Source organism: Micromonospora sp. AP08 (genome assembly GCF_008085935.1).
Classification (GTDB): Bacteria; Actinomycetota; Actinomycetes; order Mycobacteriales; family Micromonosporaceae; genus Micromonospora; species Micromonospora chersina.
The window spans coordinates 108,920-164,336 of record NZ_VSEZ01000002.1 but is presented as its reverse complement, the minus strand read 5'-3'; the positions used below and the strand labels follow the sequence as shown (position 1 = coordinate 164,336).

Below are 55,417 nucleotides of genomic sequence, written 5' to 3'. Positions count from 1 at the left end.
AGCGCTACGCCTCCGAGAAGGAGATGACGGCCGGTGTCGGGGCGACCGAGATGGGCCTCATCTACGTCAACCCCGAGGGCCCGCGCGGCAACGCCGACCCGGCCGCCGCGGCGCACTTCATCCGCGAGACCTTCCGCCGGATGGCGATGAACGACGAGGAGACCGTCGCCCTCATCGCCGGTGGCCACACCTTCGGCAAGACCCACGGCGCCGGCGTCGCCGACGACCACGTGGGCCCCGAGCCCGAGGGCGCCCCGCTGGAGGCGCAGGGCCTCGGCTGGCTGAGCACCCACGGCAGCGGCAAGGGCGCCGACACGATCACCAGCGGTCTCGAGGTGACGTGGACCGACCGGCCGACGCAGTGGAGCAACCGCTTCTTCGAGATCCTCTTCGGCTACGAGTGGGAGCTCACCACGAGCCCCGGCGGCGCCAAGCAGTGGGTCGCCAAGGACGCCGAGGCGATCGTCCCGGACGCCCACGACCCGTCGAAGAAGCACAAGCCGACGATGCTCACGACCGACCTGTCGCTGCGCGTCGACCCGGCGTACGAGAAGATCTCCCGCCGGTTCCTGGAGAACCCCGACGAGTTCGCGCTGGCGTTCGCCAAGGCCTGGTACAAGCTGCTGCACCGTGACATGGGTCCGGTCAGCCGCTTCCTCGGGCCGTGGGTCCCGGAGCCCCAGCTGTGGCAGGACCCGGTGCCGGCCGTCGACCACCAGCTCGTGGGTGACGCCGACGTCGCCGCCCTCAAGGCGAAGGTCCTGGAGTCCGGCCTCACGACCGCCCAGCTGGTCTCCACCGCCTGGGCCTCCGCGGCCAGCTACCGGTCCACCGACAAGCGCGGCGGCGCCAACGGCGCCCGCATCCGCCTGGAGCCGCAGCGCAGCTGGGAGGTCAACCAGCCCGAGCAGCTCGCGACCGTCCTGGAGACCCTCGAGGGCATCCAGCGGGAGTTCAACGCGGCCGGCGGCGCGCAGATCTCCCTCGCGGACCTGATCGTGCTGGCCGGCTCGGCCGCCGTCGAGAAGGCCGCGCGCGACGCCGGCGTCGAGGTGACCGTGCCGTTCCACCCGGGCCGCACCGACGCCACGCAGGAGCAGACCGACGTCGAGTCCTTCGCGGTCCTCGAGCCGCGCGCCGACGGGTTCCGCAACTACCTGCGTGCCGGCGAGAAGACCCAGCCGGAGGTGCTGCTCGTCGACCGCGCCTACATGCTGAACCTGAGCGCACCGGAGATGACCGTCCTCGTCGGCGGCCTCCGCGCGCTCGGGAACAACGTCGGGGGTTCGTCGCACGGCGTCCTCACCGACCGGCCCGGCGTGCTCACCAACGACTTCTTCGCCAACCTGCTCTCCCCGGGCACGCGGTGGAAGGCGTCGGAGTCCGACGAGCACGTCTACGAGATCCGCGACCTGGCCACCGACGAGGTGAAGTGGACCGCCACCGCGGTCGACCTCATCTTCGGCTCCAACTCCCAGCTGCGCGCCCTCGCCGAGGTCTACGCCAGCGAGGACGCCCGCGAGAAGTTCGTGACCGACTTCGTCGCGGCCTGGACCAAGGTCATGGAGCTCGACCGGTTCGACCTCGCCTGACCGGCACCGACCGACGAGCCCGGCCGATCCACCAGCGATCGGCCGGGCTCGCCCGTCGTCGGGGCCGCGTCACCCGGCCGCGGCCAGCTCGCGGTCGGGCACGGGCGGGGAATCCGGGCGGCGGGGCAGCAGCAGCGGGCTGGCGAGGATCAGCAGGCCGGCGACCACGATGGCGGTGCGCGGGTTGGTGGCGCCGGCGAGCAGCCCACCGAGCGCGCTGAGGACGGCGATGGCGGCGCTGCTGCTGATCGACCAGGCCGACAGGGTGCGGGCGACGCGGTCGGAGGGGGTGTGCTCCAGCCGGTAGGTGGCGAGCACCGGGTTGTACAGGCTCATGCTGATGATGATCGCGAGCTCGACGGCGATCACCGTCGCGAGGCCGGCGACACCGGGCTGGACGAACGCGAGGCCGATCAGCCAGACCGCGCGCAGCGTGCCGACCGTACGGAGGATCCGGTGCTGGCCGTAGCGCGCCACGACGCGGCGGGCGAGGCGTGAGCCGATGAGGCCGCCGAGGCAGGGGGCGGCGAAGGCGAGGCCGTACTGCCAGGGTGGGAATCCGAGCTCGCGGAGCAGGAGCACGGCCAGCAGCGGCTCGGTGGCCATGATCAGTCCGCTGACGAGCAGTTGGTTGAGGTAGAGCGCCCGCAGGCCGGGATGGGCCAGGAGGTGCCGCCAGCCGTCGAGCAGCTCGCCGGCCCGTACCCGGCTCCGATCCGTCCGCCGCGGGTGCTCCTCCCGGTCGCGGATCGCCGTGACGCCCAGCGCCGACAGCAGGTAGCTGAGCGCGTCGGCCACGACGGTGGTGACAGGCCCGAACAGGCCGATGGCCGCCCCGCCCAGCGGCGGCCCCACGGCGATGGAACTCCAGGTCGTGGACTCGAACCGCGCGTTGGCCACGAGCAGGTCGTCCGGCCGGACGAGCGCCTTGAGGTAGGCGCCGCTGGCCGCGCCGAAGGCGATCTTGGCGGCGGCGACCACGGCCGACACGAGCAGCAACTGGACGAAGCTGAGCCGGCCGAGGGCGTAGGCGACCGGGATCGTCAGCATGGCCGCGAACCGGGCCAGATCCATGGCGATCATCACCGGCCGCTTGCGGCGGAACTCCACCCACGGCCCGAGCGGCACGGCGAGGAGCGCGCCCACCGCCGTCCCCACCGCCGACAGCGCGGACACCTGGGCGGGGCTGGCGTCCAACACCAGCACGGCGATCAGCGGCAACGCGCCGAACCCCAGCGCGGAGCCGTACGCGCTGACCGCGTAGGACGCCCACAGCCACCGGAACTGCCGGCCCAGGGACCGCCTGCCCACCAAGATCCGCGCCCCCGCTCCGCCCCACCGTTGCCGTTGCCCGCTGTGATCCAAGCAAGGCCGCGAGGCCGGATCAAACACCGGGCCCGCCGAGCGGACCGGGTCGGCGGGTGCGCGACCCGTCCGCCACCGGTCCCGTGACCGGGGCGCGCTTGAAAGAGCAGCGCCTGGGGTACGGGAACCGGATGCCAGATGTGGGGGACCTCATCGGCGACCGTTACCGCCTGGTCGCTCGGATCGCCGGCGGCGGCATGGGTGAGGTGTGGCGTGCCGTCGACGAGACGCTGAAGCGCACCGTGGCCGTCAAGGTGCTGCACAGCCGGGTCATGACCGACGCGAGCGCCGGTGAGCGTTTCCGGCGCGAGGCGCGGGCGATGGCGGCGCTGCGGCATCCCGGTGTCGCGGAGGTCTACGACTACGGCGAGACCACCCTGCCCGGCGCGTCCGGTCTCGCCTACATCGTGATGGCGTACGTGCAGGGCCAGCCGCTGTCGGAGCGGATCGCGGAGGCCGGTCGCCTCGGCGCCGCCGAGACACTGTCGATCGTCGCGCAGACCGCCCGCGCCCTCCAGGCCGCCCACGACGTCGACGTGGTGCACCGCGACGTCAAGCCGGGCAACCTCGTCATCGAGCCGGACGGGCACGTCGTCCTCGTCGACTTCGGCATCGCGCTGTCCCCGGACGCGACGGAGTTGACGGCGGCGAACCAGGTCGTGGGCACGGCCCTCTACATGGCCCCGGAGCAGCTGACCAGAAGCGGCGTCATCGGTCCCGCCGTGGACGTCTACGCGCTCGGGTGCGTGGCGTACCACTGCCTCGCCGGCCACCCTCCGGTCGCCGGTGACAACCCCGTGGCCGTGGCGCTGCGCCGCCTCGAGGAGGAGCCGCCACCACTGCCCGACGACGTCCCGGCAGCCGTCCGCGACCTGGTCGCCTTCGCCATGGCCCGCAACGCCGCTGACCGGATTCCGACCGCCGCGGCCATGGCCGCCACCGCCGAGGCGATCGCGGGACCAGCCGGTACGCGGACCGGTCCGGTGCTCGCGGCTCCGGCCGTGCCGCGAGCCGCCGGCCCCCCGACCCGCGCGCTACCGGTGGTCGCCGCGCCGCAGGGCCGAGCGGCCGGCCGTCGGCGAGCGGTCGCCGGAATCGTCCTGGTGCTTCTCGCCGCGACGGCCGCCGCCGTCGCGCTCGCTGATCCCGCCGGGTGGTCGCCCGGCCCGTCCGGCGTGCCGACGCCGTCCGTGGTCAGGTCGGATCCGAACTCCGGCGGCGGTCACTCCCCGGGTACGCCGACCCGGGCGCGGAACGCCCCCGCCGACCCGGACGTGACCACGCCGGCGTCTCGAGCGTCCGAGCCTGCGCCCGCCGGGTCCGCGCCCTCGCGCGACGACGGGCCCGCCACGACATCCGCCACGCCGTCACGGGCCCCGTCCAGCCCACCGTCGGCGGAGCCGACGGGAGAGTCGACCGGTGAGCCACGTTCCCCGTCCGCCTCGCCGTCGCCGCAGGCCACCACGTGATCGTGCCGCGGCGGGTCCGCGCTACCGGGGCGGCAGCACGCAGAACTCGTTGCCGTCGGGGTCGGCCAGGACCACCCAGCTGACGTCGCCCTGGCCGATGTCGATCCGCGTCGCGCCGAGAGTCAGCAGCCGGTCGACCTCCGCCTGCTGGTCACCGCCGGCAGGTGGGACGAGGTCGAAGTGGAGCCGCTGCTTGCCCGTCCTCGGCATCAGGGGCGGGCCGCCCCAGGTGATCTTCGGACCGCCGAGCGGTGACTGGATCGCGGTCTCCTGGTCCTGGTCCCACACCAGCGGCCACCCCAGCGCCTCGCTCCAGAAGTAGCCCACCTTCTGCGTGCCGTCGCAGGCCAGCGCTCCGATGAAGCCGCAGCCGGCGAGGAAGTTGTTGCCCGGCTCGATGACGCAGAACTCGTTGCCGTCGGGGTCGGCGAGCACCACGTGATCCGCGTCCGGGCCCTGGCCGACGTCGATGTGCCGCGCGCCCAGCTCCAGCGCCCTGGCCACGGTCTGCCGCTGGTCCTCAAGCAAGGTGCTGGTGAGGTCGAAGTGGGCCCGGTTCTGGCCGACCTTCGCAGTCCCGGCGGGAAGGAAGCGGATCCGGAACCCGGCGTCGTCGTCGGGCAGGAGCGCGACTCCGCCAAGCGGATCGTCGGCCACCTCCCGGCCCAGGACCCCGGACCAGAACTCCGCGAGACGCCGAGGTTGGGTCGCGTCGAAACTGATCGCGAACAGTTGACACGTCATCCCGTGCTCATCTCCGATCCCGCTGCTGTCGACAGGAACTCCCAGCCCGTCGAGCGGGAGCCTAGGGGCCGGCCGCCGTCACCCGCACCCGGGTTTCGGCGCCGCCGCCGGTCGTCGTTCCGGGCGCCGGCTCCAGCCGCTCGCGGCTCCGGTCGAGCACGAGACGCCGCGGCCCGCCGTCCCCGTGGGCCGGCCAACCCGCGGCGACCCCCGCCTGGATCAGAGCCGCCACCAGCCGCGGCGTGACCGGCTCCAGCGCGAAGACCGCGGCCACCCGGTCCGACGGCGCGGTGATGATCGGTCCGAAGTTGAGCCACGGGTCGTCGAAGGCCACGAGGACCTCCAGTCCGGCGCCCCGCGTCGCGGCGTGCCAGACCCGGACCATGACGTGACCGGGGTCGGCGTGACGGACCGTCCACCGGTAGTCGACACCGTCGACGCGAATCCTCCGCCTGCGGGTCCGGGCCATGGGGCGAGCGTAGGCGGTGCCGAAAGGGCGCGCCGGTGGTCCGGATCGTGCCAGCATGCTCGGCATGCCCGATCGCGCACTGAGCTTCGGAGCGATGGCGGAGGCGTACGAACGGTTCCGACCGGGGTATCCCGCGGCGCTGCTCGACATGGTGCTGACGTACGCGGGTCGGCCGGTCCGGACCGCCCTGGAGATCGGCGCCGGTACGGGCAAGGCGACCCGCCTCTTCGCTGGACGCGGGCTCACGGTCACCGCGACCGAGCCCGACGGGGCCATGCTCGCCGAGCTGCGCAGGCACGTGCCGGCCGGCGTCCGGACCGTGCGCGCCGCGTTCGAGGACCTGCGCCCGGGCGAGCGCTACGGGCTGGTCTACGCGGCCGCCGCGCTGCACTGGACGAAGCCGGAGGGCCGATGGTCGCGCGTGGCCGCGCTGCTGGAGCCCGGCGGGGTGTTCGCCTCGTTCGGCGGGCCGGTCGGGCTGGCCGACCCGGCGGTGGAGGAGGCGGTTCGCGCGGCCCGGGCGCCGTTCCTGGCCAGCGACGACGTTCCGTCGCCGGACGGGACGCCTCCGGAACAGGACATGCAGTGGCCGGGCACGGAGCTGCAACGGTCCGAGTGGTTCGCCGACGTCCGGCAGTCCGTCATCAAGCGGCGCGAGACGATGACCGCCCGCGATTACGTTGGCCTCCTCTCCACCGTCTCGGCCTATCTCGTCCTGCCGGCCGCGGACCGGGAGGAGGTGTACCGCCGGATCCTGCGGGTCCTGCCCGAGGCGGTCGAGGTCGCCGCCGACATCACCGTTCATCTCGCGCGCCGGCTTGCCGTCGGCAGGGTCAGCGGGGTCGGCGGCGATGATCGTCGTTCGGTCTAATGGGGACATGCGCGTCCTGATCGTCTCCGCGCCGCTGCAGGGGCACCTGCTGCCGCTGGTCCCGCTCGCCCTCGCCTGGCGGGACGCCGGCCACGAGGTGCTGGTCGCGAGCGGCGGCGACGCGCTCACCGTCGACCTCGGCGGCCTGGCGGCGCACGACGTCGCGCCGGGCTTCGCGTTCGGGCGGATCGCCGGCCGAGTGCTCCTGCGACATCCGCTGCTGGCCCGTCGGGAACTGGCCGGGCGCGCGGGCACCGCGGTCGTCGGTGAGCTGTTCGGTGCCGCGAACGCCACGTTCGTGGACGCGGTGGTCGCGCTGGCCCGGCGGGAACGGCCCGACCTGGTCGTCTACGAGTCGCTGGGCGTGGCGGGGGGAGTCGCCGCCGAGAGCGTCGGGGTCCCCGGCGTCGTGCAGGAGAACAACCTGTTCCCCGCCGCCGATCTCGTCGCCGCCGTTGCGGCGAGCGGACCGATGCGGCGGCACCGGATCGGTCCGCCGGCCGCCACCATCACCGTGTCGCCGCCCAGCCTGACCGGGCCGAGGCCGGGCCTGCCCATGCGGGCGGTGCCCTATTCGGGCGGGGGAGAGGTGCCGGACTGGCTGCTGAGCGCCGGGAAGCGACCGCGGATCGTCGTGAGCCGGAGCACCGTCGCGGGCCCGGGCGGCGGCGACCCGAAGGCGGCGATCATCGCGGCCGCGCCCGGCGTGGACGCCGACATCGTGCTCGTCCGGCCGCCCGGCAGGCTGCCGCGGCTGCCGGAGAACGTCCGGACGGTCGGGCGCGTGCCGCTCGACCGGGTGCTCCCGTACGCGACCGCCTGCCTGCACCACGGCGGGGCGGGCAGCGTGCTGGGCGGTCTGGCGGCGGGCGTGCCGCAACTCGTCGTGCCGGGACCGGGCGACCGGCGGCACAACGCCGAGGTGGTGGCACGACGCGGCGCCGGCCTCGCCGTGGCGGCCCGGGCCATCACACCGGACGTCCTGACCCGGCTCGTCACCGACGCGTCGCTCGCCGAGGCGGCGGCCGAGGTCCGCGACGAGATGGCCGCGATGCCCTCGCCCTCCGACGTGGTGCCCGAGCTGACCGCCCTCCACGGGTGACCGGCCGGGGTAGCGTCTGCCGTCGGGGGGTGCGGCCACGGGCGAGGAGCGTCAGGGATGGACGAGCCGGCCGTGCGGGCGGTGCTGCGGCACTACATCGACCACAGTGGCACCGACGAGGATGCCGCCCACGAGATCTACCACGACGACGCCGTCCTGGAGTTCCCGCAGTCCGGCGAGCGTTTCGAGGGCGTGGCGAACTTCCGGGAGTGGCGGCGCGCGTACCCGGCCGACGTCGAGCTGGAGGTGGTGCGGGTGCGTGGCGGCGGCGACGCCTGGGTCGCCGAACTGCGCATCCGGTACGACCAGGGGGAGTGGCGCCCCGCGGTCGACATCCTGGAGTTCCGTGGCGACAAGGTCGCCCACGAGACGATCTACGTCACCGAGGGTTTCGCGGCGCCCCAGTGGCGGTCCCGGTGGCGCAGCACCCCGCCCCGCGAGAAGTGAGTCGCGGAGCGGCCCGGCTATGGTCAGCGCGATGACCGACCGCCCGCTGCTCTTCCTCGACGTCGACGGACCGCTCATTCCGTTCGGCGGGCACCGGCCCACCCCGACCTCCGGGACGGGCAATCCACTGCTGGCCCGCCTGGATCCCCGGCACGGCACGCGGCTCTGGGCGTTGCCCTGCGACCTGGTCTGGGCGACGACCTGGCTGGCGGAGGCCAACGACGTCGTGGGCCGCCGCCTCGGCCTGCCCGAGCTGCCGGTGGTCGAGTGGCCGGAGGCCGACGGGGCGGGGGACGGCCTGCACTGGAAGACCCGGGCCCTGCACGAGTGGGCGGCGGGGCGACCGTTCGTCTGGGTGGACGACGAGATCCGCGCGACCGACGGCGCCTGGCTGGCGGCACACCATCCGGCACCGGTCCTGGCCTACCGGGTGGATCCCCGGCGGGGTCTCACCGACGCGGACTACGCCGTCATCCGGGAGTGGCTCACCGGGTGATGCGGGGCCCCGCGCGCCTGCGGGGCCCCGCGTGGCGTCAGCGGCCCTGGAGAGACCTGACGTTGTCGCCGAAGGTCCAGCCCTTCGAGCCGTCCCAGTTGACGGACCAGGTCATCAGCCCCTTGAGGCCGCCCCGGTAGGTGTTCCACGCCTGCGCCACCAGCGACGGGCTCAGGTACCCACCGCCGGCCCCGCTCTGCGCCGGCAGCCCGGGGACCTGCTTGTCGTACGGGACGCGGATGGTGGTGCCCTGCACGACCAGGCCGGTGTTGAGGCAGTCGGTCTGGACGACGAAGCCCTGCACGGTCCCGGCCGGGTACGAGTCGCCGGCGCAGCCGTACATCGAGCCGTTGTAGTACTGCATGTTCAGCCACCAGAGCCGGCCGTTGTCGGCGTACTTCTTGATGATCGGCAGGTACGCGCCCCAGATCGAGCCGTAGGTGACGCTGCCGCCGGTGACGTACGCGGTCTCGGGGGCCATGGTGAGCCCGAAGCCGGCGGGCATCTGGGCCAGCACGCCGTCGATGATCCGCACCAGGTTGGCCTGGGAGGTGGAGAGCTGGGTGATGTTCCCGCTGCCGGTGAGCCCGGTCTCGATGTCGATGTCGATGCCGTCGAAGTTGTAGCGCTTGAGGATCGGTACGACGGTGGCGACGAACCGGTCGGCGACGGCGCTGGAGCCGAGGTCGATGCCGGCGGTCGCGCCGCCGATCGACAGCAGGACGGTCAGGCCGGCGGCCTTGGCCTGGCACACCTCGGCCGGGGTGGGCACCTTGACGCCGGCGTCCATGCCGTCCTCCCAGAGCACGGTGCCGTCGGAGCGGATCACCGGGAACGCGGCGGTGACCACGTTGTAGCCGTGGGCGGTGATCCGGGAGTCGGTGATCGGGATCCAGCCCATGCCGGGGTGGACGCCGTTGGCCGCGCCGTCCCAGTTCTCCCAGTAGCCCTGGAGCACCTTGCCGGCGGGCCGCGACTTCAGCGCGCAGGTGGTCCCGCCGGGCGGCGGCGTGGTCGGGGTGGGGGTGGGCGTCGGGGTGGGGGTGGGCGACGCCGTGGGGGAGGTGGTGGGCGTGGGGGTGGGCGAGGGCGGCTTCGTGGTGGGGGTCGGTGACGGGGTGCCGGCGCCGCAGGCGCCGAGGTCGCTCCAGAGCGCCGGTGTGGCCGGTGGGGTCCAGCCCGCGCCGGCGGGCGGCGTGTGGGTGACCAGCGCCTGGTAGAGCCGGTTGGCGTAGGTGGCCCGGCTGCCCGCGGTCCAGGTCACTCCCTCGGCCCAGGCCGGCACGCCCGCGCAGGAGACCAGCGCGGTCTCCGCGGCGGAGGCGGCCAGACCGGTGGCGGCCGGCAGGGCGGTGGGTACGGCAAGCAGCAGGGCGCCGCCGAGCACGGCGGTCAGCCGTCGTCGAAGTCGCATGACATACCTCCTCATCGATGCGCCGGAGGCTAGCAGTTAACTTTGTTAAATGTAAATGCGCAGTAGTCTGTCAGCACTTGGTTCACGGCGTGAAGCAGGCCGCCGGGTGCGGCCGGGAGAGGACGGCGGCGGACGTGGACGCCAGACGCACCACCGTGCGCGACATGCGTCGTGCCAACCGGTCGGTCCTGCTCACCCGGATCTGGCTGGACGGCCCGCTGAGCCGGCACGAACTGGGGCAGTCCACCGCGCTCAGCCTGGCCAGCGTGAGCAACCTGGTCGGCGAGATGATCGCCGAGGGCCTGGTCGAGGAGGCCGGCTCGGTCGAGTCCGACGGCGGCCGCCCCCGGGTGCTGCTCCGGGTCGCCCCCGGCTACGGCTACCTGGTCGGCGCCGACGTCGGCGAGACCCGGGTGCAGGTCGAACTCTTCGACCTCGCCATGACCGCCCTGGCCAAGGCGGAGTACCCGATCGCGGCCGCCGAGCCCGACCCCGGACAGGTCACCGATCACCTGCTGCACGGTCTCGCCGCGGTGGTCGAGCAGGCCGGCGTCGACCCGGGCGCGGTGCTCGGCTTCGGCGTCGCCGTCTCCGGCACCGTCGAGCGCACCGCCGACGCCGTGGTGCACGCGCAGACCCTCGGCTGGGACGGCGTGCCGCTCGGCGCCATGCTGCGCGCCGGCACCGACATCCCCGTGCACATCGACAACGGCGCCAAGACGCTCGGCCAGGCCGAGATGTGGTTCGGCGCCGGGCGCGGCGTCCGGCACGCGGTCGTCGCCCTGGTCGGCTCCGGCGTCGGGGCCTGCGTGGTGGCCGACGGCGTGGGCTACCGCGGCGCGCACAGCAGCGCCGGCGAGTGGGGCCACACCACCATCGTGTACGGGGGCCGACGCTGCCGCTGCGGCAACCTCGGTTGCCTGGAGGCGTACGTCGGGGCGGAGGGGGTGCTGGACCGGTTCCGGCAGGCCAACCGGGGCCGGCCGGCGGCCGGCGGCGACGAGGAGAGCGCCTTCGGCGAGCTGCTCCGCGCCAGCAGCCGCACCGCGGCCAAGGTGCTCGACGAGACGGTCGGCTACCTCGGCGCCGGGGTGGCGAACCTGGTGAACCTCTTCAACCCGGAGCGGGTGGTGCTCGGCGGCTGGGCCGGCCTGGCCCTGGGCGAGCGCTACCTGCCGCAGATCCGCGAGGTCACGGCGCGGCACGCGCTGCGCCAGCCGTACGCCCAGACCTCGATCGAGCTGTGCCGGCTCGGACCGGACGCGGTCGCGATGGGCGCCGCCACCCTGCCGATGGCCCGGCTGCTGCGCGACGGCGGTGTGCCGCGCGAGCCGGCCGCCCGGGTGGTCCCGGCGCCGGCGCGGCCGGCGCGGCGGCCCCGGACGCGGACCCGCTGAGCCACCGGACCCGCTGAGCCACCGGACCCGCTGAGCCACCGGGCCGGCGGTGGGAGCGCCGCCGGCCCGGCCCCGGCTCAGGACGGGAGGCTCCACTTCTGGTTGGCGCCGTTGGTGCAGCTCCAGATCTGCGTCCTGGTGCCGTCGGCGGAGGTGTTGCCGATGACGTCCAGGCACTTGTTCGCCTGCGGGTTCACCAGGTCCCGTGCGGCCGTCCACACCCACTGCTGTGCGCCGGTGCCGTTGCACGTCCACAGCTGCACCCGCGTGCCGTTGGCGGTCCCACCGCCGGAGACGTCGAGGCACTTGCCCAGCGACCGGAGAGTTCCGTCGGCCCCCCGCGTCCACTGCTGGTTCGGGGTGCCCGCGCAGCTCCAGATCTGGATCGGCGTGCCGTTGGCGGTGTTGCTGTTGGTGACGTCGAGGCACTTGCCACCGATGCCGGTGATCTGCCCGGTCGGCGGACCGGACTGGGTGCCGGACCAGGTGAAGGTGGCGGTGGTCCGGGCCGGCAGGGTGTAGGTGAAGGACTGCCCGCCCCAGACCACCTTCACCGAGCGGGACGAGGTGCTGCCGTTGTGCGCGATGAGCGCCTTGGACCCGTCCGCGTTGCGGTACGCGACGTTCGGCACGCTGCTGTTCGCGGTGGAGTCGATCCGGTACGCCCCGGGCTTGACGAACTTCGTCAGGTGCCCGGTGGTGTAGTACTCGATGGTGTAGTCGACCTGTCCGGCCCGCGCGTCTCCTTCGTGCACGGTGATCAGCCCGGTGCAGGTGCCGCAGCCGCCGTTGTGCGGGCCCATGTTCTGGTTGACCGCGAGGCTCCACTTGACCAGGCTGCCGCTCCAGTTCCGGGCGTAGTTCACGATGTCGGCCAGGTCCTCGTTGTGCTGGTTGGTGATCCAGGTGCCGCCGGAGTGCTCGGTGCTGAACTGCGGCACGGTCGGGTACTGGTTGTGGACCTGCGTGCCCACGGTGGGGCTGCCGAAGTAGCCGTGCCACGCGATGCCGCCGAAGAGCGGATCGGTGCGGACGCCGCTGTCGGCGAGCAGCACGGCGCCGAAGTTGCCGTAGTCGCCGTAGTTGAAGTCGTGCACCAGCACCTTGCTGGAGATGCCGGCGGTGCGGAACTCCGGGTAGACGAAGTTCTTGGTCAGGTTCACCAGGTTGGCGGAGGTCCAGGCCATGCCCGGGTAGTTCATCGCGGTGGGGTTGCTCGCCTGGCAGCAGTTCGGTTCGTTCTGCACCGAGACGTAGTCGACCGGCACGCCGCGGGCCGCGTACGCCTGAATGGTCTTGACGAGGTACTGGGCGTAGGTGGCGTAGTACTGCGACCTGAGCGAGCCCATCTGGTCCATCCGGCCGTTGGTCTTCATCCAGCCGGGCGCGCTCCACGGCACGACCTTCACTCGCAGCGCCGGGTTGAGCTGCTTGGCCTGCGCAGTGAGCAGCTCCACGTCCGTGTTGTAGCCGTTGACGCCGAAGTCGCTCAGATCGCAGCAGGTGTCGTCGAGGGAGATCATGCCGGGGCGGGACAGGTCGGAGGCGCCGACCGGGTTGCGCACGAACGACAGGCCGATGCCGTCGGTGGGGCTGAACAGCTTGCGCATCACGTCGTCCCGGGTGGCGGCGGTGACCGGCCCGCCGCGCAGCAGGTACGCGGTGGTGTCGGTGATCGACGCGCCGCCACCCTCGAATGGCTGGTAGCTGGTGTTCTCGTTGACGGTGATGGTGTACGTGGCGGCGGGACTGCTGGCGGCGAAGCTGAGCGGGTTCTGCGGTTGCAGACCGCGGGTGACCGTCCGCCCGCCGCTGTCGGAGGTGGTGGTGAGCCAGACGTTGACGGTCTCGCCGGCGGCGTGCGCGGCCGACGGTGGGGACAGGGCGAGGGCGCCGGCCGACAGGCAGAGCGCCAGCGCCGCGCGGCTGGCGCGGCTGGCGGTGGTGGGGGATCGGGTGGAGGACACGGATGCCTCCCTTCGGAGCTTTCTCGACATCCGCGAAGGAGAGAACGCCTCACACCCGTTTTCGTCAAGGCATAGAAGTATGCTTGTGTCAAGTGGTGAAAAACCCTCGCCACCTGCGTATATGGACAGGTCGGGGCAACCGCCCGGAAGGTTCCGGCGCGGTTGCCCCGAGCGGTCCGCTCAGCGCTCCCCGCGCACCCGGCGGACGGTGTCGCGGTACCAGTGCGCGCTGCGCTTCGGCGTGCGCCGCTGGGTGTCGTAGTCCACCCGGACGATGCCGAAGCGCTTGTCGTAGCCGTACGCCCACTCGAAGTTGTCCAGCAGCGACCAGGCGAAGTAGCCGCGCACGTCCGCGCCGGCCTGCCGGGCCCGGGCCACCGCCCGCAGGTGCTCGGCCAGGTACGCCACCCGGTCGTCGTCGGCCACGAACCCGTCGGCGTCCGGCTCGTCGTCGAAGGCCGCACCGTTCTCGGTGATCACCATGGGCACGCCCGGGTAGTCCCGGTGCAGCCGGACCAGCAGCTCGGTGAAGGAGTCCGGCACGATCTCCCAGTCCATGGCGGTACGAGGCAGGTCCCGGCGGACCACCCGGCGCACCGGCCGCCCGTCGTCGTCCCGCTCCCGGCCCTGCTCGTCCACCCCGGAGTGCACCTGCCCGAAGTAGTAGTTCACCCCGAGCACGTCGATCGGCGCCGAGATGATCTCCAGGTCACCCTCCTCGACGGGGATGCGCACCCCCTCGGCGGCCAGGTCGGCCACCACGTCCTCCGGGTACGCGCCGCGGAACACCGGGTCCAGGTAGAGCCGGTTGCCCAGCCCGTCGGCGGCCCGGGCCGCGTCGCGGTCGGCCGCGCTGTCGGTGGCCGGGTCGGCGGTGGACAGGTTGACCGTGAGACCCAGCTCGATCGGGGTGGCCGCCGCGGCGCGCAGCCGCTGCACCGCCAGCCCGTGACCGAGCAGCAGGTGGTGCGCGGCGGCGATCCCGTCACCCAGGTCGCGCCGCCCCGGGGCGTGGAGGCCGTACGCGTACCCGAGCATCGCCGAGCACCACGGCTCGTTCAGCGTGGTCCAGGTCTTCACCCGGTCACCGAGGGCGGCGAAGACCAGCTCCGCGTAGTCGGCGAAGCGGTAGGCGGTGTCCCGGTTCGGCCAGCCGCCCGCGTCCTCCAGCTCCTGCGGCAGGTCCCAGTGGTAGAGCGTCACCCACGGGTCGAGCCCGCGGCCGAGCAGCTCGTCCACCAGCCGGTCGTAGAAGGCCAGCCCGGCCGGGTTCGCCGGCCCGCGCCCGCCCGGCTGCACCCGCGGCCACGCCACCGAGAACCGGTAGGTGTCCAGCCCCAGGTCGGCGATGAGCGCGACGTCCTCCGGCATCCGGTGGTAGTGGTCGCAGGCCACGTCGCCGTGGTCGCCGTTGGCCACCGCGCCCGGGACGCGGCAGAAGGTGTCCCAGATCGACGGCGTCCGGCCGTCCTCGGCCACCGCGCCCTCGATCTGGTACGACGAGGTCGCCACCCCCCACCGGAAGGTCGGCGGGAGGGTGTCGATCGGGTCGGCCTGCCCGGCGCTGATCGGGCGGGTGAGGTCGGTGTCCATGGTTCTCCTCGCGGTAGCGGGTCGTTCGGTCGGACGGAGGGTGGGGGTCAGCGGGGGGCGGCGACCGGGTGCAGCCAGCAGGCGACATCCCGGCCCGGCTCGGCGGCGCCCAGGGCCGGCACCTTCTTGTCGCACGGGTCGAACGCTTTCGGACAGCGCGGGTGGAACGCGCAGCCCTCCGGCATGGCCCGCAGGTCCGGCGGGGAGCCGGGGATGCCGGTCAGCTCGCGGCGGGGGCCGCGCAGCGCCGGGAAGGAGTGCAGCAACCCCTCGGTGTACGGGTGCAGGGCCCGCCGGTACAGCTGCGCGGCGGGCGCCTCCTCGACGATCCGGCCGCCGTACATGATGGCGATCCGATCGGAGAACTCGACCAGCAGCGACAGGTCGTGGGTGATGAACAGGACCGCGAAGCCCAGCCGCTCCCGCAGCTCGGCGAGCTGGCCGAGGATCTGCCGTTGCATCACCACGTCCAGGGCCGTGGTCGGCTCGTCCATGATGACCAGCTGCGGCTCCAGTGCCAGCGCCATGGCGATCATCACGCGCTGCCGCATGCCGCCGGAGAGCTGGTGCGGGTAGCTGTCCAGCCGGTCGGCGGCGATGCCGACCAGGCGCAGCAGGTCCCGGGCCCGGGCCAACCGGCCCGCCGGCGTGCTCTTCGGCTCGTGCGCCTTGATCACGTCGAGCAGCTGGGTGGAGACCTTGTGCACCGGGTTGAGCGAGTTCATGGCGCCCTGGAAGACGATCGACGTCTCCGCCCAGCGGAACTGGCGCAGCTGCGCCGGGCTCAGCGTCAGCACGTCCACGGGCGGGCCGTCGACCGGGTGGTAGACCACCTGGCCGCCGCTGACCACGCCGGGCGGCGGCAGCAGCCGGGTCAGCCCGTACGCCAGCGTGGACTTGCCGCTGCCGCTCTCCCCGGCCAGCCCCAGCACCTCGCCGCGGTGCAGGGTCAGGTCGACGTCGCGGACGGCGTGCACGGCCGCGTCGCCGAGCCCGTAGTCGACCCGCAGCCCACGGATCTCCAGCACCGGATCGGTCACTTGAGCCCTCCTTCGTTCGCGACTGCGGGGCTCCGCTCCGCTGCACTCCTCGCGCTCACGGTGCGACCTCCTCTCGGGGGGCCGGCGCCGCACGGGACGTCGGGGCCAGCACGGGGGTGAAGCCGACCCGCATGCGTACGGTGCGGCCGTCGGCGGTGCGGATCCGGGTCCTGCCGGCGCTGCGCAGCCGGGGGCTGACGAACTCGTCGATGCCGAAGTTGATCAGGGCGAGGGCGGTGCCGAGCACCGCGATGGCCAGCCCGGCCGGCACGAACCACCACCAGGCGCCCTGCGCGAGGGCCTGCTGGCCCTGCGCCCAGAACAGGATGGTGCCCCAGTTCCAGGACGAGATCGACGAGATGCCGATGAACGCCAGGGTGATCTCCGACATGACCGCGAAGATGACCGTGCCGACGAAGCCGGACGCGATGATCGCGGTGAGGTTCGGCAGGATCTCGAACAGGATGATGCGCCAGGTCCGCTCGCCGGTGGCCCGGGCCGCCTCGACGTAGTCGCGCCGCCGCAGCGACAGCGTCTGGGCGCGCAGCACCCGAGCGCCCCACGCCCACGAGGTGAACCCGATGATGAGCGCGACCAACGTGTCGCTGGCCTGCTCGACGATCGACGTGACGATGATGATCAGCGGCAGCGCCGGGATGACGAGGAACACGTTGGACAGCGCCGACAGGCCCTCGTCGGCCACCCCGCCGATGTAGCCGGCGGTCACGCCGATGAGGATGGACAGGATCGTCGCCAGCACGCCGGCGACCAGGCCCACCACCATGACGCTGCGCGCGCCGACCAGGATCTGGCTGAAGATGTCCTGACCGAGGTGGGTGGTGCCGAACCAGTGCCGCAGCGACGGCGCCTGGAGCACGTCGGCGCTGCGCGCGTCCGGGTCGTACGGCGCCACCCACGGCCCGATCACCGCGAAGAGGCAGTAGACGGCCAGGATGACCAGGCCGGTGGCGGCCTTGGCGTTGGCGACGAACCGGAACCGGCGCCGCTTCGCCCGGCCCGGCGCGGCCGACGGCTGGGCCATCGCCCCCTGGCCGGGGATGACCTGCTCGATGCTCGACGGTGAGATGGTCATCGCTCAGCTCTTTCGGGTCCGCGGGTCGAGAAGCAGGTACGCGACGTCGGCGAGCAGGTTCGCCACCAGCACGGAGATCGTGATGATCAGGAAGATCCCCTGCATGAGCGGGTAGTCCTTGTAGCCGACCGCCTGGAAGAGCTGGAAACCGAGACCCGGGTAGGAGAACACGATCTCCACGAGCAGCGTGCCGCCCACGATGAACCCGAGCGACAGGGCGAAGCCCGACACGTTGGGCAGCAGCGCGTTGCGGGCCGCGTAGCTGAGCGCCACCCGGCGCTCCGACAGCCCCTTCGCGTGGGCGACGGTGATGTAGTCCTCCGACGAGACCGTGACCATCATGTTGCGCATGCTGAGGATCCAGCCGCTCATCGAGGAGACCAGGATGGTCGCCGCGGGCAGGACGCTGTGCTTGATCGCGCTGGGGATGAAGTACGCGTCGAACGCCGGCACGAGGCCCGCCTCGTAGCCGCCGGAGGACGGGAAGAAGCTCCCCGGCCCGGTGAACACGGCGATGGCGACGAGGCCCAGCCAGAAGTACGGGATCGAGGACAGGAACGTCGTGGCCGGCAGCAGCCCGTCGACCCAGGAGCCGCGCCGCCAGCCGGCGCCGACGCCCAGCGCCGTGCCCAGGAGGAAGCTGATGATCGTGGTGATGCCGACCAGGCCCACCGTCCACGGCAGGCTGTCGCCGATCACCGTCGACACCGGCGTGGGGAAGAAGGTGAACGACAGCCCGAGGTCGCCGTGGAGCAGCTGCCCCCAGTAGTCGAGGTACTGCTGCCAGATGTTCTCGTGCGCGTCCAGCCCGAACAGCACGCGCAGCGACTGGATGGCGTCGGCGCTGATCCGGCCCTGGTTGCGGGAGATGAGCGACTGCACCGGGTCGCCCGGGACGAGCCGCGGGATGAAGAAGTTGAGCGTGATGGCCGCCCACGCCGTGAACAGGTAGAAGGCCGTGCGTTGCAGGAGGAATCTCATCGTGCCTCCCCGAGGGTGGCGGTGCCGTCCCGCTCGACCGCCGGCGGGGGCGGTGACACGGCCGGGTCGGCGTCGGGCGCGGCGGAGCCGGGGGCGTCGGCGGCGACGGTGTCCGGGTCGTAGAGCCAGCAGGCCGCCCAGTGGCCGGGCCGGTCGCCGATGTCCAGGCGCGGCGGCAGGTCGGTCGTGCAGCGCCGCATGGCGTGCGGGCACCGGGGATGGAACCGGCAGCCGGCGGGCGGGGCGATCAGGCTCGGCGGCTCGCCCTGGCCCCGGTCCTTCCCGGCGGCCGTGTCGACGCCGGCGCCGTCGCCGGTGATGCGCTCGGGATCGGGCGCCGAATCGGTGAGCAGCCGGGTGTACGGGTGGGCCGGGTGCTGGGTGACGGTCTCGCTGTCGCCACCCTCCACCATCCGGCCCGCGTACATCACGATCGTCTCGTCGGCGAAGTAGCGGGCCGAGGCGATGTCGTGGGTGATGTAGAGGATCGCGATGTTGAGCCGGTCCTTGAGGTCCTGCAGCAGGTTGAGCACGCCGAGGCGGATCGACACGTCGAGCATCGAGACCGGCTCGTCGGCGAGGAGCACCTCCGGGTCGGCGCCGAGCGCCCGGGCGATGGCGACGCGCTGCCGCTGGCCGCCGGACAACTCGTGCGGGAACGCGTCCAGGTAGCGCTCGGGCGGGGTGAGGCTCACCCGGGTGAGCAGCCTGCCGAGGGCCGCCTCCAGGTCCTCGGCGCCGTGCCCGGCGTTGCCGTGGATCCGCAGCGACCGGGTCAGGTGGTAGCGGACGGTGTGCACGGGGTTCAACGAGGCGAACGGGTCCTGCAGGATCAGCTGGACCCGCCGCACGTACGCCCGGAACGGCCGGCCGCCGCGCACCCGGGTCGAGGTGCCGTGCAGGCGGATGTCGCCGGCGGTGCGGGGGTAGATCTGGGCCAGCAGCCGCGCCACCGTGGACTTTCCGGAGCCGGACTCTCCGACCAGCGCGGTCACCCGGCCGCGGCGCAGCGCGAACGACACGTCGTCGACGGCGTGCACCACGGCCGGCGTCCGGGAGAAGAGGTCACGCAGCCGCCTGCGGACGGGGAAGTGCTTGGTCAGGCCGACGGCCTCCAGCACCACCTCGTCGACCGGCGCCGCCGCGCTCTCGCTCAACGTCATGCCGAGTTCCTGTCTGAGCGTGGGGTGCGCCTCCCCGGCCGGCCGGTGGCCGGCCGGGGAGGCGGTTGGCCAGGTCAGCCGTTGGCGGGCTTGAGGTGCAGGACCACGTCCAGCGCGTTGGGCTGGGTGGGCTGCATGGCGCCGTACGGGTTCGAGTCGTCCGGCCAGCCGGTCCAGTTCTTCGTGCTGTACGCGCCGCCGATGTTGTCCGCGCCGACCGGGATCATCGGCATCTGGTCGACGAAGATCTTCTGCAGCGTGTTCAACGCGGTGGTGCGCGCGGCGTCGTCGGTCGCGTTCGCGTAGGCGACCAGCGCGTCGGTCGCCGCCTTGTTGTTGAAGCGGCCGAAGTTGCCGGCGGGGGAGGCGGTGCCGATCGGCTTGAGCTGCCGACCGTCCATGATCGTCCGGTAGATGTCGTACGGCGTGGCGCCGCCCTCGGTCCACCGGAAGGTCGCCTCGAAGTTGCCCTGCTCGACGTTGCGGAACCAGGCGTCCTGGTTGGCCTTGTCGACCGTGGCCGCGATGCCGATCTTCGACAGGTTGTCCTTCACGATCTCCAGGCTGGTCTGGTAGTCGGACCACCCGGCCGGGTCGGTCAGCTTGACGGTGACGGGCTTGCCGGTCTTGTCCTTGAGGGTGTTGCCCTCCAGCTTGTAGCCGGCGCCGGTCAGCAGCGCCTTGGCGCCCTCGACGTCGACCTTGTGCTCCTGGCCCTTGAACTCCGGCGCGACGAACGAGTCACCGGCCGGGCTGGGCAGGCCGGTCACGCTCTTCACCTGCGGGTGGAAGTAGCCGGCCTCGGCCGTGGTGAAGATGTCGGCGCGGTCGATGACCATGTTCATGGCGCGGCGCAGCGCCGGGTCGTCGAAGGGCTTCTTCGTGGTGTTGAGGTAGAGGCCGTGGATGCCCAGGATCGCCGGCGCCCACACCTTGTGGTGCTCCTGGTCCTTGGCCACGAAGACGGCCTGGTAGTTGGGGATGAAGACGAAGCTCCACTCCGACTCGCCGTTGGCCAGGGCGGTGGTCTGCGCGCTGTTGTCCGTGTAGGAGGTGTAGCGCAGCTCCTTGACCTTCGGCGGGTCCTGCCAGTAGCCCTTGTCGCGCACCGACAGGGTCATGCTGGCCGGCGTGAAGGACTTCAGAGTGTACGGGCCGCTGCCGACCGGCTGCTTGACGGTGTCGGTCGTCGGGTCGCTGATCTTCTCCCAGATGTGCTTGGGCACGATCGGCACCCGCCACAGCACCTTCTGCTGGTTGACGAACTGCGGGCTCTCCATCTTGATGGTGACTTCGTTGCCGCTGGCCGTCGCGTCCGTGTAGGGCACGCCCTGGTCGTTCAGCGCCGGGTACTTCTTCACCAGGTTGTAGGTGAAGGCGACGTCCTCGGCGGTGACCTTCTGCCCGTCCGACCAGGTGGCGTTGTCCCGGATGGTGACCTTCACCGAGGTGTAGTCCGACGACCACTCGGCCTTGGTCGCCAGCCACGGCTTGAACGGGTCGGCCGGCTTCACCGGGTTCCACATCATCAGCGGCTCGAAGATCTGCCAGCGGTAGCCCAGCGAGGCCGCGGCGGACGTGGTGAGGAACGGGTTGTTGTTCTCGGCCTGCGGCCCGTTCGGCATGCCGATGTTCAGCACCGTCGCCGCCTGGCCGTTCTTCTTGTTGGCGTTCGGGCTGTCGCCGCACGCGGCGACGCCGGTGGCCATCGCGCCGGCCAGCGCGACGGCCAGGAGTTGCCTTCTTCTCATGGAGGTCTCCCTCGGTGCTCCCGCAATCCTGGAGCGGGATGTGGTGGATGGAGGGTGTGCGGTGTTACCACCGGTGGGCGGGCGCCCGCCGGTGCGGGTGGTGCTACAGCGGTGGCGAGGTCAGGTGGCGCCGGTCGACGCGCGGACGGTGAAGCTGGTGGGGATGACGGTCGGTGTGCCGGGCAGCGGCGTCCCGCCGAGGTGGGCGATGAGGGTCCGGGCGGCGACCGCCCCCATCTCCCGCAACGGCTGGCGCACAGAACTCAGCGGTGGATGGGTGTGCCCGGCCAGCGGCAGGTCGTCGAAGCCGACCACCGCCACGTCCTCCGGGACCCGCCGGCCGGCGTCCCGCAGTGCCTGGAGCGCCCCGGCGGCGGAGAGGTCGTTGTGGGCGAAGACGGCGTCGAACGGCACGCCCTCGGCGAGCAGGCGTTCCACCGCCGCCCGCCCGCACTCGAAGGTGAAGTCGCCCTCCACGACGAGGGCGGGGTCGATGGGCTGGCCGGCGTCGGCGTAGCCGTCCGCGAAGCCGGCGAGCCGTTCCCGGGTGCAGCCGAAGCGGCGCAGCCCGGTGACGACCAGCGGCCGTTTCCGACCGTGCGCCAGCAGGTGCGCCGCCGCGGCCCGGGCGCCGGACTCGTTGGTGGTGCGGACCGACGGGAAGCCCGGCTGGTGGCCGCGGTCGTCGATGAGGATGACCGGCAGGCCGCGCTCGTGCAGCTCGGTGATGTAGTCGAGGGTGCCCTCCGGCTCGACCACGAGCAGGCCGTCGAAGGACTTCGCGGAGACCTGGGAGGCGAACCGCCGCATCGACTCGTCGCCGTGGGTGCAGGTGAACAGCAGCATGCCGTACCCCTCGGCCTCGACCACGTCGGCCGCGCCCTGGAGCACCTCGCCCATCCAGGGCCAGGTCAGGGCGGGCACCAGCATGCCGACCACCCGGGTGCGTCCGCGGGCGAGCCCGACCGCGCGGGCGCTCGGCACGTAGCCGAGGGCGTTGATGACGGCGCGGACCCGGTCGGCGGTGCGGACGTGCACCTCGCCCTTGCCGTTGAGCACCCGGGAGACCGTCGTCTTGCTCACGCCGGCCCGGGTGGCGACGTCGGCGATGGTGATCGGCACGTGACGCTCCCGGGTCGAAGGGGTGAGGCGGGCGTTTCGGAACCGGTTGCGGAAGCGGTTCCGTCGCAGTCAACCGAAGTGGCGACGGTCACGTCAATAACAGGCAGGTAACGAAACATGGCTAAGTTCGAAACATGAAAAAAGTGCCTCTGGACAACGCGACCAATCGACGTTGTGAGCAGCGTCGATGCGAGGAAACCGGGTCGCCCCGGGGGCAGGCGGCACCTACCGTGGGCCGATGACCCAACCGCCGCCGGTGTGGCTGCTGGACGTGGACGGCGTGGTCAACGTGGCGCGCCCGGGGTGGGGCGGACCACCCCGCCGAAGCCTGGTGTGGGCCGACTCCGAGGCGGCCGGCTACCAGGTCCGCTGGGCGCCGCCGCTGACGGACCGGATCCGCGCCCTGCACCGCGCGGGCGTGGTGGAGGTGCGCTGGTGCACCACCTGGTGCCCGGACGCCGGAGAGTTGGAGCGGCTGTGGGGGCTCCCGCCGCTGGTGCGCTCGCTCGACGCCGACCCGATGCCGCGCGGGTCCGCGTGCTGGCCCCTGAAGCTGGCCGCCGCGCGGGCCGTGCTCGCCGCCGGACGGCGTCTGGTCTGGACCGACGACGAGGCGCTGCCCGCCGCCGGTCCGGATCGGGACGCGCTGACCGCCGAGGGGCGGGCCCTGCTGATCGCGCCCCGCCCTTCGCGCGGCCTCCAGCCGGCCGACCTGGACCGGATCGCCGCCTTCGCCGCCGGCTGACGTCCGCCCGGGGGATCGCGCCGGTGGGGTCAGGCCGGCCGGGTGCGGGCGTAGACGTCGCCCGAGTTGGCCTCGTGCGGCAGCCCCCGCAGGTACGCCGCCACCTCGCCCGCCGGCCGCCACCCGGGCAGGGCGAATGCCATCTCGTCGCCGAGCGCGACGGTGAAGTCGGTGAAGCCCAGCGCGGTGAGCCGGTCCAGGCAGCGCGCGGCCAGGTCCCGGGCGATGGTGGTGAACTCGAACGACAGTGCCGGCAGTGGCCGGCTCAGCCCGGCCAGCACGGCGTCCTCGAAGCCCTCCACGTCGATCTTCACGAAGGCCGGCACGCCGTGCGCCGCGATGAGGGTGTCGAGTGTCGTGCCGGCCACCTCGATCTCGGCGTCCCACACCTCGTGTGCCCAGCCGCCGGCTCCGTCCGCGGCGCGCAGGAAGCCGGTCGACGCCGTGGAGATCGTGGGGTTGGCCGAGTTCACGTGCAGGCGCACCGGCCCGGTGCGCGCCCCGCACGCCGCCTCCACCACGGTCACCCGGTCGTCGTCGGAGTAGAGGGCCCGCAGGGCCCGGGTGCAGAGCGGCTGGGGCTCGACGGCCACCACCCGGGCGCCCAGCCGCCGGAAGCTGCCGAGCCGGTCGCCCACGTGGGCGCCCAGGTCGAAGACCAGGTCGTCCGGGCGGACGAGGGGGGCGTAGAACGCGTCCATGGCCGCCTCGCGGGCCGGGTCGCCGTAGTACGCCTCCAGCGAGCGGAGCAGGCCCGACATGGTGGGATCCGCCTTGAGTGCCTCGATCACCCCGTTATGACCGCCCACCACTCCGACCGTAGCCGCGCCAACGCCTACGTGAGCCTCATTCGGATGACCCGCGGCCTCAACCCAGCCTCCTAGGACGCGCTAGCGGTTGTGCCTCAGGCCTCGGACGCGACCTCGCCGACAAGGTCTCCAGAAAATTTCGTGGTGGGATGTCGAGAACCCGGACCCGGCTCCGTCCCCGCAGTGAACACGGCCACGACGGGCCGTACCGCACCGAGGAGAACATCATGGCCAAGTACCTGCTGCTGAAGCACTACCGCGGCGCGCCGGCGGCGGTCAACGACGTGCCGATGGACCAGTGGACGCCGGAGGAGGTCACGGCGCACCTGCGGTACATGCAGGACTTCGCCGACCGGCTGGAGGGCACCGGCGAGTTCGTCGACGGCCAAGCGCTCTCCCCGGAGGGCACGTTCGTCCGCTACGACGGCGAGGGGCGGCCGCCGGTCACCGACGGCCCGTTCGCGGAGACCAAGGACCTGATCGCCGGCTGGATGGTGATCGACGTCGACACGTACGAGCGGGCGATCGAGCTGGCCGGCGAGTTGTCCGCGGCTCCGGGCGCGGGCGGGAAGCCGATCCACGAGTGGCTCGAGGTGCGCCCGTTCCTGACGGCGCACCCGACCGTCACGGAGTGACGCACGGTGGACGAGGCCCTGCTGCGGACCCTCACCCCCACTGTGATCGGTGTCCTCGTCCGCCGCGGAGCTGACTTCGCGGCGGCCGAGGACGCCGTGCAGGACGCCCTGGTCGAAGCCGTACGCGGGTGGCCGGGCGACCCGCCGCGGGATCCGAAGGGCTGGCTGGTCGCGGTGGCCTGGCGCAAGTTCCTCGACGCCGCCCGCGCGGACACCTCCCGGCGGCGGCGCGAGGTGCGCGCCGAGGTGGAGCCGACGCCCGGGCCGAGCGAGGAGGCGGACGACACGCTCCAGCTGTACTTCCTGTGCGCGCACCCGTCCCTCACACCGGCTTCGGCCGTCGCACTGACCCTGCGCGCGGTCGGCGGCCTGACCACACGCCAGATCGCGCAGGCCTACCTCGTGCCGGAGGCGACGATGGCCCAGCGGATCAGCAGGGCCAAGCGGACCGTCTCGGGCGTCCGGTTCACCGAGCCCGGTGACGTCACCACGGTGCTGCGCGTGCTCTACCTGGTGTTCAACGAGGGCTACTCCGGCGACGTGGACCTCGCCGCCGAGGCCATCCGGCTCACCCGCGAGCTGGCGGCCAGGACCGACCACGAGGAGGTCGTCGGCCTGCTCGCGCTCATGCTGCTCCACCACGCCCGGCGTGCGGCACGGACCGGCCCCGACGGCCGGCTCGTGCCGCTGGCCGAGCAGGACCGCGGCCGGTGGGACACCCGCCTGATCGCCGAGGGCGTCGACGTGCTCCAGAGGGCCCTGGCCCGCGACCGCCTGGGCGAGTTCCAGGCCCAGGCCGCCATCGCGGCGTTGCACGCCGACGCCCGGACGGTCGAGGAGACCGACTGGGTGCAGATCGTCGAGTGGTACGACGAGCTGGTGCGCCTCACCGACAGCCCGGTGGCCCGCCTCAACCGGGCCGTCGCGGTCGGCGAGGCCGACGGTCCGCGGGCGGGGCTGGCCGCCCTCGCGAGGCTCGACCCCGACCTGCCCCGGTACGCCGCCGTGGCGGCCTACCTGCGGGAGCGCGACGGTGACCTGGCGGCCGCGGCGCGCCTCTACGCGGACGCGGCCCGGTCGGCGCCCAGCCTCCCTGAACGCGACCACCTCACGCGGCAGGCCGCACGGCTCAACGCGCGGCTGCGCGGCTAGCGGCGAGGGGCGCTCACGGCGTCTCGACGACCTCCTGGCCGAGCGGCCAGAGCGCGGCGGGGACGAGCTTGAAGTTGGCCACCCCGAACGGGATGCCGATGATCGTCACGCAGAGCGCGGCGCCGGCGAGGATGTGGGACAGGGCGAGCCACCAGCCGGCCAGCAGCACCCACAGCACGTTGGCCAGGCCGGAGGCGACCCCGGCGCCGGGCTTCGGCACGACGGTGCGGCCGAACGGCCAGAGCGCGTACGAGGCGAGGCGGAGCGAGGCCACTCCGAACGGGATGGTGATCACCAGCGCGAAGCAGATCAGGGCGGCCACGCCGTAGCCCAGGGCCAGGACGAAGCCACCGCCGAAGACGAGCCACAACAGGTTCAGCAGAAAGCGAAGCACGCTCCCATGGTGGCCACCGCCCGCAAGGTCAGCCCGTCCAGCCGGCCCGGCTGCCGCCGAGCCGGTGGCGCAGGGCGAGGTGGAGCGCCAGCCGCCGGTCCGGATCGTCGAGGGCGGCGCCGAACAGCTCCCGCAGTTGGCGCATGCGGTAGCGGACGGTCTGCGGGTGGCTGTGCAGGTCCTCGGCCACGGCCACCACCTGCCCCTGCCGGCGCAGCCAGCCGTGCAGCGTCTCGGCGAGGGCCCGGCGGGCGGCCGGCCGCAGGCCGGCCAGCGGGGCGAGGGCGGCGTCGGTGAGGTGGTCGGCCAGTCCCGGTTCCCAGCGCAGCAGCAGGGTGAGGAGGTGGTCGTCCCCGGCCACCGGGTCGCCCGGCAGCACGCCCTCCCGGCGCAACGCCAGGGCGCGCCCGGAGATCCGGTACGACAGCCGGGCCCGGCCCAGCGCCACGCTCGGCCCGAGCGCCGCACGCCGCCCGGCGAGGGCCTGGCGGGCCCGGTCCAGCCGGCCCGGCGTGCCCGGGTCGGGCAGCACGATCCGTACCACGTCGTCGATGACCGTGGCGATCGCGCCGCCGCCGATGGTGCGGCCCAGGTGTTCGGCGTCGTCCCCGTCGACGCTGAGCACGGCGACCGTCCGGGGCAGCGGCCAGCGGGCCGCGTCGGCGGCGGCGCGCAGCGCGGCGTCGGCCGGCGGTTGTGGCTGGACGAGCAGCGTGATGAGCCGCCGCCGGGTGGTGGCCCAGTCCTGCGCGGCGTCGCGCTGCTCGTCCAGGTATCCCTCGGCGGCGGCGCCGGCGAGTGCGTCGACGTAGCCGAAGAGCGCGCCGGCGACCACGTACAGGTCGGTGGGGGCGGGGCCGGCGGCCGTGGTGTGCGCGACCAGGAACGCCCACATCTCCCGGCCGCCGAGGGTGAGCACGGCGCGCAGCGCGTCGACCCGGTGCCCCTCCCGGTACTCGGTGCGGCCCAGCTCGTGGAAGACCGCCCGGGTGGCGGTCAGGTCGCGGGCCGGCTCGGCGACCGCGTCGACGAAGGCGTCCACGGCGGTCCGGACGCCGAGGGCCAGCCCGCGTCCCTGCCCGCCGGTGAGTGAGCGGCCCTGCGCCCGCATGGCGGCGCGGACGGTCTCCAGGATCCGCTCGTGCAGCGGGGCGCGCAGGCCGCGCAACTGCTCGCCGACCGCCGGCGCGAGGTGGGCGAGGCCGGGCTCGATGTCGAACAGGGTGTCGGCCATCGTCGGCTCCTTTTGTCATCGCGGTGACAAACCCGGTGGCGGATCTCGCACGCCCCGACCAAGGATTTTGGCATCCGGCTACGTACGGTCGGTGCCGTGGATAGCGATGTGATCGTGGTCGGGGCGGGGCTGGCCGGGCTGGTGGCCGCCGCCGAGGCGGCCGACGCCGGCCGCCGGGTGCTGCTGCTGGACCAGGAGCCGGAGCAGAACCTCGGCGGGCAGGCGTGGTGGTCGTTCGGCGGCCTGTTCCTGGTCGACTCGCCGGAGCAGCGGCGGATGGGCATCCGGGACTCGGTGGACCTGGCCTGGCAGGACTGGGCCGGCAGCGCCGCCTTCGACCGTCCCGAGGACCACTGGCCGCGCCGGTGGGCGGAGGCGTACGTGCACTTCGCGGCCGGCGAGAAGCGGGCCTGGCTGCGCGGCATGGGCCACCGGGTCTTCCCGGTGGTGAGCTGGGCCGAGCGGGGTGGGGGAGCGGCGCACGGGCACGGCAACTCGGTGCCGCGCTTCCACGTCACCTGGGGCACCGGTCCCGGTGTGGTCGAGCCGTTCGCCCGGCGGGTCCGTGCCGCCGCCGAGCAGGGCCGGATCCGGCTGCTGTTCCGGCACCGGGTCGACGAGCTGGTCACCAGCGGTGGCGCCGTCACCGGAGTGCGGGGCGCGGTGCTGGCCCCCGACGACGCCCCGCGCGGCCGGCCCACCTCCCGGACCGTGGTCGGCGACTTCGCGTACGGGGCGCAGGCCGTGATCGTCACCTCGGGCGGGATCGGGGGCGACCACGACCTCGTCCGGCGCGCCTGGCCGGCGCGGCTCGGCGCCCCGCCGGCCCGGATGGTCACCGGGGTGCCCGCGTACGTCGACGGGCGCATGCTGGCCGTCACCGAGACGGCCGGTGGTCAGGTGATCAATCCGGACCGGATGTGGCACTACACCGAGGGGCTGCGCAACTGGGACCCGGTCTGGCCGGGTCATGGCATCCGGATCCTGCCCGGACCGTCGTCGCTCTGGCTCGACGCGACCGGCGAGCGGCTGCCCGCACCGCTCTTCCCCGGCTTCGACACCCTCGCCACGCTGCGCCACCTGCGGGCCACCGGCCACGACTACAGCTGGTTCGTGCTCACCCAGAAGATCCTGGAGAAGGAGTTCGCGCTGTCGGGCTCCGAGCAGAACCCGGACCTGACGAATCGCAGCGTGCGGCAGGTGCTCCAGCGGGTCCGCCCCGGCGCGCCGGGGCCGGTGGAGGCGTTCAAGCGGCACGGCGCGGACTTCGTCGTGGCGGACGGCCTGCCGGAGCTGGTCGACGGGATGAACAAGCTGGCCGCCGAGAGCGGCGGGCCGCAGCTCGACGCCCTGGCGGTGCGCCGGGTCGTCGAGGCGCGGGACCGGGAGATCGCCCACCCGTTCGGCAAGGACGCCCAGCTGCACGCCATCCGCGGGGCCCGCCGCTACCGGGGCGACCGGCTGATCCGGGTCGCCACCCCGCACCGGCTGCTGGACCCCGCCGCCGGCCCGCTGATCGCCGTGCAGCTGCACGTGCTGACCCGCAAGACCCTCGGCGGCCTGCACACCGACCTGTCCGGCCGGGTGCTGCGCGCCGACGGCGAGCCCCTCGCCGGGGTGTACGCCGCCGGCGAGGTCGCCGGCTTCGGCGGCGGCGGGATGCACGGCTACAACGCCCTGGAGGGCACCTTCCTGGGCGGCTGCCTCTTCTCCGGCCGCACTGCCGGCCGCGCCGCCGCGGCGGCCGTCGGGTAGCCCGCTGACCGGTCGGAACCCCTGAGTCGGTCGGTTCCCGCGGGGCGGCGGGCCCCGGCCGGCTCGGGTCAGCGCCGGCCGGGTTCCGGTCGCGTCGCGAGCAGCCGCCTGACCTCCGCGGCGGCCGGGTGCGCCGGTGCGACGGCCAGGAAACGCCGCAGCGTGTCGTCCGCCTCGACGGAGCGGCTGTTCCGCTGCGCCAGCCCCAGCACCAGCAGGCCGTCGGGGGAGTCCGGCTCGCGGGCGAGCACGTCCCGGGCGGTTCGTTGCGCGGCGGCGCCGTCGCCGGACCGGAGCAGCGCGAACGCGAGGCGCAGCCGGACGCCGTCGTCGGGCCGGTCCCGCAGCGCCTCCTGGTACATCTGCGCGGCGGCGTCGTACCGGTCCTGCGTCTCCAGGTCGTGAGCGAGCTGGAGGGCGACCGCGACCGGGTCGGCCGGTGCCGGCCGGGCGGCCGGGTCGAGCCGGTCGGCGACGATCGCGACGGACGCCACGAGCGCCACCACGCCCACGGAGGCCGCCCGCCACGCCCGCCGCGCGCCCCGGGCGTCCGGTGCGCCGGGTGCGGCGACACCGGTCCGAGCGGAACCGGTCCGAGCGGAACCGGTCCGAGCGGAACCGGTCCGAGCGGAACCGGTCCGAGCGACAACGGGCCGGAGCGTCCGCAGGGCCGCGTAACCGCCGGCCAGCAACGCCAGCACGGGTACGACCCAGAGCAGCAGCCGGACCCCGCGGGCCGGTGGATCGGTCAGCACGTCGGCGCCGTACCGCTGGACGAACCACCGCCGGATCTCGGCGCGGTCCCGCCCCTGGGCGAGCTGGTCCGCCACCACCTGCCGCATCGCCGCCGCGATCGGTGACCGGGAGTCCGCCACCGACTCGCCCTGACAGGCCGGGCAACGCAGCCCGGCGGACACCGCCCGCACCGGGTCCTGCCGGCCGGGGTCCCCCGCCGACCGTGCCAGCGCCGCGCCGGCCGACGCGGCGAGCGTGACGAGCACGAGCGCCACCAGGGCGCGGCGCCACCTCATCCGGCCAGCAACGGCGCGATCCGCTGCTCCAGCCACTGGCGGGTCACCACCCCCTGCCGCCGGTCGACGAGCCGGCCGTCCCGGTCGACCACGAAGGTCTCCGGCACGCCCCGCACGCCCCACTCGACCGCCCGCGTGCCGTCGGGATCCGGCACCACGGTCAACCCGGTCGCGCCGGTCTCGTCGAGCAGCGCCCGGACCGCGTCGGCGCCGTCACGGATGTTCAGCCCGACCAGCCGGACGCCGCGCGGGGACCAGCTTCGCTCGGCGTCCACCAGCACCGGCAGCTCGTCCCGGCACGGGCCGCACCAGGAGGCGAACACGTTGACCACCACCACCTGGCCCCGGGCGTCGGAGAGCGCGAAGCGGCCACCGTCCAGGGTGGCGCCGGCCAGGGGCGGGGCGGGTCGGCCGGCCACCGCCGTGGCCGCGCCGGGACCCGGCGTGGCGGGGGCGCGCAGGCCGACCGCGATCAGGGCGCCGACGGCGACGGTGAGCGTGAGGACCGTCGCCGGCCCGAGGCGCAGCCATCCGGGGCGCCACGGCGACCGCCTCACGGCGCGGCTCCCGGTCCGACGGCCACCGGGGCGGGCCGCGGCCGGCCGGTGCGAGCGGCCGTCCGGATACGCGGGCGGGCGGTGGCGGCGGCCGCCAGCAAGCCGCTGGCGGCGGTCAGGGCGCCGCCGGCCCAGATCAGGCCGACGAGCGGGTTCACCGCGAGGCGTACGGTGGCGGTGCCGCTGTCCTCGGCGACGGCGAGCAGCGTGACGTAGGTGTCGCGCAGCGGCCCGGTGCCGATCGCGGGCACGGTGACGGCGGTGTCCCGGGCGGCCTGGTAGCGCAGCGCCGGCGTGATCGTCCGCGCGGGGCGGCCCGACGCGGTGAGCGCCAGCCGGGCCCGCACCGCCATGCTCCCGCTGCCGCCGGTCCGGTCCACCCCGACCAGCCGGACCGCGACGTCGCTGACCCGCAGGGTCTCGCCGACCCGCAGCGTCCGTTCGGCGTCGCGGCCGTACGCCGACGAGCCGGCGACTCCCACCGCGATCAGGGCGAGACCGGCGTGCGCGACGAGCCCGGCGAGCCGGGCGGGCCGGCGGTGCGGGCCGGGCCGGCGCAGCCGGTGCGCCAGGTCGCCGGCCAGTCCGGTGAGGACGAACCCGGCCGCGCCGAACGCGGTGAGCGCGGCCGGGCCGGGCCGGCTCAGCAGACCGACGAGGGCCACGGTGCCCAGGCCGGCGGCGGCCGGGACGACGAGCCGCGACAGCGCCGCCGACCGGTCGCGGACCCGCAGGGCCGGCGTCACGCCCATCACCAGCAGCACCACGATCGCCAGGGGCACCGCGGTGCGCTGGTAGTAGGCGGGGCCGACCGAGGAGGCCGAACCGCTCAGCGCGGTGGTGAGCAGCGGCAGGATCGTGCCGATCAGCACCACGGCGGCGATGGTCACCAGGAGCACGCCGTGGACGAGCACCAGGGTGGCCCGGGACAGCGCCGGGGGGCCCCCGGCGCGGGCCGGCTCGGGGGCCCGGCGGCCGGTCAGGACCGCCGACACCACCACCGCCAGCAGCACGAAGCCGAGCAGTATCGGGCCCAGCGGCGAGTCGGTGAAGGCGTGCACGCTGGCCACCGCACCGGAGCGGGTGAGGAAGGTGCCGAGCAGCACCAGCAGGAAGCTCGCGCAGGCCAGCGCGCCGTGCCAGGCGACCCGCCCGCGGACCAGGGTGGTGTGCAGGAACGCGGTGGCGGTCAGCCAGGGCAGCAGGGAGGCGTTCTCCACCGGGTCCCACGCCCAGTAGCCGCCCCAGCCCAGCACCGCGTACGACCACCAGGCGCCCATCCCGATGCCGCCGGTCAGCGCCGCCCAGGCGACGAGCGCCCAGGGGCGCGCCAGCCGCACCCAGCGCGCTCCGTCACGGCCCGCCAGTGGCGCCGCCAGCGCGAACGCGAAGGGTACGACCAGACCGAGGTAGCCGGCGTAGAGCAGCGGCGGGTGCACGCCCATGGCCGGGTGCTGCTGGAGGAGGGGATTCGGTCCGGGGCCGTCGGCCGGCACCGGGCTCACCGCGCGGAACGGGTTCGCGGCGAAGGTGGACAGCGCGAAGAAGAACATCATGACCACGCTGACGACCACCATCGCGTACGCGTGCAGCCGCGGCGGGTACGCGCGCCGGGACAGCAGCGCGGCGTAGCCGCCGAGGACCAGCAACCACAGCAGCAGCGAACCGTCCAGGGCCGACCAGAGGCTGGTCAGGGTGTAGTAGAGCCCGACGTCCCGGCCGCCGTTCTCGGCCACGAACCGGACGCTGAAGTCGTGCCGCAGCAGCGCCGTCTCCAGCAGGGCGCAGGCCAGGACGGCGGCGGCCAGGGTGGCGGCGGTGCCGCGCCGGGCGGTGCGAACGGCCGCGCCGAACAGGGCCACCCGCAGCCAGAGCAGGGCGGTGAGGGTCGCGCAGGAGAGCCCCACGGCGAGGCCGGCGGTGCCGAGGTCACCCAGCATCGAACGGAACCGTGGGGGAGGGCGACGGGCCGTACTCGTTGCCGTGCCGGACCACCACGTGGTCCGAGCGGAACACGCCGTCGGACGACAGTGTGCCCTCGACGACCGCCCCGGTTCCCTCGCGGAAGGTCTCCGGGGGTGCGCCGCGCTGCTCGACGGTGATCTCGTGTCCCGCCTCGGCGAGGCGGAACACGACGAGCTCGCCGTCGTGGCGCAGCGAGCCGGGCACCACGTCGCCGCCGAGGCGGACCCGGTGGCCGGCGAGGCCCGGATCGCCGAGCAGCTCGCCGGGCGTCCGGTAGTAGGTGACGGTGTCGCGGAGCGCGCTGGTGACCAGCAGGGCGCCGGCGGCGAGCAGCACCGCGACGAGGGCAACCCGGCCCGCCCGGCGACGCATCATCAGACTCCGGCCGGCGTGCGCTCGGTGGCGGGGGAGGGCTCGGGGGCCAGGCCGCGCTCCAGGTGGACGACCCGGTGCACCAGGAGGCAGAACGCGGCGAGGGTCGCGGCGGCCACGGCGAGGAGCAACGCGGTGGCCATCCGGGGGTCGATGGGCGGCCGGTGCGGGGCCAGCACCGTCGCCTGCTGATGCAGCGAGCGCCACCAGACCACCGAGAAGTGCACCACGGGCACGAGGAGGAAGCCGGCGACGCCGGCGACCGCGGCGGGCCGGGCCACCCGGTGGTCGCCGCCGTCGCGCACTTCCCGACGCTCGGCCAGCGTCCGGCGCAGGGCGAGGTAGCCGGCGTAGGCGAGCAGCAGGAGGGCGGTGCTGACCAGCCGGGGATCCCAGGCCCACCAGGCGCCCCAGACCAGGTGCCCCCAGAGGGACCCGGTGCCGATGGCGGCGGCGGTGAGCACCACGCCGATCTCGGCCGCCGCCCGGGCGAACCGGTCCCAGCGCAGGTCACCGCCGATGAGGTACGCCCCGCTGGCCGCGAGCACGACCGCGAACGCGGCGTACGCCACCCAGGCGGCCGGGACGTGCAGGTACATCAGGCGTTGCGCGTCGCCCTGGAGGTCGTCGCGGGGCGCGAGCCAGCCGCCGGCCGCGGCGGCAGCGGTGGCGAGCCCGCCGGCGGCCCAGGCCGTCGTCCGGCGCGCCGCGGCCGCTCTGGCGGTGTCCGTGAGGAGGTCCACGGTGGAGGCTTGCATCATCTCCCTGTCCGCGTCCCTGAGGCGCTTGACCGAGAAGGTGGGGACTGGAGACCCACCATAAGGCGACCGTCTCACCCATACGCCGCTATTCGGGGTAAAAGGTATGAACGGCGGCAACCGGCATTAAGGTCCTAGCCGGTGGAGACGACAGGGCAGACCATCTCACGCCCGGCGCGGCGACAGCGCCGGCCGTGGTCGGTGCTGCCGCTGCTGTACGGCCCCCTGCTGCTCGCCGGCTGCTCCGGCGGCAGCCCGTCGGCCCTGAATCCCGCGGGGACCGGGGCGGCGCGGGTCAGTGGCCTCTGGTGGCTGTTGTTCTGGATCTCCGTGGCGGTGTTCGCCGAGGTCATGGCACTGCTCGCCTGGGCGCTCGTGTTCCGGCGGGGCACCGCCCGGGTGCGTCACGGCCAACCGTTGCGCTTCGTGACGATCGCCGGGGCCGGGCTGCCGTTCGTCATCCTCGTGGCGGTCTACGGCGTCGGCCTGCGGGACCTCGCCGCGCTCGGCGCCGGTCCCGGCCGGGACGCGCTCACCGTGGAGGTCACCGGCCACAAGTGGTGGTGGGAGGTGCGCTACGCGGGCGCCTCCGGCGCCACCGCCAACGAGATCCACATCCCGGTGGGGGAGCGGGTCCGGGTCCGCCTGCGGACCGACGACGTGCTGCACAGCTTCTGGGTGCCGCAGCTGATGCCGAAGACGGACCTGATCGCCGGCGAGACCCGCGAGACCTGGCTGCAGGCCCGGCGCGACGGCAGCTACCGCGGCCAGTGCGCCGAGTACTGCGGCACCCAGCACGCCCACATGGCGTTCCTCGTGGTGGCGCAACCCCGCGCCGACTTCGCCGCCTGGCTGGCCCGGCTGGACGCTCCCGCCCGGGCGCCGCGGACCGAGGCCGAACGGCGCGGTCAGCAGACCTTCGCGCAGGGGACCTGCACGGCCTGCCACACGGTCCGGGGCACCGCCGCCCAGGGGCGGGTGGGGCCCGACCTGTCGACCGTCGGCTCGCGGTGGAGCATCGGCGCCGGCGCGGTGCCCAACGACGCCGGACACCTCGGCGGCTGGATCGCCAACTCGCAGACGGTCAAGCCGGGCAACGCCATGCCCCCGCAGCCGGTCGACGCCGACCGGCTGCCCGACCTCATCACCTACCTGCGGTCGCTGGAGTAGGGGCCACCATGTCCACGACCACCAGCACACCGCCCGGCGTCGGCCGGGACGACCTGGCCCGCCTGGCCGAGCACTGGGCCGAGCCCCGCTCGCTGCGCGCCTGGTTCACCACCGTCGACCACAAGAAGATCGGCCGGCGCTACCTGGTCACCGCCGCGTTCTTCTTCGTCCTCGCCGGGCTCAGCGCCCTGGTGATGCGCACCCAGCTCGCCCGGCCCGAGTCCGGCGTGGTGCCGCCCGAGGAGTACAACCAGCTCTTCACCATGCACGGAACGGCGATGATCTTCCTCTTCGCCACCCCGATGCTCTTCGGCTTCGGCAACTTCCTCGTGCCGTTGATGATCGGTTCCCGGGACATGGCGTTCCCCCGGTTGAACGCCTTCGGCTACTGGGTGTTCCTCTTCGCCGGCCTGTTCATGTGGGCCAGCCTGCCGTTCGGGGCGGCCCCCAACAACGGCTGGTTCGCGTACGCGCCGCTGAACCAGGTGCAGCACAACCCGGGTCCGCACATGGACGTCTACGCCCTCGGGCTGCTGTTCCTCGGAATCTCCACCACCTCGGGCGCCATCAACTTCATCGTCACCGCGCTCAAGCTGCGGGCGCCGGGGATGTCGCTCAACCGGGTGCCGCTGTTCGTGTGGGCGATCGTGGCCACCGCGTTCATGGTGGTCTTCGCCCTGCCGGCGCTGAACGCGGACAACGCGATGCTCTTCTTCGACCGCCGGTTCGGCACCCACTTCTTCGACCCGTCCGGCGGCGGGAACGTGCTGCTCTGGCAGCACCTGTTCTGGATCTTCGGGCACCCCGACGTCTACATCATCGTGTTGCCCGCGCTGGGCATCGTCTCCGCGGTGCTGCCCGCGTTCACCCGCCGGGGCGTGGTCGCCTATTCGCTGATCGTGCTCTCCATCGTGGCGATCGCGATCATCTCCTTCGGGGTCTGGGTGCACCACATGTTCGCCACCGGGCTGCCGCAGCTGTCGTACAGCTTCTTCAGCGCGGCCAGCACCGTCATCACCATCCCGTCCGGGATCCAGATCTTCGCCTGGCTCGCCACCATGCTGCTCGGCCGGCTGGTGCCGCGGGTGCCGCTGCTCTTCGTGGTCGGGTTCGTCGTGACCTTCGTGCTCGGCGGCGTCACCGGCGCGATGTTCGCGGTGACCGCGTTCGACCAGCAGGTCACCGACTCCTACTTCGTGGTGGCGCACTTCCACTACGTGCTGATCGGCGGGGCGGTCTTCCCGATGCTCGCCGGCATCTACTACTGGCTACCCAAGATCACCGGCCGGATGTACCACGAGGGGCTCGGGCGGTGGGCGTTCGGGCTGGTCTTCACCGGCATGCACGTCACCTTCTTCCCCATGCATCTCACCGGCCTGTTCGGCATGCCCCGGCGCGTCTACACCTACCGCAGCGAGCCGGGTTGGGACGGGTGGAACCTGGTCAGCACCGTCGGGTCGTACCTGCTGGCGCTCGGGCTGCTGCTGGTGCTCGTCGGCGTCGTGCACGCGCTGCGGCGGGGCCGGCCGGCGCCGGCGGACCCGTGGGAGGGCGACAGCCTGGAATGGTCGGCGGCCTCACCGCCCGAGCCGTACAACTTCCCGGTCATTCCCCGCGTGCACAGCCTCCACCCCACCTGGGACGCGCGGACCACCGAGTCGACCACCACCGGCGCGACCGCCGACCGCGTCCTCAGCGACGGCCGGCGAACCCTGTTCACCAGCGAGCTGGACGCCCGCACCGAGCGCGCGGTGGCGATGCCCGAGCCGTCGTTCAAGCCACTCGTCCTCGCCGGCGCGCTGCTGGTCTTCTTCACCGCGATGCTGCTGGCCGCGTACCCGGTCGCGGCCGTCGCCGTCCTGGTGGTGGCGGCGACGATCGCGGCCTGGCTCTGGCCGCCGCGTCGTCCCGATGAGGAACTCGGGGTGGCGTCATGACCGACCGGGGTGGGGTCGTGGTCGCGGCCACCGGCGTCGCGGCGCTGACCACGGAGGAGCCGGTCGGCCGGCCGACCGGCTGGTGGGGCATGGTGCTGTTCGTCGCCACCGAGGCCACCCTCTTCGCCTGCCTGCTCGGCAGCTACTTCTACCTCCGCTTCCAGTTCGGTCCGCAGTGGCCGCCGGGCGGCGTCGACAAGCCGAAGCTGCTCCTCCCGCTGCTGATGACCGCGGTCCTGGTGCCCAGCAGCCTGCCGGTGGTCTGGGCCGAGCGCGGCATCCGGCGCGGCCGGCGCGGGCGGCTGCGGGCCGGGCTGGCCGCCACCCTGGTGCTCGGGCTGACCTTCCTGGCCCTGCTGGCCGTCGAGTACGCCGAGGACCTCAGGCACTTCACCATGACCACCGACGTCTACGGCTCGCTGTTCTACCTGATCACCGGCTTCCACGGGCTGCACGTGCTGGTCGGGCTGACGATGATCGGGTGGCTGCTCGCCGCCTCCCTGCGCGGCGGCAGCTTCGGGTCCCACCGCCACGAACGCGTCCGCAACGCCGCGATCTACTGGCACTTCGTCGACACGGTGTGGGTCGCCATCCTGTTCACCATCTACCTCTCCCCGCGGCTGTGATGACCACCGGACCCGGCCCGCACACCCGCCTGGCCGGCGGGCTGCTGCTCTGGTACGGCGTGCTCGGCGGGGCCGTCGCCTGGGCCGCGCACCTGCTCGTGGCCTGGCCGCTGGACGAGTTGACCTGCGCCGCGGGCCGCGAGCGCGTCTCCGCCGTGCCGCTCTGGCTGGCGGTGTGGCTCGCGGTGGTGATCCCGGGCCTGGTCACCGTGGGCTCGCTGCTGGTGGCCACGCTGGCGTGGCGGCGTACCGCCCGGGCGTCGTCGGCCGACGCTGAGGACCGGGCCGTCGACCGCTCCCGGATGCTCGCCGTGGTCGGCGTCTGGGCGAACCTGCTGTTCCTGACGATCATCGTGCTCGGCGGGGTCGCCGTGCTGGTGTTCCCGCCATGTCAGGGCTGACCGCCTACCGGGCCCACGGGTCCGGCGCGGGCGACGTGGCCGACGGGCTGCTGACGATGCTGGCCGTGGCCGTGGTCTGCCTGCTCGCGGCCGGCTACGGCCGGGGTGTGCAGGAACTGTGGGCGCGGCGCGGCCGCGGCCGCGTTCTAGAGGGCTGGCGGGTGACGGCGTTCGGCGCCGGGCTGGTGGTCGTGCTGGCGGCCGACCAGGGGCCCGTGCACCGGCTGGCGGAGTCCTCCTACGCCGGACACATGGCCCAGCACATGCTGCTCCTGCTGGTGGCGGGCCCGCTGCTCGCGGCAGGTGCGGCGGGACTGCCGCTCACCCTGGCCACGCCCCACCCGCTGCGCCGGCTGCTGGCCCGCGTCCGCGCCGCGGCGCCCGTGCGTCGGCTCCGCCGCCCCGCCCAGTACGCCCTGCTGGCCGCGGCGGCGCAGACCCTGGCCCTGTGGCTGTGGCACCTGCCAGGCCCGTACGTCGCCGCGGTGGACCGCCCGGTCCTGCACGCCGCCGAGCACCTGAGCCTGGTGGCGGCGGCCTGGCTGCTCTGGGCGCCGGTGCTCGGTCCGGCCCGCCACCGCACGCCCGCGCCGGTGTCGCTGCTGCTGCTGGTCGGCACCATGCTGCCCGCCTCCGCGCTCGGCGCGGTCCTCACCTTCGCCCCCGAGCCGGTCTACCCCGCGCGTGTCCTCGGCCCCGACCCGCTCGCCGACCAGCAGCTCGCCGGACTGCTGATGTGGGCGCCGATGGACCTGGTGGTCCTGGTGGCGGCGTTGGCGGTCTTCCTCGGCTGGCTGCTGCGCCTGGAGCGGGAGCGGCCCGGCCGCCTGGCCACGGCCCGGCCCGGCGTGCCGCCGACGAAGGGTCCCGCGACCGAAGGGATGGTGCGATGAGCCGTCGTCTCTGGCTGCCGGCAGCGGTGCTGGCGGCGCTGCCGGTCGTCGCCGTGACCGGCTGCGCGTCGACGTCGCCACCACCGCCGCCCGAGTCCCGCGCCGGGCGGCCGGACCGGGGGGCGAAGCTGATCGCCCAGTACGGCTGCGGCTCCTGCCACACCGTTCCCGGCGTCGACCGGGCCGGTGGGCTGGTCGGCCCGCCGTTGACCCGCTTCGGCGCCCGGTCGTACATCGCCGGTGAGCTGCCCAACAACGCGGACAACCTGCGACGGTGGATCACCGACCCGCAGGCCGTCGAGCCGGGCACCGCCATGCCGAACCTCGGCGTCAGCGCGATCGACGCGCAGGACATCGCCGCGTACCTCTACACGTTGGACTGACCGATGCGGCTGCCACGAGCGGTGACGCTGCCCGCCCTGTACCCGCGCCGGGCCCTCGTGGTCGGGTCCGTGCTGGCGCTCGCCGTGGGCCCGGTGGCCCTCGCGCCCGCGCCCGACCCCACGCCGGCCCCGGCCACCGCCACCCCGGCCGGAGACCGCGGCACCCAGGTCTACCTGGAACGGTGCGCGAGCTGCCACGGTGTGCGTGGGCAGGGGTCGCAGCAGGGCCCCTCCCTGGTCGGCGTCGGGCCCGCCTCGGTGGACTTCCAGCTCTCCACCGGCCGGATGCCGGTGTCGCGCGAGGTTTCCCAGGCGCGGCGCCGCGAGCCCGTCTTCTCCGCCGGCGACATCTCCGCGCTGGTCGACCACGTCGCCAGCTTCGGCGGCGGCGGCCCGCGCATTCCCCGGGTCGCCCTCGGCGACGTGGTCTCCGGCCGGGAGGTCTTCGCCGCCAACTGCGCTCCCTGCCACGGGGCTGCCGGTTCGGGGGCCGTGCTCACGAACGGCTGGAGCGCCCCACCGCTGTACGAGGCCTCGCCCACCCAGATCGCCGAGGCGGTCCGGGTCGGGCCCGGGCTGATGCCGGCCTTCCCCGGCCAGGTGCTCACCGATCGGCAGGTCGACGACCTGACCAGCTACGTGCGGCGGCTGCGCACCGAGCGGCTGGACCCGGGCGGCAACCCGCTCGGCCGGCTCGGCCCGCTGGCCGAGGGGCTGCTCGCCTGGCTGGCGGTGCTGGTTCTCCTGGTGGCCGGCGTGCGCTGGCTGGGCCGGAGGGCAGCGGAGTGAGGCGTCCGCCCCCGTCGCCGGTCGAGGAGTCCGCGAGTCGCCGGATCGTCGGCGCGTTCCTGGTGAGCGCCGCCGGGGCGGTCGGCTTCGCGGTGACGTACGGGCTGGGCGGCGACACCCGGTGGGAGGGGGTGTGCCTGGCGGTCGCCTTCGCCGGCCTGGCGGTGGGGCTCGCGGTCTGGGCCCGGCGGCTGGTCCCGGTCGGCGGGTACGTCGAGGAGCACGAGGGCTTCCCCTCGCCCCCGGCCGAGCAGGCCATGACCGCGGCGGAGTTCGCCGCGCCGGACAGCCCGACGCGCCGGTACGGCCTCCTCGCGGCGCTCGGGTTCGCGCTGACCGCCCTCGGCGTCGCCGCCCTGTTCCCGCTGCGCTCCCTGCTCCCCTGGGACCGGGGGCACCCGTCCCGGGCCCGCAAGGACACCCCGTGGGCGCCCGGCGTTCGGCTGGTCGACGACACGGGACGACCCCTGCGGCCGGACGACGTGCCCGCCGAGACGATGGTGGCGGTCTTCCCGGAGGGGGACCGCGACGCTGGCGACGCACCCGCCTTCGCGGTCCGCCTCGACCCGGGGCGCTTCTCCCGCCCGCCCGCCGGCGGCCACCTGGGCGGCCTGGTCGTCTGGTCGATGCTCTGCACCCACGCCGGCTGCCCGGTGCGGCTCTACCTCAAGGGCACGGGCCGGGTGCTCTGCCCCTGCCACCAGTCGTCGTTCGACCTGCTGGCCGGGGCCCGGGCGGTCGCCGGTCCCGCGGCGCGGCCGCTGCCGGGACTGCCGATCGAGGTCGGCCCGGACGGCTTCCTCCGGGCCACCGGCGACTTCACCGCACCGCCCGGCGCCGGCTTCTGGAGCCGGCCATGATCATGAACCGGCTGGCCCGCGCGCTGGACGACCGGCTCCGGCTCTCCCCGATCACCCGCCGGGCGCTGGCGAAGGTCTTCCCCGACCACTGGTCGTTCATGCTCGGTGAGCTGGCGCTCTACTCGTTCGTGGCGCTGATCCTCACCGGCGTCTACCTCACCTTCTTCTTCGACGCCAGCTCCGCCGACCGCGTCTACCAGGGGTCGTACGCCCCACTGGACGGCAGCACCACCTCTGCCGCGTACGCCTCTGTGGTGCGGCTGAGCTGGGACGTGCGGGCCGGTCTGCTGATCCGGCAGACCCACCACTGGGCCTCGCTGGTGTTCGTCGCCGCGATCGTTCTCCATCTGGCCCGGATCTTCTTCACCGGGGCGTTCCGGAAGCCACGCGAACTCAACTGGCTGATCGGCGTCACGATGCTGACCCTCGCCCTGGCCAACGGCTTCACCGGCTACTCCATGCCCGACGACCTCCTCTCCGGACTGGGCCTGCGGATCATCACCTCGGTGGTGGAGTCGATTCCCCTGGTCGGAACCTGGCTGGCCGCCCTGGCCCTGGGTGGCGAGTTCCCGTCCGACGAGATGATCCCGCGGATGTTCGTCACCCACGTGCTGCTCGTGCCGGCCGTTCTCGTCGCCCTCATCTCCCTGCACCTCGGCATCCTGGTGCGGCAGAAGCACACCCAGTTCCCGGGTCCGGGCCGGACGGAGCACAACGTGGTCGGGTCCCGGCTGTGGCCGAGCTACACCCTGCGCTCGCTGGCCCTCTTCGCCTGGGTCCTGGCGGTGCTGTTCGCCCTCGGCGGCCTGGCCCAGATCAACCCGGTGTGGCTCTACGGACCGTTCGAGCCGGCCCAGTCCACCTCGCCGGCGCAGCCGGACTGGTACGTCGCCTGGGGCGACGGCGCGCTGCGCCTGTTCCCGCCATGGGAGTTCCGCATCGGCGGCTACCTGGTGCCCGCGCCGTTCTTCCCCGGCGTCGTGCTGGGCGGGCTGGCCTTCCTGGCCCTCTACCTCTGGCCGTTCGCCGAGCGGCTGCGCACGCGCGACCACCGTCAGCACCACCTGCTCGACCGGCCCCGGGACCACCCCGTGCGGATCGGTGTCGGCGTGGCCGCCCTGACCTTCTTCGCGGTGCTCGTGGTGGCCGCCGGCGACGACGTCCTCGCCCGGCTGCTCGGGGTGCCGGTCTACGACCTGCTGTACCTCTTCCGGGTCCTGGTGCTCGCCCTGCCGATCCTGACCGGCGCGGTCGCGTTCCTGGCCGCGCGGGCGCTGCGCCGCGGCGACGCGTCCTCGCTCGGGGACCTCACCCGGGCCGACCTGCGACGTGCCGGACGTTCCTCCCGCCGGACCGCCGTGCGCGACGACGAACCCGAGACCCCCGCGCCGGACCGGCCGGGGGAGCGGATCGAGCTGTGGCCGGAGGGGGAGGTGTGGCGGTGGCGCTACCGCGACGAGGCCCGGCGGCTGGTGCTGACCGCCAACCGGGTCGCCGTGTCGGAGGAGGAGGCGGTCGAGGCCGCCCGGCTGGCGTACCCGGGCGTGGACCGGGTCGTGGTGCCGGGGCCGCCCCCACCGCCTCCCCCCGGGCCGGTCCGGGCCGCCCTGCGCCGGTGGGCACGGGCGGCGGCCGCCGGTTCGTTGCTCGTCGCGGCGCTGGTCGAACGCAGGCGCGACCGCCGCCGACAGCGGGAGGGCGACGAAGCGGAATCGCTGGAGAAGGCGGACGCGGCGCCGCGCGGTGGCGAGCCGACGTGAGGCTGGGCTGAAGCCCGCACCGTGCGGCGGGCCGGTCCGCACCGAACCGGCGGTCCACAGGGTCGAAACGCCGGCGCCCCGCCCGAGACGGGCGGGGCAGCGGGCGTTGGCTGGTCGGTCAGGTCTGGTTGCCGGGGACGTTCTTGTAGTCCTTCGGGCTCATCCCCTTCGGGCGGGGGTCCTTCTGCCGTTGGCCGCCGCCCTGGTGGGCGTTGGCCGACCCACCGAGTTTCTGGATCATCTCGCCCTTGTTCATCTGGTCGACGTTGCGCAATCTGGCGCGTTCCGCCTGCTTGCGCAGCTCACCGGTCTTCATCTGAGCGGGATCGCGGGCCATCGTTCCTCCTTCGGTCAGCGGACGAACTGGGAACCCGGTCGGCGTCCGCCGGGCCGCGGGCCGGTCGTGCCGGTGACGGCGTCGCCGCACCGTTTGGCCGCTGTCGTCCGTCTCGCCCCGTTGCGGTTCACGGTCCCGGCTCGCTTACCCGGCGACGGGCCGAACCAACGTTGGGGGCGCCGGTCCGTGCGGGTCCTCGATCAGCACCGGCCAGCGACGGTGGGGGCCGGCTCTCCGTCGGTACCGGATCGGCGGACCGCCGGGAGGACCAGCGGCGTGCCGGTCTCCGGGTCCTCGATGATTCGGCAGGGCAGGCCGAACACCTCCTCGACCAGCTCGGTGGTGACGATCCGGCGCGGGTCCCCGGCGGCGACCACCCGCCCGTCGCGCATGGCGACCAGGTGGGTGGCGTAGCGGGCGGCCTGGTGCAGGTCGTGCAGCACCGCGACCAGCGTGCGGCCCTGTTCCTCGTGCAGCCGGGCGCAGAGGTCCAGCACCTCGACCTGGTGCGCGATGTCCAGGTAGGTGGTCGGCTCGTCGAGCAGCAGCAGCGGCGTCTGCTGGGCCAGCGCCATGGCGATCCAGACGCGCTGCCGCTGCCCGCCGGAGAGTTCGTCGACCGGCCGGTCGGCCAGCTCGGCGACACCGGTGTCCGCCATGGCCCGGTCCACCACCCGCTCGTCCTCGCGGGACCACTGCCGCAGCAGGCCCTGATGCGGGTAGCGGCCCCGCGACACCAGCTCGGACACGGTGAGCCCGTCGGGGGCCACCGCCGACTGGGGCAGCAGCCCGAGGGTACGGGCGACCTGCCGTGCCGGCCGGCGGTGGATGTCGGCGCCGTCGAGCAGCACCGTGCCCCGGGCCGGGCGCAGCAGCCGGGCCAGGGCGCGCAGCAGCGTCGACTTGCCGCACGCGTTCGGCCCGATGATCACGGTGAAGGAGCCGTCGGGGACGGCCACCGTGAGGTCCTCGGCGACGGTGCGCCGGTCGTAGCCGAGGGTCAGCGCCTCGCCGACCAGGCGGGGGGTGTCGGGCCGCATCGGGGTTCCCTTCTCGTCGGGGCCGGTCATCGCCGGCCCCCGCGTTCGCCGGCGAGCAGCCAGGCCAGGTAGCCGCCGCCGAGCACGCCGGTGACCACGCCGACGGGCAGTTGCCGGCCGGCGACCGCGTGCTGGGCGAGCTGGTCGGCGGCGAGCAGCAGGGCCGCGCCCACGACCGCCGAGGGCAGCAGGTTCGGGCCGGGCGCACGGGTGAGCCGGCGGGCCAGGTGCGGGGCGGTCAGCGCCAGGAACGACACCGGCCCGGCGGCCGCCGCGGCGACGGAGACCAGCAGCACGGCCGCGCCGAGCGCGACCACCCGGACCCGGCGCACCGGTACGCCGAGCCCGGCCGCCGAGTCGTCGCCCATCTCCAGCAGCCGCAGCGCGGGGGCGCGGGCGAGCAGCACGGCGGGCAGCAGCACCGCCAGCGCGCCGAGCACCGGCAACGCGTTCGCCCAGCCCCGCCCGTCCAGGCTGCCGGTGAGCCAGAGCGCGGCGCGGGCGGCGTCCATGAGCGGGGCGCGGGTGAGCAGCCAGCCGTTGACGCCGGTGAGGATCGCGGTGACCCCGATGCCGACCAGCACCAGTCGGTGCCCGCCCACGCCGTGGCGGCCGGCCAGGGCGTACAGGAGCAGGCCGGTGGCCAGGCCGCCGGCGGCGGCCGCACCGGCCAGCGCCGCGCTGCCACCGCCGAGCACCACCACGACCAGCGCGCCGGTGGCCGCGCCGGAGGTGACCCCGAGGACGTCCGGGCTGCCCAGCGGATTGCGGGTGAGCGACTGGAACACCGCGCCGGCCAGGCCGAGGGCGGCGCCGACCGCCAGGGCCGTGACGAGGCGGGGCAGCCGCAGCTCGGTGACGATGAACCGCTCGGCGGGACTGCCGCCGCCCGCGAGAACACGCAGCACGTCGGCCGGGGCGATCGGGTAGTCGCCGGCGCCGACGGCCAGCACAGCCAGGGCGAAGGCCAGCAGCGCCCCGGCCAGGCCGACGGCGAGGGCGCGGGGCCGCAGGCGCAGCGACAGCCCGCCGGGAAGGCGCAGGACGATCACGGCCGACCCACCCGTCCGCGCCGGACCACGTGCAGGAACAGCGGCCCGCCGAGCACGGCGGTGACCAGTCCCACCTGGAGTTCGCCGGGGCGGCCCAGCACCCGGCCGGCCACGTCGGCGGTGAGCAGGAGCACCGGCGCGAACACCGCGCACCAGGGCAGCAGGCGGCGTGGGTCCGGCCCGGTGAGGGCGCGGACCAGGTGCGGGGCGAGCAGCCCCACGAAGACGATCGGCCCGCAGGCGGCGGTGGCCGCCCCGCACAGCAGCGTGACGGCGACGACCACCGCGCCCCGGACCAGGGCGGGCCGGGCGCCGAGCGCGCGGGCGGAGTCGTCGCCGAGGGCCAGGGCGGCCAGCGGACGGGTCACCAGCAGGGCGACCAGCAGTCCGGTGAGGACGAACGGCAGCAGGCGGGGCAGGGTGTCGGTGCGCGCGCCTGCGAGGGAGCCGACGGTCCAGAACCGCAGCCGTTCCAGCGAGGTGCTGTCGACCAGCATGACCGCGCTGACGTAGGAGAACAGGGCCGCGTTGAGCGCCGCCCCGGCCAGGGCGAGCCGGGCGGGGGTGGCCTGCCGGCCGCCGGCGATGGTGTGCACGGCGACGGTGACGGCGGCGGCGCCGAGCAGCGCGTACCACACCTGGTGGTCGAGGTCGGCGACGCCGAGCAGCACGGTGGCGGTGGCCACCGCGGCCGACGCGCCCGCGTTGATGCCGAGCAGGCCGGGGTCGGCGAGCGGGTTGCGGGTCAACGTCTGCATGGCCGCCCCGGCGACACCGAGCGCCGCGCCGGCGGCGAGGCCGAGCAGCGTGCGGGGCAGCCGCCCCTGGTGCACGACGGCGTACTCGGGGGAGTCCGGGTCGGTGAGGCCGTGCCACACCTCGGCGGGGGAGAGCGGCTTCGCGCCGAGGACGAGGCTGAGCACGGCCACCGCGGCGAGCAGCAGCACGCCGAGGGCGAGCCCGCCGGCCCGGAGTCGGCGGCGCCGGCCGGTCGCCGGGGCGGCGACGGCGCCGCTTCGGGGGGTGATGACGGACAGCGTGGACTCCGGGGGCGGGAAGGACCTTGACAGCGACTTAGGTTAGGTTAGCCTAACCTTGCTGTCCATGGTCCTTCGCAGACCCGTACCGAAAGACTTCGCCATGCCCGATGCCCTGTCCCGCCGCCGGCTCTCCCGCCGTGGCCTCCTCGCCGCCGCCGGCGCCGCCGGCCTCGGCGCCCTCCTCGCCGGCTGCGGCAAGGACGGCGACGGCGCCGCCACCAGCGCCGCCCCCACCGGCGGCCCCTGGTCGTTCACCGACGACCGGCAGCAGAAGGTCGACGCCGCCGCCCGGCCCGCGCGGATCGTCGCCTTCACCGGCGTGGCCGCCGCCCTGGTCGACTTCGGACTCGACAAGCAGATCGTCGGCGTGTTCGGCGAGACGAGGAAGGCCGACGGCAGCAAGGAGCCGCAGGCCGGCGACCTGAACGTCGAGCAGGTCGAGATCCTCGGCAACGCCTGGGGCGAGTTCAACCTGGAGAAGTACGCCGGCCTCCGCCCCGAGCTGCTGGTCACCCACATGTACGACCCGGACGCGCTCTGGTACGTCCCGGACGAGAGCAAGGCGAAGATCCTGCCGCTGGCCCCCAGCGTCGCGATCACCACGGCCCGCGTGCCGATGACCCGCCCGATCGAGCGGTACGCCGCACTCGCCGGCTCCCTCGGCGCCGACCTCGGCGCGAAGAAGGTCACCGACGCGAAGGCCCGGTTCGCCGCGGCCGCCGAGGCGGTGCGCCAGGCGGTCAAGGGGAACCCCGGCATCAGGGTGATGGCCGCCTCCGGCAGCCCGGACCTGTTCTACGTCTCCAACCCCAAGGTCAGCACCGACCTCATGTACTTCGCCGAGCTCGGCGTCGACCTGGTGGTGCCGACCAAGCTCGAACAGGGCGACTACTTCGAGGCGCTGAGCTGGGAGAACACCGGCAAGTTCCCGGCCGACCTGATCCTGCTCGACAACCGGCCCACGGCCCTGCAGCCGAAGGACCTCGCCGCGAAGCCCACCTGGGCGCAGCTGCCGGCGGTCAAGGCCGGCCAGGTCACCCCGTGGGACGCGGTGCCCCGCTTCTCGTACGCCGGCGCCGCCCCGCTGCTGGAGAACCTGGCCACCGCGATCCGGGGCGCGAAGAAGGTCACCTCGTGACCACCGCGGTCGCCCTGCGGTACCGGTTCTACGCCGCCCGGGTGCTCGCCACCCGGACGGTGGGCGACTGCCTGGTCCGGGTCACCTTCGGCGGCGACGACCTCGGCGAGTTCGCCGGCGGCGGCCGGGACCAGAGCGTCTCGGTCTTCCTGCCGCACCCCGGCCAGGGCGCCCCGGTCGTCCCCGTCGAGGCGGGCGAGGACTGGTACGCGGCCTGGCGGGCCCTGGACCCGTCGGTGCGCGCGGTGATGCGCTCGTACACGATCCGCGCGCAGCGGCCCGAACGCAACGAGCTCGACATCGACTTCGTCCGGCACGGCGACACCGGCCCGGCCACCCGCTGGGCCGGCCGGGCCCGCCCGGGCGATCAGGTGCTGCTGCTCGGGCCGGCGGCGCCCGACGAGCGCACCGTGCGCTTCCAGCCGCCCACCGGCGCCGACGCCGTGCTGCTGGTCGCCGACGAGACCGCGCTACCGGCCGTCGGCGGGATCCTCGACTGGCTGCCCGCCGGCACCCCGGTCCGGGCCTTCGTCGAGGTGCCCACGGCCGGCGACATCCAGCCCCTGCCCACCGCCGCCCGCGCCGAGGTGACCTGGCTGGTCCGGGGCGCCACCGGGCCGGGCAGCAACCTGCTGGCCGACACGCTGCGCGGCGCCCGGCTGCCCGGCGTCGCCCCGTACGCCTGGATCGCCGGCGAGGCCGGCATGGTCCGGGCGGTCCGCCGGCACCTGGTGGGCGAGCGCGGCCTGGACCGCCGCCGGGTCACCTTCGCCGGCTACTGGCGGCGTGGCGCGTCGGAGGAGGACCTCCGGGCCGAGGCCGCGACCGCCTGACCGGCCCGGCGGCGCCGCCTGCACGCCGCCGAGGCGGCCCGCCGGGCCCGCGCGCAGAAGCTGCGGTTCTCCGGCACCATCGTCGCCTCGCAGGCGTTCATCGTGGTCGGGGAGCTGCTCCAGGCGTCCGGGCTCACCAAAGCCCGAGGCGGACCGGATGGCCGGGGTCTGAGCCGCCACCGGGGTCCGCGACCGCCCAAACGACCGTTAAGCTTTGGGGGTGGGAACCGACGAGCTGTACCCGGCCGAGCGGCTGGCCGCCGCCCAGCGCGCCACCGCCGCCGCGGGCCTGGACGCGCTGCTGCTCACCCCCGGCTCCGACCTGCGCTACCTGACCGGTTACGACGCCCACGAGGGGGAGCGGCTCACCTGCCTGGTGCTCCCCGCCGAGGGCGAGCCCACCCTGATCGTGCCGGTTCTGGAACGCCCCGGCGCCGAGGCCGCCCCCGGCGGCGGCTACCGGATCGTCGACCACGCCGACGGCACCGACCCCTGGCCGCTGGTGCGCGCCGCGCTGCCCGGCCCCGTCGCCGCCGTCGGGCTGGCCGACCGGATGTGGGCCGAGCAGGTGCTCGCCCTGCGCGCCACGCTGCCCGACGCCGCGCAGCGGCTCGCCTCCGAGGTGCTGCGCGAGCTGCGCATCCGCAAGTCGCCCGCCGAGATCGCCGCACTGGCCGAGGCGGGCGCCGCGATCGACGCCGTGCACCGGCGAATGGGGGAGTGGCTGCGTCCCGGCCGCACCGAGGTCGAGGTGGCCGCCGACATCGCCGCCGCCATCCGGGCCGCCGGGTACGTCCGCGTCGACTTCGTCATCGTGGCCGCCGGCCCCAACGGCGCCAGCCCGCACCACGGCACCGCCGACCGGCCGATCCGCCCCGGCGAGCCGGTCGTGGTGGACATCGGCGGCACCATGCCGTCGGGCTACCGCTCCGACTGCACCCGCACCTACGTCGCCGGCGGCCCCGCCCCGGCCGAGTTCACCGACTACTACGCGGTCCTGCACGAGGCGCAGCGCGCCGCCGTGGCGGCCGTCCGCCCGGGGGTGAGCGCCGAGGCCCTCGACGCGGTCGCCCGGGACATCATCACCGCCGCCGGCCACGGCGACGCGTTCCTGCACCGCACCGGCCACGGCATCGGCCTCGACACCCACGAGGAGCCGTACGTCGTGGCCGGCAACCCCCGGCCCCTGGAGGCCGGCATGGCGTTCTCGGTCGAACCCGGGATCTACCTCGCCGGGCGGCACGGCGCCCGGATCGAGGACATCGTCGTCTGCACGACGGACGGCGGGCAACGGCTCAACACCACCCCCACGGAGCTCATCGCGCTATGACTGTCGACCGGATCCTCCCCACCGACGAGGCCCACGACCTGCTGGACCTCGCCACCGAACTCGCCGACCGGGAGCTCGCCCCCAAGGCCGCCGGCTTCGAGGAACGCGCCGAGTTCCCCCGCGAGGTGCTGCGCACCCTGGGCCGGGCCGGCCTGCTGGGCCTGCCGTACGCCGAGGAGCACGGCGGCGCCGCCCAGCCGTACGAGGTGTACGTCCAGGTGCTGGAGATCCTGGCCAGCCGGTGGCTCGCCGTCGCCGAGGCGGTCAGCGTGCACACCCTGTCCTGCTACCCCCTCGCGCAGTTCGGCACCGACGAGCAGCGCAAGCTGCTGCCCGACATGATCGGCGGCGAGCTGCTCGGGGCGTACTGCCTCTCCGAGCCGCAGGGCGGCTCCGACGCCGCGGCCCTCACCACCAAGGCGGTCCGCGACGGCGACGCCTACGTCGTCTCCGGCACCAAGGCGTGGATCACCCACGCCCGGGTCGCCGACTTCTACAACATCTTCTGCCGCACCGGCGGCCCCGGCCCCAAGGGCATCTCCTGCCTGCTGGCCGACCGGAACACCCCGGGCATCCACCCGCAGGCGGCCGAGCGCACCATGGGCCTGCACGCCTCCCCGGTGGCCCAGATCGCCTTCGACGAGGCCCGCGTGCCCGCCGAGCGGCTGATCGGCGGCGAGGGCAGGGGCTTCACCATCGCCATGTCGGCGCTGGACTCCGGGCGGCTCGGCATCGCGGCCTGCGCGGTCGGCCTGGCCCAGGCCGCCCTGGACTACGCCATCGGCTACGCCCGGGAACGCCAGCAGTTCGGCCGGGCGATCATCGACTTCCAGGGGCTCGGTTTCACCCTGGCCGACCACGCCACGCAGATCTCCGCCGCCCGGGCGCTGCTGCTGGCCGCGGCCCGGCTGCGCGACGCCGGCCGGCCGTACTCGATCGAGGCGGCGAAGGCGAAGCTGTTCGCCACCGACGTGGCCATGCGGGTGACCACCGACGCCGTGCAGGTGCTCGGCGGCGCCGGCTACGTCGCCGACCACCCGGTCGAGCGGTACATGCGCGAGGCCAAGGTGCTCCAGATCGTCGAGGGCACCAACCAGATCCAGCGGCTGGTCATCTCCCGGGCCCTGGCCAAGGGCTGACCGACGCGGTGCGCGACCGCCCGGCCCGCACAGCGTCATGGCGGCGGGCCGGGTGCGACGTGGGAGCGCTTTTACCGGTAGGTTGCACCGCGTGGAGGAGATCGACCGCGCCATCGTCGCCGCACTGACCGGGGACGGTCGGCTGTCGTACACGGACCTGGCCGAGCGGGTGGGCCTGTCGGTGTCCGCCGTGCACCAGCGGGTCCGCCGGCTGGAGCAGCGCGGCGTCATCAAGGGGTACGCCGCCCGCGTCTCGTTCGAGGCGCTGGACCTGCCGCTGACCGCGTTCGTGGCGATCCGGCCGTTCGACCCCTCGCAGCCGGACGACGCCCCGGAGCGGCTGGCCCACCTGCCGGAGATCGACTCGTGCTACTCGGTGGCCGGGGAGGACTTCTACCTCCTGCTGGTGCGGGTGGCCAGCCCGGCGGACCTGGAGCGGGTGCTCCAGGAGATCCGCACGGCCGCGAACGTCACCACCCGGACGACCGTGGTGCTCTCCACCCCGTACGAGCACCGCCCGCCGAAGGTCGGCCCGGAGCCGGTGCATCCGCAGCGGCTCCGCGGCGTCGCGGCGGAGTCGGCGGGTTCGCAGGCGGGTTGACCGCCCACAGCGAGCGGTCCTCACCTCAGCCGCCGACCCGGCGCGGGCGTCGCCGGGCGACGGCAGGTGGTGTCGCGCGTGCGCCGGTGGCGGCCGGGACCCGGGGGCGATCCGGTCCGCCTGCGCGTTGAACCACCGTTCACCGGGCCGTGGGGGCCCGGGGAGCGGGCAGCTAGTGGAATAAGGAGTGGGCGTTGCAACAGAACTTCCGGGCGACATGCCGGGATCGGGCGGGGCGGCTGCCGCGGTGCAACCCGTCGTCGGTGGGGGTCGGGCGGTGACGGCGTCGAAGCCGGGTCGCTCCCGGTTGAACGGATGGCTGGCCGAGGCGCGGACGTCGGCCGTCGGGACCCGACTGCCCGCCTCGGCGGTCGAGGTGACGGCCCTCGCCGCCCTGCTGCTGGCGGCGGTGGGAGACTCCCGCCTCTGGGCGCTTCCCCCGGCCGTCCTCGCGTTCGGCCTGCTGGCCTGGACGTGGCGCGGCGGCTCGGCGGACGTCGGAACGTCCGTCGTGGCGCGCGTCCTCCTGCTCGCCACCGCCTACCTGCTCGGCGCGGTGCACGGCGGCCTTGATCCCGCCCTGGCCGTCGGTGTCGCCGTCGCGGGCCTGGCGGTCATCGCCGAACCGCTGCTGGCGTCGGCGTTCGAGGCCGTCTACCCCGTCTCGGCCAACCTCCCCGGGATCGGGTGGCGGTCCGGCCGTGGCCCCGACCCGGGTCGGGTGGGGCTGGTCAACGGCGCCGCGGTGCTCGTGGCGCTGGTCTGCGCGTTCACCGGCGTCTCCGGGGTCGTCGCCCTGGTGGTGGCGGTCGCGGCGCTCGGGTTGACGCTGTTCACCGGGTTGCAGGGCCTGAAGCAGGTGCGGGCGCGGCGCAACGCCGAGGCCAGACTGCTCAAGACGCTGACCGCCTACGAGCCGGTCTTCCTCGTGCACTGGAACGCGCCGGCGGGCACCGCCTACCAGCTCGCGATGTGGCTGCCCTACCTGGAACGCCTCAACCGGAAGTTCTTCGTGCTGGTGCGCAACCAGACCAACTTCAACGAGGTGGTGGGCCTCACCACGGCCCCGGTGGTGATGCGGATGGGGCTGAACCAGCTCGACGAGGTCATCGCCCCGTCGCTACGGGCGGCCTTCTACGTCAACACCGCGACGGTCAACAACCACGTCGTGCGGTACACGAACCTGAAGCACATCCAGCTCAACCACGGCGACAGCGACAAGGTGCCGAGTCACAACCCGGTCTTCCGGCTGTACGACAAGAACTTCGTCGCCGGCCAGGCCGCCATCGACCGGTTCGCGGCCAACGGTGTGCGCATGCCCGCGGAGATGTTCACCATCGTGGGGCGCCCCCAGGTGGAGAACGTCGCCATCGCGACCGGGCCGATCGCGTCGATCGCCAACCCCCGGGTCCTGTACGCCCCGACGTGGGCCGGCTTCTACGCCGACTCCAACTACTCGTCCCTGCTCGTGGGCTACGACATCATCAAGGCGCTCGTCGCCCGTGGGTGCAGCGTCGTGTTCCGGCCGCATCCGTACAGCCAGCGGTCGGCGGCGCTGGCCCGCGAGTGCGACCGCATCCGCACGCTGCTGGCCGACGACCGCCGGACGAACGGACGGCCGCACGTCTTCGGGGCCGAGGCCGAGGTGGCCATGACGGTCGCGGACTGCTTCAACGCGTCGGACGCCATGGTGTCGGACGTGTCGAGCGTGGTGGCGGACTACCTGTACTCGGAGAAGCCCTTCGTGATGGTCGCCGTCTCGACGCCGGCGGCCCGGTTCCCGGAGGCGTTCCCGCTGGCGCGGGCGGCCTACGTGATCGACGCGCACGGCGGCCGGTTGCAGGGGCTCGACACCGCCCTCGACGACCTCCTCGGTAGCGACCCGCTCGCCGCCGCCCGCCGCGACCTCAAGAAGTACTACCTCGGGGACATCCCGTCGGACCGGTACGCGCAGCGCTTCCTCGACGAGGCCTCGCGCTACCTCTGAGCGACCGGCCACGATCGGCTCCGGTTCGGCATCGACGCCGACCGGAGCCGGTCGTGTTTCTGGCACCGCTTTCGCAGTCCTCAGGCCGCACGCCCGCACCGCACGGCGTGCCGTGGGGGACCGGCCGCCGGGGATCAGTGCCGAGCGGTCCGGTCCGGGCCGGGCGGGTCGCTCTGCGGGACCGGCTGGTTCCACCGGAGGATGACCCGCCGGCCGTGCTCGTGACCGAGCACGCTCACGGTGGCGGTGTCCAGCCGCAGCAGCCCGCCGGCGGACGGGGGCAGGCCGATCCAGCGCGCGCCGAGCACCCGCAGGCTGTGCGCGTGGCCGACCAGCGCGACGCTGCCGCACTCCAGCAGCGGGGCCACCCGGTCGAGCACGCGGTCGAGCCGGGCGCCGACCTCGGCCGGTGACTCGCCGCCGGGGCAGCCGTCGGTCCAGATGTTCCACGCCGGGTTCTCGTCGTGGATGTCGGCGGTGGTGCGCCCCTCGTAGACGCCGTAGTTCCACTCCGCCAGGTCGGGATCGGTGGCGTCGACGGTGAGCCCGGCCAGGTGCGCGGTGCAGGTCGCCCGCTGGCGGGGGCTGGACAGCACCCGGACGAAACGCCGGCCGGCGAGCGCCACGGCGAGCGCGCGGGACTGCCGCTCGCCGTCGGGGGTCAGCTCCAGGTCGGTGTACGAGGTGTGCCGCCGGCTGGCGCTCCAGGTGGTCTCGCCGTGCCGGATCAGCAGGATCTCGCTCACCAGCCCAGTCAACCACGGACCGGCGGTCCGGACCGCCGGGCGACCTCAACCTATCTTCCTAGGATGCCTTACGCGATGTGCGCACGGGCACAGCGTTTGTGCGGACCGGCACGGGGGAGGCAACCGACGGAAGCCCGAACGAGCCGAGGAGGCGGGATGAGCTTCACCGACAAGGCCAAGAGCCGGGCCCAGGAGTTGGCCGGCGCGGCCAAGGAGCGGATCGGCGACGCCACCGACAACGAGCGGTTGCGGGCCGAGGGCGCCAACGAGCAGAGCGCCGCCCGGGCGCGGCAGGCCGGGCAGAACGTCAAGGAGGCCGGACGCAACGTCCGGGGCGCCTTCGACAAGTGATCCGTACGGCGGCGGGCCCCCGGATCGCCCCGGGGGCCCGCCGCCGTGTGCGTGGGTGCGGTGTTCAGGTACGCCCCGCGCACCTGAACGGCCGTCGCCCCCGCGGCCGGTGGCTCGCGGGGGCGACGGGGTGGTGCGGGGTCAGTCGTCGCGGTGGGCGGTCCACCAGGACTGGCCGGCCTCGGGCAGCGTGTCGATCGGGTCGTAGTAGGCGTAGCGCTTGTTGAGCGCTTCGAGGTCCGCGGACTCGATCGAGGTGCGGTAGTTCTTGGTCCAGTACGAGATGCCGCGCTCGCGGTCGTACTCGGTGAGCATGTGCACCCAGCGCTTGCCGACGAACGGGACGTCGCAGACGATCCGCGGGGTGGCGTAGCCGGGCAGGTAGCCCATGATGTCGTGCTGGAGCTGCTGGGCGTGCCAGACGGGGACCCGCCAGTGCTCGGCGTTGGGGATCATGTCGCACATGTAGAAGTAGTACGGCAGGATGCCCGCCTCGCCCTGGAGCGCGAAGCACAGGTCGAGCAGGTCGGCGCTGGTGGCGTTGACGCCGCGCATGAGCACGCCCTGGTTGCGGACGTCGCGAACGCCGACGTCGAGGGCGGTCTGGGCGGCCTTGGCGACCAGCGGGGTGATGGACTGCCGGTGGTTGACGTGGGTGTGGATGGCGAGGTTGACGCCCCGTCGGGCGGCGGTGCGGGCGACCCGTTCGAGGCCCTCGACGACGTCGGCCTGGAGCCAGTGCTGGGGCAGGCCCATGAGGGCCTTGGTGGCGAGCCGGATGTCGCGGATGGTCTCGATCTCGAGCAGCCGCATGAGGTAGGACTCGAGGTTCTTCCACGGCACGTTGGCCACGTCGCCGCCGGAGACGACGACGTCACGGACGCCGGGGTGGCCCTTGAGATAGGCGATGTGGGCGTCGTAGCGGTCGACGGGCTTGAGGGTGAGCTTGAGCTTGTCGACGGCGGGGGTGGAGTTGCCGACGAGGTCCATCCGGGTGCAGTGGCCGCAGTACTGCGGGCAGGTGGAGAGCAGCTCCGCGAGGACCTTGGTGGGGTAGCGGTGGGTGAGACCCTCGGCGACCCACATGTCGTGCTCGTGGAGGCTGTCGCGGCTGGCGTAGGGGTGGGAGGGCCAGTCGGTGCGCCGGTCGGAGGCCACGGGGATCATGTAGCGGCGGACCGGGTCGGCGAGGAACGCCTCGGTGGTCATGGGCTCGAACGGCACCATGGTGTTGAGCATCTGCGGCGGCACCAGCATGGACATGGTGGCCAGGGCCTTCTGGTCGGCCTCCAGGTCGGCGTAGAAGGTCTCGTCGACGAGGTCGCCGAGGACGGTGCGCAGCTGCTTGATGTTCTTGACGCAGTTGACCCGCTGCCACTGGGCGTTCTCCCACTGCTCGCGGGTGACGTGGCGCCAGCCGGGGAAGCGGGTCCAGTCGGGTTCGACCAGGGGGCTGCGGCGGTATTCGTACGGCTGCCCGGCGGTCGGTACGGCGACCGGGGCGTGACGGGGTTGAGGGAT

At 73.9% G+C, this 55,417-nt stretch carries 53 protein-coding genes (2 of these 53 cut by a window edge); 27 read left to right on the top strand and 26 right to left on the bottom strand.

Annotated features, from left to right (window positions below; translation table 11 throughout):
* Positions 1-1,592: the 3' portion of a catalase/peroxidase HPI gene (gene katG, locus FXF50_RS04075; RefSeq protein ID WP_148425863.1), read on the top strand. The gene continues 685 nt to the left of window position 1, outside the view; the window shows 1,592 of its 2,277 coding nt (coding positions 686-2,277); the start codon falls outside the window, past its left edge; the stop codon is at positions 1,590-1,592.
* A 69-nt stretch (positions 1,593-1,661) separates the two neighbouring features.
* On the opposite strand, the gene FXF50_RS04070 is transcribed toward katG, so the two are convergent.
* Positions 1,662-2,903 (bottom strand): MFS transporter, encoded by a 1,242-nt coding sequence (locus FXF50_RS04070; RefSeq protein WP_148425862.1) that lies wholly within the window; start codon positions 2,901-2,903, stop codon positions 1,662-1,664.
* Positions 2,904-3,088: 185 nt separating this feature from the next.
* Here FXF50_RS04070 and FXF50_RS04065 point away from each other — a divergent pair, with 185 nt between their 5' ends.
* Positions 3,089-4,426 (top strand): serine/threonine-protein kinase, encoded by a 1,338-nt coding sequence (locus FXF50_RS04065; RefSeq protein ID WP_148425861.1) that lies wholly within the window; start codon positions 3,089-3,091, stop codon positions 4,424-4,426.
* 21 nt (positions 4,427-4,447) lie between these two features.
* On the opposite strand, the gene FXF50_RS04060 is transcribed toward FXF50_RS04065, so the two are convergent.
* Together FXF50_RS04060 and FXF50_RS04055 are read right to left on the bottom strand one after the other, a co-directional pair.
* Positions 4,448-5,170, bottom strand: coding sequence for a VOC family protein (locus tag FXF50_RS04060; protein WP_148425860.1), 723 nt, complete (start codon positions 5,168-5,170; stop codon positions 4,448-4,450).
* Between the two features lie 61 nt (positions 5,171-5,231).
* A complete protein-coding gene (locus tag FXF50_RS04055) occupies positions 5,232-5,639 on the bottom strand; it encodes a hypothetical protein (protein WP_148425859.1) in 408 nt (135 codons plus the stop codon).
* A 64-nt stretch (positions 5,640-5,703) separates the two neighbouring features.
* On the opposite strand from FXF50_RS04055, the gene FXF50_RS04050 reads away from it, so the two are divergent.
* From FXF50_RS04050 to FXF50_RS04035, 4 genes are read left to right on the top strand one after another with little or no spacing between them, the layout of a single operon-like run.
* A complete protein-coding gene (locus FXF50_RS04050) occupies positions 5,704-6,510 on the top strand; it encodes a trans-aconitate 2-methyltransferase (protein ID WP_148425858.1) in 807 nt (268 codons plus the stop codon).
* Positions 6,511-6,517: 7 nt separating this feature from the next.
* Complete coding sequence (locus FXF50_RS04045; RefSeq protein ID WP_148425857.1) at positions 6,518-7,612, top strand: nucleotide disphospho-sugar-binding domain-containing protein; 1,095 nt, start codon at positions 6,518-6,520, stop codon at positions 7,610-7,612.
* Between the two features lie 57 nt (positions 7,613-7,669).
* The gene (locus FXF50_RS04040) at positions 7,670-8,059 is read left to right on the top strand and encodes a nuclear transport factor 2 family protein (protein WP_148425856.1); all 390 of its coding nucleotides are present in this window, start codon (positions 7,670-7,672) and stop codon (positions 8,057-8,059) included.
* A gap of 31 nt (positions 8,060-8,090) precedes the next feature.
* Positions 8,091-8,555 carry an HAD domain-containing protein gene (locus tag FXF50_RS04035; protein WP_148425855.1) on the top strand — a complete coding sequence of 155 codons (465 nt, stop codon included), beginning with the start codon at positions 8,091-8,093 and terminating at the stop codon, positions 8,553-8,555.
* Between the two features lie 37 nt (positions 8,556-8,592).
* Here the strand turns inward: FXF50_RS04035 and FXF50_RS04030 are convergent, their stop codons facing one another.
* On the bottom strand, positions 8,593-9,969 hold the full coding sequence (locus tag FXF50_RS04030) for a glycosyl hydrolase family 18 protein (RefSeq protein ID WP_148425854.1): 1,377 nt from the start codon (positions 9,967-9,969) through the stop codon (positions 8,593-8,595).
* A 164-nt stretch (positions 9,970-10,133) separates the two neighbouring features.
* Here FXF50_RS04030 and FXF50_RS04025 point away from each other — a divergent pair, with 164 nt between their 5' ends.
* Entirely contained in the window at positions 10,134-11,366 is a 1,233-nt protein-coding gene (locus FXF50_RS04025; protein ID WP_255509876.1) for an ROK family transcriptional regulator, read from the top strand.
* Positions 11,367-11,443: 77 nt separating this feature from the next.
* Here the strand turns inward: FXF50_RS04025 and FXF50_RS04020 are convergent, their stop codons facing one another.
* The 8 genes from FXF50_RS04020 to FXF50_RS03985 form a co-directional block, all read right to left on the bottom strand.
* On the bottom strand, positions 11,444-13,333 hold the full coding sequence (locus FXF50_RS04020) for a ricin-type beta-trefoil lectin domain protein (protein WP_255509875.1): 1,890 nt from the start codon (positions 13,331-13,333) through the stop codon (positions 11,444-11,446).
* 180 nt (positions 13,334-13,513) lie between these two features.
* Positions 13,514-14,926, bottom strand: coding sequence for a GH1 family beta-glucosidase (locus FXF50_RS04015; protein ID WP_148425853.1), 1,413 nt, complete (start codon positions 14,924-14,926; stop codon positions 13,514-13,516).
* 47 nt (positions 14,927-14,973) lie between these two features.
* Positions 14,974-15,966: an ABC transporter ATP-binding protein gene (locus FXF50_RS04010; RefSeq protein ID WP_148425852.1), complete on the bottom strand. Its 993-nt coding sequence runs from the start codon at positions 15,964-15,966 to the stop codon at positions 14,974-14,976.
* 55 nt (positions 15,967-16,021) lie between these two features.
* Entirely contained in the window at positions 16,022-17,059 is a 1,038-nt protein-coding gene (locus FXF50_RS04005; RefSeq protein ID WP_187399499.1) for an ABC transporter permease, read from the bottom strand.
* Positions 17,060-17,062: 3 nt separating this feature from the next.
* Positions 17,063-18,040, bottom strand: coding sequence for an ABC transporter permease (locus FXF50_RS04000; protein ID WP_091307279.1), 978 nt, complete (start codon positions 18,038-18,040; stop codon positions 17,063-17,065).
* A complete protein-coding gene (locus tag FXF50_RS03995; RefSeq protein ID WP_148425851.1) occupies positions 18,037-19,203 on the bottom strand; it encodes an ABC transporter ATP-binding protein in 1,167 nt (388 codons plus the stop codon). The genes FXF50_RS04000 and FXF50_RS03995 overlap by 4 nt, the downstream gene beginning before the upstream one ends.
* 74 nt (positions 19,204-19,277) lie before the next feature.
* Complete coding sequence (locus tag FXF50_RS03990; RefSeq protein ID WP_148425850.1) at positions 19,278-20,954, bottom strand: ABC transporter substrate-binding protein; 1,677 nt, start codon at positions 20,952-20,954, stop codon at positions 19,278-19,280.
* 120 nt (positions 20,955-21,074) lie between these two features.
* Positions 21,075-22,076: a LacI family DNA-binding transcriptional regulator gene (locus tag FXF50_RS03985; RefSeq protein ID WP_148425849.1), complete on the bottom strand. Its 1,002-nt coding sequence runs from the start codon at positions 22,074-22,076 to the stop codon at positions 21,075-21,077.
* 238 nt (positions 22,077-22,314) lie between these two features.
* Between FXF50_RS03985 and FXF50_RS03980 the strand changes: the two genes are divergently transcribed.
* Positions 22,315-22,821: a hypothetical protein gene (locus FXF50_RS03980; protein WP_148425848.1), complete on the top strand. Its 507-nt coding sequence runs from the start codon at positions 22,315-22,317 to the stop codon at positions 22,819-22,821.
* 29 nt (positions 22,822-22,850) lie between these two features.
* Here the strand turns inward: FXF50_RS03980 and FXF50_RS03975 are convergent, their stop codons facing one another.
* A complete protein-coding gene (locus FXF50_RS03975) occupies positions 22,851-23,582 on the bottom strand; it encodes an FkbM family methyltransferase (protein WP_187399553.1) in 732 nt (243 codons plus the stop codon).
* Positions 23,583-23,857: 275 nt separating this feature from the next.
* Between FXF50_RS03975 and FXF50_RS03970 the strand changes: the two genes are divergently transcribed.
* Both FXF50_RS03970 and FXF50_RS03965 read left to right on the top strand, forming a co-directional pair.
* Positions 23,858-24,265 carry a YciI family protein gene (locus FXF50_RS03970; protein ID WP_148426262.1) on the top strand — a complete coding sequence of 136 codons (408 nt, stop codon included), beginning with the start codon at positions 23,858-23,860 and terminating at the stop codon, positions 24,263-24,265.
* A 6-nt stretch (positions 24,266-24,271) separates the two neighbouring features.
* Positions 24,272-25,417 (top strand): RNA polymerase sigma factor, encoded by a 1,146-nt coding sequence (locus tag FXF50_RS03965; protein WP_148425847.1) that lies wholly within the window; start codon positions 24,272-24,274, stop codon positions 25,415-25,417.
* Positions 25,418-25,430: 13 nt separating this feature from the next.
* On the opposite strand, the gene FXF50_RS03960 is transcribed toward FXF50_RS03965, so the two are convergent.
* The gene (locus tag FXF50_RS03960) at positions 25,431-25,811 is read right to left on the bottom strand and encodes a YccF domain-containing protein (RefSeq protein WP_148425846.1); all 381 of its coding nucleotides are present in this window, start codon (positions 25,809-25,811) and stop codon (positions 25,431-25,433) included.
* Between the two features lie 28 nt (positions 25,812-25,839).
* Positions 25,840-27,045, bottom strand: coding sequence for a CdaR family transcriptional regulator (locus FXF50_RS03955; RefSeq protein WP_148425845.1), 1,206 nt, complete (start codon positions 27,043-27,045; stop codon positions 25,840-25,842).
* Between the two features lie 96 nt (positions 27,046-27,141).
* Between FXF50_RS03955 and FXF50_RS03950 the strand changes: the two genes are divergently transcribed.
* Entirely contained in the window at positions 27,142-28,800 is a 1,659-nt protein-coding gene (locus tag FXF50_RS03950) for an FAD-binding dehydrogenase (RefSeq protein ID WP_148425844.1), read from the top strand.
* A gap of 68 nt (positions 28,801-28,868) precedes the next feature.
* On the opposite strand, the gene FXF50_RS30110 is transcribed toward FXF50_RS03950, so the two are convergent.
* Genes FXF50_RS30110 through ccsA form a run of 5 tightly spaced genes read right to left on the bottom strand, consistent with a single transcriptional unit; the run spans position 28,869 to position 33,468 of the window.
* Positions 28,869-29,831: a cytochrome c-type biogenesis protein CcmH gene (locus FXF50_RS30110; protein WP_148425843.1), complete on the bottom strand. Its 963-nt coding sequence runs from the start codon at positions 29,829-29,831 to the stop codon at positions 28,869-28,871.
* On the bottom strand, positions 29,828-30,388 hold the full coding sequence (locus FXF50_RS03940; protein WP_148425842.1) for a redoxin domain-containing protein: 561 nt from the start codon (positions 30,386-30,388) through the stop codon (positions 29,828-29,830). The genes FXF50_RS30110 and FXF50_RS03940 overlap by 4 nt, the downstream gene beginning before the upstream one ends.
* A complete protein-coding gene (locus FXF50_RS03935; protein WP_148425841.1) occupies positions 30,385-32,328 on the bottom strand; it encodes a heme lyase CcmF/NrfE family subunit in 1,944 nt (647 codons plus the stop codon). Before FXF50_RS03935 ends, FXF50_RS03940 begins: the two co-directional genes overlap by 4 nt.
* The gene (locus tag FXF50_RS03930) at positions 32,318-32,725 is read right to left on the bottom strand and encodes a cytochrome c maturation protein CcmE (RefSeq protein ID WP_187399498.1); all 408 of its coding nucleotides are present in this window, start codon (positions 32,723-32,725) and stop codon (positions 32,318-32,320) included. The genes FXF50_RS03935 and FXF50_RS03930 overlap by 11 nt, the downstream gene beginning before the upstream one ends.
* 2 nt (positions 32,726-32,727) lie before the next feature.
* On the bottom strand, positions 32,728-33,468 hold the full coding sequence (ccsA, locus tag FXF50_RS03925; protein ID WP_222865987.1) for a cytochrome c biogenesis protein CcsA: 741 nt from the start codon (positions 33,466-33,468) through the stop codon (positions 32,728-32,730).
* 156 nt (positions 33,469-33,624) lie between these two features.
* On the opposite strand from ccsA, the gene coxB reads away from it, so the two are divergent.
* Genes coxB through FXF50_RS03880 form a run of 9 tightly spaced genes read left to right on the top strand, consistent with a single transcriptional unit; the run spans position 33,625 to position 42,302 of the window.
* A complete protein-coding gene (gene coxB, locus FXF50_RS03920) occupies positions 33,625-34,653 on the top strand; it encodes a cytochrome c oxidase subunit II (protein WP_148425839.1) in 1,029 nt (342 codons plus the stop codon).
* A gap of 8 nt (positions 34,654-34,661) precedes the next feature.
* Positions 34,662-36,590: a cytochrome c oxidase subunit I gene (gene ctaD / locus FXF50_RS03915; RefSeq protein WP_148425838.1), complete on the top strand. Its 1,929-nt coding sequence runs from the start codon at positions 34,662-34,664 to the stop codon at positions 36,588-36,590.
* Positions 36,587-37,216 (top strand): cytochrome c oxidase subunit 3, encoded by a 630-nt coding sequence (locus FXF50_RS03910; protein WP_148425837.1) that lies wholly within the window; start codon positions 36,587-36,589, stop codon positions 37,214-37,216. Before ctaD ends, FXF50_RS03910 begins: the two co-directional genes overlap by 4 nt.
* On the top strand, positions 37,216-37,617 hold the full coding sequence (locus FXF50_RS03905; protein WP_148425836.1) for a hypothetical protein: 402 nt from the start codon (positions 37,216-37,218) through the stop codon (positions 37,615-37,617). Before FXF50_RS03910 ends, FXF50_RS03905 begins: the two co-directional genes overlap by 1 nt.
* The gene (locus tag FXF50_RS03900) at positions 37,605-38,510 is read left to right on the top strand and encodes a cytochrome c oxidase assembly protein (RefSeq protein WP_148425835.1); all 906 of its coding nucleotides are present in this window, start codon (positions 37,605-37,607) and stop codon (positions 38,508-38,510) included. The genes FXF50_RS03905 and FXF50_RS03900 overlap by 13 nt, the downstream gene beginning before the upstream one ends.
* Positions 38,507-38,893, top strand: a complete 387-nt coding sequence (locus FXF50_RS03895) for a cytochrome c family protein (RefSeq protein ID WP_148425834.1) — start codon at positions 38,507-38,509, stop codon at positions 38,891-38,893. The genes FXF50_RS03900 and FXF50_RS03895 overlap by 4 nt, the downstream gene beginning before the upstream one ends.
* A gap of 3 nt (positions 38,894-38,896) precedes the next feature.
* Positions 38,897-39,682 carry a c-type cytochrome gene (locus FXF50_RS03890; RefSeq protein WP_148425833.1) on the top strand — a complete coding sequence of 262 codons (786 nt, stop codon included), beginning with the start codon at positions 38,897-38,899 and terminating at the stop codon, positions 39,680-39,682.
* A complete protein-coding gene (locus FXF50_RS03885) occupies positions 39,679-40,542 on the top strand; it encodes a ubiquinol-cytochrome c reductase iron-sulfur subunit (RefSeq protein WP_148425832.1) in 864 nt (287 codons plus the stop codon). The genes FXF50_RS03890 and FXF50_RS03885 overlap by 4 nt, the downstream gene beginning before the upstream one ends.
* The gene (locus FXF50_RS03880; protein WP_148425831.1) at positions 40,539-42,302 is read left to right on the top strand and encodes a cytochrome bc complex cytochrome b subunit; all 1,764 of its coding nucleotides are present in this window, start codon (positions 40,539-40,541) and stop codon (positions 42,300-42,302) included. The genes FXF50_RS03885 and FXF50_RS03880 overlap by 4 nt, the downstream gene beginning before the upstream one ends.
* A 118-nt stretch (positions 42,303-42,420) precedes the next feature.
* Here FXF50_RS03880 and FXF50_RS03875 read toward each other — a convergent pair whose 3' ends face one another.
* The 4 genes from FXF50_RS03875 to FXF50_RS03860 all read right to left on the bottom strand — a co-directional run bounded on the left by FXF50_RS03875 (position 42,421) and on the right by FXF50_RS03860 (position 45,801).
* On the bottom strand, positions 42,421-42,639 hold the full coding sequence (locus FXF50_RS03875; protein ID WP_148425830.1) for a hypothetical protein: 219 nt from the start codon (positions 42,637-42,639) through the stop codon (positions 42,421-42,423).
* A gap of 200 nt (positions 42,640-42,839) precedes the next feature.
* Positions 42,840-43,679, bottom strand: a complete 840-nt coding sequence (locus tag FXF50_RS03870) for an ABC transporter ATP-binding protein (protein WP_148425829.1) — start codon at positions 43,677-43,679, stop codon at positions 42,840-42,842.
* Positions 43,680-43,705: 26 nt separating this feature from the next.
* Entirely contained in the window at positions 43,706-44,731 is a 1,026-nt protein-coding gene (locus FXF50_RS03865) for an iron chelate uptake ABC transporter family permease subunit (protein WP_148425828.1), read from the bottom strand.
* Positions 44,728-45,801: an iron ABC transporter permease gene (locus tag FXF50_RS03860; protein ID WP_148425827.1), complete on the bottom strand. Its 1,074-nt coding sequence runs from the start codon at positions 45,799-45,801 to the stop codon at positions 44,728-44,730. The genes FXF50_RS03865 and FXF50_RS03860 overlap by 4 nt, the downstream gene beginning before the upstream one ends.
* A gap of 70 nt (positions 45,802-45,871) precedes the next feature.
* Here FXF50_RS03860 and FXF50_RS03855 point away from each other — a divergent pair, with 70 nt between their 5' ends.
* From FXF50_RS03855 to FXF50_RS03830, 6 genes are all read left to right on the top strand, one after another.
* Complete coding sequence (locus FXF50_RS03855; RefSeq protein WP_148425826.1) at positions 45,872-46,909, top strand: ABC transporter substrate-binding protein; 1,038 nt, start codon at positions 45,872-45,874, stop codon at positions 46,907-46,909.
* Entirely contained in the window at positions 46,906-47,742 is an 837-nt protein-coding gene (locus FXF50_RS03850; protein WP_148425825.1) for a siderophore-interacting protein, read from the top strand. Before FXF50_RS03855 ends, FXF50_RS03850 begins: the two co-directional genes overlap by 4 nt.
* A 214-nt stretch (positions 47,743-47,956) precedes the next feature.
* Positions 47,957-49,072 (top strand): Xaa-Pro peptidase family protein, encoded by a 1,116-nt coding sequence (locus FXF50_RS03845; protein WP_187399497.1) that lies wholly within the window; start codon positions 47,957-47,959, stop codon positions 49,070-49,072.
* Positions 49,069-50,211 (top strand): acyl-CoA dehydrogenase family protein, encoded by a 1,143-nt coding sequence (locus FXF50_RS03840; RefSeq protein WP_091307236.1) that lies wholly within the window; start codon positions 49,069-49,071, stop codon positions 50,209-50,211. Before FXF50_RS03845 ends, FXF50_RS03840 begins: the two co-directional genes overlap by 4 nt.
* 91 nt (positions 50,212-50,302) lie before the next feature.
* A complete protein-coding gene (locus FXF50_RS03835) occupies positions 50,303-50,812 on the top strand; it encodes an Lrp/AsnC family transcriptional regulator (RefSeq protein WP_148425823.1) in 510 nt (169 codons plus the stop codon).
* 277 nt (positions 50,813-51,089) lie between these two features.
* Positions 51,090-52,799: a CDP-glycerol glycerophosphotransferase family protein gene (locus FXF50_RS03830; protein ID WP_255509873.1), complete on the top strand. Its 1,710-nt coding sequence runs from the start codon at positions 51,090-51,092 to the stop codon at positions 52,797-52,799.
* Positions 52,800-52,933: 134 nt separating this feature from the next.
* Here the strand turns inward: FXF50_RS03830 and FXF50_RS03825 are convergent, their stop codons facing one another.
* A complete protein-coding gene (locus FXF50_RS03825) occupies positions 52,934-53,545 on the bottom strand; it encodes a histidine phosphatase family protein (protein WP_148425821.1) in 612 nt (203 codons plus the stop codon).
* 156 nt (positions 53,546-53,701) lie between these two features.
* Here FXF50_RS03825 and FXF50_RS03820 point away from each other — a divergent pair, with 156 nt between their 5' ends.
* Entirely contained in the window at positions 53,702-53,896 is a 195-nt protein-coding gene (locus tag FXF50_RS03820; protein WP_148425820.1) for a CsbD family protein, read from the top strand.
* A gap of 141 nt (positions 53,897-54,037) precedes the next feature.
* On the opposite strand, the gene FXF50_RS03815 is transcribed toward FXF50_RS03820, so the two are convergent.
* Positions 54,038-55,417, bottom strand: partial view of a KamA family radical SAM protein gene (locus FXF50_RS03815; protein WP_148425819.1) — the 3' portion only. Its footprint extends 27 nt past the window's final position; only the last 1,380 of its 1,407 coding nucleotides appear in the window; the start codon falls outside the window, past its right edge; it ends in the stop codon at positions 54,038-54,040.

Excerpts from the sequence above, each read along its gene's own strand:
- FXF50_RS04065 (WP_148425861.1), top strand. The coding sequence starts at position 3,089 with ATGCCAGATGTGGGGGACCTCATCGGCGACCGTTACCGCCTGGTCGCT.
- FXF50_RS04060 (WP_148425860.1), bottom strand. The coding sequence starts at position 5,170 with ATGACGTGTCAACTGTTCGCGATCAGTTTCGACGCGACCCAACCTCGG.
- FXF50_RS04055 (WP_148425859.1), bottom strand. The coding sequence starts at position 5,639 with ATGGCCCGGACCCGCAGGCGGAGGATTCGCGTCGACGGTGTCGACTAC.
- FXF50_RS04050 (WP_148425858.1), top strand. The coding sequence starts at position 5,704 with ATGCCCGATCGCGCACTGAGCTTCGGAGCGATGGCGGAGGCGTACGAA.
- FXF50_RS04045 (WP_148425857.1), top strand. The coding sequence starts at position 6,518 with ATGCGCGTCCTGATCGTCTCCGCGCCGCTGCAGGGGCACCTGCTGCCG.
- FXF50_RS04040 (WP_148425856.1), top strand. The coding sequence starts at position 7,670 with ATGGACGAGCCGGCCGTGCGGGCGGTGCTGCGGCACTACATCGACCAC.
- FXF50_RS04035 (WP_148425855.1), top strand. The coding sequence starts at position 8,091 with ATGACCGACCGCCCGCTGCTCTTCCTCGACGTCGACGGACCGCTCATT.
- FXF50_RS04030 (WP_148425854.1), bottom strand. The coding sequence starts at position 9,969 with ATGCGACTTCGACGACGGCTGACCGCCGTGCTCGGCGGCGCCCTGCTG.
- FXF50_RS04025 (WP_255509876.1), top strand. The coding sequence starts at position 10,134 with ATGCGTCGTGCCAACCGGTCGGTCCTGCTCACCCGGATCTGGCTGGAC.
- FXF50_RS04015 (WP_148425853.1), bottom strand. The coding sequence starts at position 14,926 with ATGGACACCGACCTCACCCGCCCGATCAGCGCCGGGCAGGCCGACCCG.
- FXF50_RS04005 (WP_187399499.1), bottom strand. The coding sequence starts at position 17,059 with ATGACCATCTCACCGTCGAGCATCGAGCAGGTCATCCCCGGCCAGGGG.
- FXF50_RS04000 (WP_091307279.1), bottom strand. The coding sequence starts at position 18,040 with ATGAGATTCCTCCTGCAACGCACGGCCTTCTACCTGTTCACGGCGTGG.
- FXF50_RS03995 (WP_148425851.1), bottom strand. The coding sequence starts at position 19,203 with ATGACGTTGAGCGAGAGCGCGGCGGCGCCGGTCGACGAGGTGGTGCTG.
- FXF50_RS03990 (WP_148425850.1), bottom strand. The coding sequence starts at position 20,954 with ATGAGAAGAAGGCAACTCCTGGCCGTCGCGCTGGCCGGCGCGATGGCC.
- FXF50_RS03980 (WP_148425848.1), top strand. The coding sequence starts at position 22,315 with ATGACCCAACCGCCGCCGGTGTGGCTGCTGGACGTGGACGGCGTGGTC.
- FXF50_RS03975 (WP_187399553.1), bottom strand. The coding sequence starts at position 23,582 with ATGTCGGGCCTGCTCCGCTCGCTGGAGGCGTACTACGGCGACCCGGCC.
- FXF50_RS03970 (WP_148426262.1), top strand. The coding sequence starts at position 23,858 with ATGGCCAAGTACCTGCTGCTGAAGCACTACCGCGGCGCGCCGGCGGCG.
- FXF50_RS03955 (WP_148425845.1), bottom strand. The coding sequence starts at position 27,045 with ATGGCCGACACCCTGTTCGACATCGAGCCCGGCCTCGCCCACCTCGCG.
- FXF50_RS30110 (WP_148425843.1), bottom strand. The coding sequence starts at position 29,831 with ATGAGGTGGCGCCGCGCCCTGGTGGCGCTCGTGCTCGTCACGCTCGCC.
- FXF50_RS03935 (WP_148425841.1), bottom strand. The coding sequence starts at position 32,328 with ATGCTGGGTGACCTCGGCACCGCCGGCCTCGCCGTGGGGCTCTCCTGC.
- FXF50_RS03930 (WP_187399498.1), bottom strand. The coding sequence starts at position 32,725 with ATGCGTCGCCGGGCGGGCCGGGTTGCCCTCGTCGCGGTGCTGCTCGCC.
- ctaD (WP_148425838.1), top strand. The coding sequence starts at position 34,662 with ATGTCCACGACCACCAGCACACCGCCCGGCGTCGGCCGGGACGACCTG.
- FXF50_RS03910 (WP_148425837.1), top strand. The coding sequence starts at position 36,587 with ATGACCGACCGGGGTGGGGTCGTGGTCGCGGCCACCGGCGTCGCGGCG.
- FXF50_RS03905 (WP_148425836.1), top strand. The coding sequence starts at position 37,216 with ATGACCACCGGACCCGGCCCGCACACCCGCCTGGCCGGCGGGCTGCTG.
- FXF50_RS03900 (WP_148425835.1), top strand. The coding sequence starts at position 37,605 with ATGTCAGGGCTGACCGCCTACCGGGCCCACGGGTCCGGCGCGGGCGAC.
- FXF50_RS03895 (WP_148425834.1), top strand. The coding sequence starts at position 38,507 with ATGAGCCGTCGTCTCTGGCTGCCGGCAGCGGTGCTGGCGGCGCTGCCG.
- FXF50_RS03890 (WP_148425833.1), top strand. The coding sequence starts at position 38,897 with ATGCGGCTGCCACGAGCGGTGACGCTGCCCGCCCTGTACCCGCGCCGG.
- FXF50_RS03880 (WP_148425831.1), top strand. The coding sequence starts at position 40,539 with ATGATCATGAACCGGCTGGCCCGCGCGCTGGACGACCGGCTCCGGCTC.
- FXF50_RS03875 (WP_148425830.1), bottom strand. The coding sequence starts at position 42,639 with ATGGCCCGCGATCCCGCTCAGATGAAGACCGGTGAGCTGCGCAAGCAG.
- FXF50_RS03870 (WP_148425829.1), bottom strand. The coding sequence starts at position 43,679 with ATGCGGCCCGACACCCCCCGCCTGGTCGGCGAGGCGCTGACCCTCGGC.
- FXF50_RS03855 (WP_148425826.1), top strand. The coding sequence starts at position 45,872 with ATGCCCGATGCCCTGTCCCGCCGCCGGCTCTCCCGCCGTGGCCTCCTC.
- FXF50_RS03840 (WP_091307236.1), top strand. The coding sequence starts at position 49,069 with ATGACTGTCGACCGGATCCTCCCCACCGACGAGGCCCACGACCTGCTG.
- FXF50_RS03820 (WP_148425820.1), top strand. The coding sequence starts at position 53,702 with ATGAGCTTCACCGACAAGGCCAAGAGCCGGGCCCAGGAGTTGGCCGGC.